This is a genomic window from Microvirga tunisiensis (genome assembly GCF_009296175.1).
Classification (GTDB): domain Bacteria; phylum Pseudomonadota; class Alphaproteobacteria; order Rhizobiales; family Beijerinckiaceae; genus Microvirga; species Microvirga tunisiensis.
Window position 1 is genome coordinate 1 of record NZ_VOSK01000015.1, and the last position, 57,671, is coordinate 57,671.

46 protein-coding genes and 1 pseudogene (1 of these 47 running past the window's edge) are annotated in these 57,671 nt (G+C 64.1%); 27 read left to right on the forward strand and 20 right to left on the reverse strand.

Translation table 11 applies throughout. The annotated features are described in order from the left end of the window. Positions 1-740: 740 nt before the first annotated feature. The gene (gene gltB / locus FS320_RS07005; protein WP_152710408.1) at positions 741-5,402 is read left to right on the forward strand and encodes a glutamate synthase large subunit; all 4,662 of its coding nucleotides are present in this window, start codon (positions 741-743) and stop codon (positions 5,400-5,402) included. Positions 5,403-5,421: 19 nt separating this feature from the next. After that, entirely contained in the window at positions 5,422-6,843 is a 1,422-nt protein-coding gene (locus FS320_RS07010; RefSeq protein ID WP_152710373.1) for a glutamate synthase subunit beta, read from the forward strand. Positions 6,844-6,919: 76 nt separating this feature from the next. Here FS320_RS07010 and FS320_RS07015 read toward each other — a convergent pair whose 3' ends face one another. After that, positions 6,920-8,161, reverse strand: a complete 1,242-nt coding sequence (locus tag FS320_RS07015; RefSeq protein ID WP_162002867.1) for an SGNH/GDSL hydrolase family protein — start codon at positions 8,159-8,161, stop codon at positions 6,920-6,922. 57 nt (positions 8,162-8,218) lie between these two features. Further along, positions 8,219-9,445, reverse strand: a complete 1,227-nt coding sequence (locus FS320_RS07020) for a lytic murein transglycosylase (protein ID WP_152710375.1) — start codon at positions 9,443-9,445, stop codon at positions 8,219-8,221. A gap of 333 nt (positions 9,446-9,778) precedes the next feature. On the opposite strand from FS320_RS07020, the gene galU reads away from it, so the two are divergent. Together galU and FS320_RS07030 are read left to right on the forward strand one after the other, a co-directional pair. Further along, entirely contained in the window at positions 9,779-10,645 is an 867-nt protein-coding gene (gene galU, locus FS320_RS07025; RefSeq protein ID WP_152710409.1) for a UTP--glucose-1-phosphate uridylyltransferase GalU, read from the forward strand. Positions 10,646-10,709: 64 nt separating this feature from the next. Further along, the gene (locus tag FS320_RS07030) at positions 10,710-11,705 is read left to right on the forward strand and encodes a KpsF/GutQ family sugar-phosphate isomerase (RefSeq protein ID WP_152710376.1); all 996 of its coding nucleotides are present in this window, start codon (positions 10,710-10,712) and stop codon (positions 11,703-11,705) included. A gap of 60 nt (positions 11,706-11,765) precedes the next feature. On the opposite strand, the gene FS320_RS07035 is transcribed toward FS320_RS07030, so the two are convergent. The 5 genes from FS320_RS07035 to FS320_RS07055 all read right to left on the reverse strand — a co-directional run bounded on the left by FS320_RS07035 (position 11,766) and on the right by FS320_RS07055 (position 18,414). Beyond that, positions 11,766-12,215, reverse strand: coding sequence for an NfeD family protein (locus tag FS320_RS07035; protein ID WP_152710377.1), 450 nt, complete (start codon positions 12,213-12,215; stop codon positions 11,766-11,768). After that, a complete protein-coding gene (locus FS320_RS07040) occupies positions 12,212-13,198 on the reverse strand; it encodes an SPFH domain-containing protein (protein WP_152710378.1) in 987 nt (328 codons plus the stop codon). The genes FS320_RS07035 and FS320_RS07040 overlap by 4 nt, the downstream gene beginning before the upstream one ends. Before the next feature lie 59 nt (positions 13,199-13,257). Beyond that, positions 13,258-14,319: a ferrochelatase gene (hemH, locus tag FS320_RS07045; protein ID WP_152710379.1), complete on the reverse strand. Its 1,062-nt coding sequence runs from the start codon at positions 14,317-14,319 to the stop codon at positions 13,258-13,260. A gap of 141 nt (positions 14,320-14,460) precedes the next feature. Beyond that, positions 14,461-16,656: a sensor histidine kinase gene (locus tag FS320_RS47695; RefSeq protein WP_244627007.1), complete on the reverse strand. Its 2,196-nt coding sequence runs from the start codon at positions 16,654-16,656 to the stop codon at positions 14,461-14,463. Positions 16,657-16,902: 246 nt separating this feature from the next. Continuing rightward, entirely contained in the window at positions 16,903-18,414 is a 1,512-nt protein-coding gene (locus FS320_RS07055) for a bifunctional metallophosphatase/5'-nucleotidase (RefSeq protein ID WP_244627008.1), read from the reverse strand. Between the two features lie 305 nt (positions 18,415-18,719). On the opposite strand from FS320_RS07055, the gene ung reads away from it, so the two are divergent. Both ung and FS320_RS07065 read left to right on the forward strand, forming a co-directional pair. Further along, positions 18,720-19,427, forward strand: coding sequence for a uracil-DNA glycosylase (gene ung / locus FS320_RS07060; RefSeq protein ID WP_152710380.1), 708 nt, complete (start codon positions 18,720-18,722; stop codon positions 19,425-19,427). A 103-nt stretch (positions 19,428-19,530) separates the two neighbouring features. Then, entirely contained in the window at positions 19,531-20,736 is a 1,206-nt protein-coding gene (locus FS320_RS07065) for an amino acid aminotransferase (protein WP_244627009.1), read from the forward strand. Between the two features lie 124 nt (positions 20,737-20,860). On the opposite strand, the gene FS320_RS07070 is transcribed toward FS320_RS07065, so the two are convergent. Then, the gene (locus tag FS320_RS07070) at positions 20,861-24,361 is read right to left on the reverse strand and encodes an indolepyruvate ferredoxin oxidoreductase family protein (RefSeq protein ID WP_152710381.1); all 3,501 of its coding nucleotides are present in this window, start codon (positions 24,359-24,361) and stop codon (positions 20,861-20,863) included. 210 nt (positions 24,362-24,571) lie between these two features. On the opposite strand from FS320_RS07070, the gene FS320_RS07075 reads away from it, so the two are divergent. After that, positions 24,572-25,222, forward strand: coding sequence for a DUF1007 family protein (locus tag FS320_RS07075; protein ID WP_152710382.1), 651 nt, complete (start codon positions 24,572-24,574; stop codon positions 25,220-25,222). Beyond that, entirely contained in the window at positions 25,213-26,229 is a 1,017-nt protein-coding gene (locus FS320_RS07080; protein ID WP_152710383.1) for a nickel/cobalt transporter, read from the forward strand. The genes FS320_RS07075 and FS320_RS07080 overlap by 10 nt, the downstream gene beginning before the upstream one ends. Here the strand turns inward: FS320_RS07080 and FS320_RS07085 are convergent. After that, positions 26,226-27,824 carry a gamma-glutamyltransferase family protein gene (locus FS320_RS07085; RefSeq protein WP_152710384.1) on the reverse strand — a complete coding sequence of 533 codons (1,599 nt, stop codon included), beginning with the start codon at positions 27,822-27,824 and terminating at the stop codon, positions 26,226-26,228. The genes FS320_RS07080 and FS320_RS07085 overlap by 4 nt on opposite strands. A gap of 280 nt (positions 27,825-28,104) precedes the next feature. On the opposite strand from FS320_RS07085, the gene FS320_RS07090 reads away from it, so the two are divergent. After that, a complete protein-coding gene (locus FS320_RS07090; RefSeq protein ID WP_152710413.1) occupies positions 28,105-28,302 on the forward strand; it encodes a hypothetical protein in 198 nt (65 codons plus the stop codon). Here FS320_RS07090 and FS320_RS07095 read toward each other — a convergent pair. The 3 genes from FS320_RS07095 to FS320_RS07105 form a co-directional block, all read right to left on the reverse strand. Then, entirely contained in the window at positions 28,299-28,628 is a 330-nt protein-coding gene (locus FS320_RS07095) for a DUF1850 domain-containing protein (protein ID WP_244627010.1), read from the reverse strand. The genes FS320_RS07090 and FS320_RS07095 overlap by 4 nt on opposite strands. Before the next feature lie 35 nt (positions 28,629-28,663). After that, a complete protein-coding gene (locus tag FS320_RS07100) occupies positions 28,664-30,958 on the reverse strand; it encodes a TRAP transporter permease (protein WP_152710386.1) in 2,295 nt (764 codons plus the stop codon). Positions 30,959-31,051: 93 nt separating this feature from the next. Further along, complete coding sequence (locus tag FS320_RS07105; protein WP_152710387.1) at positions 31,052-32,020, reverse strand: TAXI family TRAP transporter solute-binding subunit; 969 nt, start codon at positions 32,018-32,020, stop codon at positions 31,052-31,054. Between the two features lie 155 nt (positions 32,021-32,175). Here FS320_RS07105 and FS320_RS07110 point away from each other — a divergent pair, with 155 nt between their 5' ends. The 6 genes from FS320_RS07110 to FS320_RS07130 all read left to right on the forward strand — a co-directional run bounded on the left by FS320_RS07110 (position 32,176) and on the right by FS320_RS07130 (position 37,704). Continuing rightward, the gene (locus FS320_RS07110) at positions 32,176-33,753 is read left to right on the forward strand and encodes an OpgD/OpgG family glucan biosynthesis protein (protein ID WP_152710388.1); all 1,578 of its coding nucleotides are present in this window, start codon (positions 32,176-32,178) and stop codon (positions 33,751-33,753) included. Positions 33,754-33,845: 92 nt separating this feature from the next. Then, on the forward strand, positions 33,846-34,007 hold the full coding sequence (locus FS320_RS45835; protein ID WP_162866263.1) for a hypothetical protein: 162 nt from the start codon (positions 33,846-33,848) through the stop codon (positions 34,005-34,007). A 3-nt stretch (positions 34,008-34,010) separates the two neighbouring features. Then, positions 34,011-34,757 carry a zinc ABC transporter ATP-binding protein AztA gene (gene aztA, locus FS320_RS07115; protein ID WP_152710389.1) on the forward strand — a complete coding sequence of 249 codons (747 nt, stop codon included), beginning with the start codon at positions 34,011-34,013 and terminating at the stop codon, positions 34,755-34,757. A 12-nt stretch (positions 34,758-34,769) separates the two neighbouring features. Next, complete coding sequence (locus tag FS320_RS07120; protein WP_152710390.1) at positions 34,770-35,636, forward strand: metal ABC transporter permease; 867 nt, start codon at positions 34,770-34,772, stop codon at positions 35,634-35,636. A 23-nt stretch (positions 35,637-35,659) separates the two neighbouring features. Beyond that, positions 35,660-36,589, forward strand: coding sequence for a metal ABC transporter substrate-binding protein (locus FS320_RS07125; RefSeq protein WP_152710391.1), 930 nt, complete (start codon positions 35,660-35,662; stop codon positions 36,587-36,589). 152 nt (positions 36,590-36,741) lie between these two features. Next, positions 36,742-37,704, forward strand: coding sequence for a CobW family GTP-binding protein (locus FS320_RS07130; RefSeq protein WP_152710392.1), 963 nt, complete (start codon positions 36,742-36,744; stop codon positions 37,702-37,704). Here the strand turns inward: FS320_RS07130 and FS320_RS45840 are convergent. Then, the gene (locus tag FS320_RS45840) at positions 37,673-37,981 is read right to left on the reverse strand and encodes a hypothetical protein (RefSeq protein ID WP_152737909.1); all 309 of its coding nucleotides are present in this window, start codon (positions 37,979-37,981) and stop codon (positions 37,673-37,675) included. The genes FS320_RS07130 and FS320_RS45840 overlap by 32 nt on opposite strands. A gap of 286 nt (positions 37,982-38,267) precedes the next feature. On the opposite strand from FS320_RS45840, the gene FS320_RS07135 reads away from it, so the two are divergent. Genes FS320_RS07135 through FS320_RS07145 form a run of 3 tightly spaced genes read left to right on the forward strand, consistent with a single transcriptional unit; the run spans position 38,268 to position 39,955 of the window. After that, positions 38,268-39,275 carry a WD40 repeat domain-containing protein gene (locus FS320_RS07135; RefSeq protein ID WP_152710393.1) on the forward strand — a complete coding sequence of 336 codons (1,008 nt, stop codon included), beginning with the start codon at positions 38,268-38,270 and terminating at the stop codon, positions 39,273-39,275. Positions 39,276-39,283: 8 nt separating this feature from the next. Continuing rightward, positions 39,284-39,562: a hypothetical protein gene (locus FS320_RS07140; protein WP_162002868.1), complete on the forward strand. Its 279-nt coding sequence runs from the start codon at positions 39,284-39,286 to the stop codon at positions 39,560-39,562. 12 nt (positions 39,563-39,574) lie between these two features. Beyond that, positions 39,575-39,955: a DUF2937 family protein gene (locus FS320_RS07145; RefSeq protein ID WP_152710394.1), complete on the forward strand. Its 381-nt coding sequence runs from the start codon at positions 39,575-39,577 to the stop codon at positions 39,953-39,955. A gap of 284 nt (positions 39,956-40,239) precedes the next feature. On the opposite strand, the gene FS320_RS07150 is transcribed toward FS320_RS07145, so the two are convergent. After that, positions 40,240-40,578: a hypothetical protein gene (locus FS320_RS07150; RefSeq protein ID WP_162002869.1), complete on the reverse strand. Its 339-nt coding sequence runs from the start codon at positions 40,576-40,578 to the stop codon at positions 40,240-40,242. A 58-nt stretch (positions 40,579-40,636) separates the two neighbouring features. After that, the gene (locus FS320_RS07155; RefSeq protein WP_152710395.1) at positions 40,637-42,064 is read right to left on the reverse strand and encodes a homospermidine synthase; all 1,428 of its coding nucleotides are present in this window, start codon (positions 42,062-42,064) and stop codon (positions 40,637-40,639) included. Positions 42,065-42,313: 249 nt separating this feature from the next. On the opposite strand from FS320_RS07155, the gene FS320_RS07160 reads away from it, so the two are divergent. After that, positions 42,314-43,543, forward strand: a complete 1,230-nt coding sequence (locus FS320_RS07160) for an MFS transporter (protein ID WP_162002870.1) — start codon at positions 42,314-42,316, stop codon at positions 43,541-43,543. Between the two features lie 6 nt (positions 43,544-43,549). Here FS320_RS07160 and FS320_RS07165 read toward each other — a convergent pair. Together FS320_RS07165 and FS320_RS07170 are read right to left on the reverse strand one after the other, a co-directional pair. Continuing rightward, positions 43,550-44,123 (reverse strand): annotated as a pseudogene (locus tag FS320_RS07165) (GNAT family N-acetyltransferase). Between the two features lie 183 nt (positions 44,124-44,306). Further along, a complete protein-coding gene (locus FS320_RS07170; protein WP_152710397.1) occupies positions 44,307-45,461 on the reverse strand; it encodes a type III PLP-dependent enzyme in 1,155 nt (384 codons plus the stop codon). 644 nt (positions 45,462-46,105) lie between these two features. Here FS320_RS07170 and FS320_RS07175 point away from each other — a divergent pair. The 8 genes from FS320_RS07175 (at position 46,106) to FS320_RS07210 (ending at position 53,864) form a co-directional block, all read left to right on the forward strand. After that, positions 46,106-47,677, forward strand: a complete 1,572-nt coding sequence (locus FS320_RS07175; protein WP_152710398.1) for an OpgD/OpgG family glucan biosynthesis protein — start codon at positions 46,106-46,108, stop codon at positions 47,675-47,677. A 594-nt stretch (positions 47,678-48,271) separates the two neighbouring features. Beyond that, positions 48,272-49,276 carry an ABC transporter substrate-binding protein gene (locus FS320_RS07180; protein ID WP_152710399.1) on the forward strand — a complete coding sequence of 335 codons (1,005 nt, stop codon included), beginning with the start codon at positions 48,272-48,274 and terminating at the stop codon, positions 49,274-49,276. A 36-nt stretch (positions 49,277-49,312) separates the two neighbouring features. Next, complete coding sequence (locus FS320_RS07185; RefSeq protein WP_152710400.1) at positions 49,313-50,092, forward strand: ABC transporter ATP-binding protein; 780 nt, start codon at positions 49,313-49,315, stop codon at positions 50,090-50,092. Further along, positions 50,092-50,934: an ABC transporter permease gene (locus FS320_RS07190; RefSeq protein ID WP_152710401.1), complete on the forward strand. Its 843-nt coding sequence runs from the start codon at positions 50,092-50,094 to the stop codon at positions 50,932-50,934. Before FS320_RS07185 ends, FS320_RS07190 begins: the two co-directional genes overlap by 1 nt. Before the next feature lie 104 nt (positions 50,935-51,038). Continuing rightward, on the forward strand, positions 51,039-51,569 hold the full coding sequence (locus FS320_RS07195; RefSeq protein ID WP_152710402.1) for a MarR family winged helix-turn-helix transcriptional regulator: 531 nt from the start codon (positions 51,039-51,041) through the stop codon (positions 51,567-51,569). An 82-nt stretch (positions 51,570-51,651) separates the two neighbouring features. Next, positions 51,652-52,575, forward strand: coding sequence for a DMT family transporter (locus FS320_RS07200; RefSeq protein WP_152710403.1), 924 nt, complete (start codon positions 51,652-51,654; stop codon positions 52,573-52,575). Further along, the gene (locus FS320_RS07205; RefSeq protein ID WP_152710404.1) at positions 52,572-52,874 is read left to right on the forward strand and encodes a TfoX/Sxy family DNA transformation protein; all 303 of its coding nucleotides are present in this window, start codon (positions 52,572-52,574) and stop codon (positions 52,872-52,874) included. Before FS320_RS07200 ends, FS320_RS07205 begins: the two co-directional genes overlap by 4 nt. A 24-nt stretch (positions 52,875-52,898) precedes the next feature. Continuing rightward, a complete protein-coding gene (locus tag FS320_RS07210; protein WP_152710405.1) occupies positions 52,899-53,864 on the forward strand; it encodes a 2-hydroxyacid dehydrogenase in 966 nt (321 codons plus the stop codon). Positions 53,865-53,907: 43 nt separating this feature from the next. On the opposite strand, the gene FS320_RS07215 is transcribed toward FS320_RS07210, so the two are convergent. From FS320_RS07215 to FS320_RS07225, 3 genes are all read right to left on the reverse strand, one after another. Further along, a complete protein-coding gene (locus FS320_RS07215; protein WP_152710406.1) occupies positions 53,908-54,933 on the reverse strand; it encodes an AraC family transcriptional regulator in 1,026 nt (341 codons plus the stop codon). 376 nt (positions 54,934-55,309) lie between these two features. Next, positions 55,310-56,377, reverse strand: a complete 1,068-nt coding sequence (locus FS320_RS07220; RefSeq protein ID WP_152710407.1) for an AraC family transcriptional regulator — start codon at positions 56,375-56,377, stop codon at positions 55,310-55,312. Positions 56,378-56,916: 539 nt separating this feature from the next. Further along, on the reverse strand, positions 56,917-57,671 hold the 3' portion of the coding sequence (locus FS320_RS07225) for an AraC family transcriptional regulator (RefSeq protein ID WP_244627011.1). Its footprint extends 310 nt past the window's final position; 755 of the gene's 1,065 nt are visible here — the last part of the coding sequence; the start codon falls outside the window, past its right edge; its stop codon occupies positions 56,917-56,919.

Genomic DNA, 57,671 nt, shown 5'->3' on the forward strand with positions numbered 1-57,671 from the left:
GCATCAACATAGGCGGCAAACCGCGCCTCGCGCGTCTCTGATGGGATAGGAAGGTTCATCACACGCCTCCGCATGATGGATCTCCCGACTATAGCTCGCCTCGTGAGTTTATGACACAGTAGTACTAGAGCATCGGCTCGAAAAGGGGAATGCCCGTTCTGGGCATGCCCGGATGCTCCTGCCGTCTAGGTAAGTGCTCGCTCCGGCCAGCCACGGCAACATGTCAAGATCATTGACCCATCGGTGGAGACTTTCGTTCCTAAGCCCCAAAAGCTGTTTTTGTTACATTCGGAGTCATCGGCTTGTAACTTTTGTCTAAAATATTTCTAAACCCTCTTGTGCACTGCGCTGAACTCTGGCACCTTGCCTCTATTAGGACAGCGATGCTGTCCCTTTTGGAGTGTCTGCACTCCTTACCTTTCGCCCTGGGGTTTTCTTGATGCTTCGCCTAACGCGAACGAAACGAGATACCAACAAAGCCGCCCGCAAAACGTGGGCGGAACGGGCGACTCTGGGCTGAACTCTGAAAGCCCAAAGGATGCCCGCGAGGAGCGGGCTCCCCTGCCGGACCCAACCCTCGAAAACCCGAAGAAGCGGCGGGCGCCCGGACGATCCGATCATCCGGCGAGCCCAAAAGCCGCCTCAAAGAACCTTGAAGACGTGTTCGGATGTGAGGATCTGCCATGAGCGACGAGCCGACTAAGAGCCTGGAAGCCCAAGTGCCAAGCCGTACGGCCACGATGGCGGATACGGTCAAAGTGGTGCGTGATCCGGGCCTGCCGTCCGCCCAGGGCCTCTATAACCCTTCCAACGAGCAGGATTCCTGCGGCGTCGGCTTCATCGCCGACATGAAGAACCGCAAGACGCACGACATCGTCGAGCAGGGCCTGTCCATCCTGCACAATCTCGACCATCGTGGCGCGGTGGGCGCCGATCCGAAGATGGGCGACGGCTGCGGCATCCTGGTTCAGATCCCGCACAAGTTCTTCGCCGCCGAATGTGCCAAGGTCGGCATCTGGCTGCCCGAGGAAGGCCAATACGGCGTCGGCCATCTGTTCATGCCACGCGATCCCGAGGGCTTTCAGCTCGTCGAGGAGATCGTCACCAAGGCGATCACCGACGAGGGCCTGCAGGTTCTCGGCTGGCGCGAAGTGCCGGTGGATTCGAGCGATCTCGGCGAGAGCGTGAAGGCCACCGAGCCGCAGCACCGCCAGATCTTCATCGGCAAGGGCAAGGGCATGGACGATGCCGAGACCTTCGAGCGTCGCCTGTTCATCGCCCGCAAGGTCATCTCCAATGCCGTCTACGACATGAAGGACGCGCGCACCGCCGGCTATTATCCGGTCAGCCTGTCCTCGCGCACCATCGTCTACAAGGGCATGGTGCTCGTCACGCAGCTGCGCGACTACTACCTCGACCTGCAGGACGAACGCTTCGAGAGCGCCATTGCCCTCGTGCACCAGCGCTTCGCCACCAACACCTTCCCGACCTGGCAGCTCGCACATCCCTACCGCATGGTCGCCCATAACGGCGAGATCAACACCCTGCGCGGCAACGTGAACTGGATGGCGGCCCGTCAGGCTTCGGTCGATTCCGAACTCTTCGGCAACGACATCTCGAAGCTCTGGCCGATCTCCTACGAGGGCCAGTCCGACACGGCCTGCTTCGACAATGCGCTCGAATTCCTGGTGCGCGGCGGCTATTCCCTGTCGCATGCCATGATGATGCTCATTCCGGAAGCATGGGCCGGCAACCCGCTCATGAACGACGATCGGCGCGCATTCTACGAATATCACGCGGCCCTCATGGAGCCGTGGGACGGCCCAGCCGCCGTGTGCTTCACCGACGGCAAGCAGATCGGCGCGACGCTCGACCGCAACGGCCTTCGTCCGGCCCGCTATCTCGTGACCGATGACGGCCTCGTGGTGCTCGCCTCCGAGATGGGCGTCCTGCCGATTCCTGAGGAGAAGATCGTCGAGAAGTGGCGTCTGCAGCCGGGCAAGATGCTTCTCATCGATCTCGAGGAAGGCCGCATCGTCTCCGACGACGAGATCAAGCAGCAGCTCTCGGACGCCCATCCCTACAAGGAATGGCTGAAGCGCACGCAGATCGTGCTTGAGGATCTCAAGCCCGTCCAGGCGCGCGAGTCCCGCACGGACGTGTCTCTCCTCGATCGCCAACAGGCCTTCGGCTACACCTCGGAGGACCTGAAGCTCCTCATGCAGCCCATGGCCGTCACCGGCCAGGAGGCTGTCGGCTCCATGGGATCGGACACGCCGATCTCCGCTCTCTCCGACAAGCCGAAGCTGCTCTACACCTATTTCAAGCAGAACTTCGCCCAGGTGACGAACCCGCCGATCGATCCGATCCGCGAAGAACTCGTCATGAGCCTGGTGTCATTCATCGGCCCGCGTCCGAACATCCTCGATCTGGAAGGCACATCGCGCCGCAAGCGGCTGGAGGTGCGCCAGCCGATCCTCACCAACGAGGATCTGGAGAAAATCCGCTGCATCGGCCATTTCGAGGACCGCTTCGACACGAAGACCCTCGATATCACCTATGACGCGGAGCTCGGAGCCGCCACCCTCGACGGCGCGCTCGACCGTCTCTGCGACCGGGCGGAGGCGGCGGTGCATGGCGGCTACAACATCATCATTCTCACCGACCGCATGGTTGGCCCGGACCGCATCCCGATCCCGGCGCTGCTCGCCACCGCGGCCGTGCACAACTACCTGATCCGCAAGGGTCTGCGCACCTCGGTCGGCCTCGTGGTCGAGTCCGGCGAGCCGCGCGAGATTCATCACTTTGCGTGCCTGGCCGGGTACGGCGCGGAGGCGATCAACCCGTATCTCGCCTTCGAGACCATCGAAGCCATGCTTGAAGCCGGCGAGTTGCCGGAGGAAGTGGACGCGGACGAGGCGATCAAGCGCTACATCAAGTCCATCGGCAAGGGCCTGCTCAAGGTGATGTCCAAGATGGGCATCTCCACTTATCAGTCCTATTGCGGCGCGCAGATCTTCGACGCGGTCGGCCTCCGGTCCGACTTCGTGTCCCGTGACTTCTTCGGCACGGCGACCACCATCGAAGGCATCGGCATGGATGAAGTGGCGGAAGAGAACGTGCACCGCCACCGCGACGCCTTCGGCGACGCGCCGATCTACCGCAACGCGCTCGATGTCGGCGGCGAATACGCTTACCGCCAGCGTGGCGAGGTGCATGCCTGGAACCCCGATACGGTCGCGACGCTGCAGCACGCCGTGCGCCTCAACGCGCAGGACCGCTACCGTGAATATGCCCGTCTCGTGAACGAGCAGGACAACGAGCTCAAGACGATTCGCGGCCTCTTCCGCATCAGGAAGGCGGAAGAGACGGGACGTGCGCCCGTTGCCCTGAGCGAAGTGGAACCGGCCCAGGAGATCGTGAAGCGCTTCTCCACCGGCGCCATGTCCTTCGGATCGATCTCGAAGGAAGCGCACGAGACGCTGGCGCTCGCCATGAACGCCATCGGCGGCAAGTCCAACACCGGCGAAGGCGGCGAGGAGCCGGAGCGTTTCCGTCCCCTGTCGGATGGACGCTCCAAGCGTTCCGCCATCAAACAGGTGGCTTCCGGCCGCTTCGGTGTGACGACGGAATATCTCGTCAATGCCGACATGATGCAGATCAAGGTGGCCCAGGGCGCCAAGCCCGGCGAAGGCGGTCAGCTGCCCGGCCATAAGGTCGACGCCAAGATTGCCCGCGTGCGTCACTCGACCCCCGGCGTCGGCCTCATCTCGCCGCCGCCGCACCACGATATCTACTCCATCGAGGATCTGGCACAGCTGATCTTCGACCTGAAGAACGTGAACCCGTCAGCCGACGTATCGGTGAAGCTCGTGGCGGAAGTCGGCGTCGGCACGGTGGCGGCAGGCGTCGCCAAGGCGCGCGCCGATCACATCACGATCTCGGGCTTCGAGGGCGGCACGGGTGCGTCTCCCCTCACCTCGTTGAAGCATGCCGGCTCGCCCTGGGAAATCGGCCTTGCCGAGACCCAGCAGACCCTGGTGCTCAACCGTCTACGCGGCCGCGTGGCCCTGCAGGCCGATGGTGGTCTTCGCACGGGCCGCGATGTCATCATCGCAGCACTCCTCGGTGCCGACGAGTTCGGCTTCTCGACCGCGCCGCTGATTGCGGCCGGCTGCATCATGATGCGCAAGTGCCATCTCAACACCTGCCCTGTCGGCGTTGCCACGCAGGACCCGGTGCTGCGCAAGCGCTTCAAGGGCTTGCCCGAGCACGTCATCAATTACTTCTTCTTCGTCGCCGAGGAAGTGCGCGAGCTGATGGCCGAGATGGGCTTCACCACCATCGACGAGATGATCGGCCAGTCCGATCTGCTCGACAAGAACTCGGCCATCGATCACTGGAAGGCGAAGGGCCTAGACTTCACGAAGCTGTTCCACAAGCCCGAAGCAGGACCGAACGTGGCGATCAGTCACCAGGAGCGTCAGGCTCACCCCATCGCCAACGTGCTCGACCGCGAGTTCATCGCGCAGGCCGGTCCTGCGCTGGAGAACGGCGAGGCCGTCACCATCGAGGCTCGGGTGCGCAGCTCCGACCGCACCGTAGGCGCCATGCTCTCCGGTGAGGTGGCGAAGCGCTACGGCCATGAGGGACTGCCCGACGACACGATTACCGTGAAGCTGAAGGGCACTGCGGGCCAGAGCTTCGGCGCTTGGCTTGCGGCAGGCGTGACGCTCAACCTCGAAGGCGAAGCCAACGACTACGTCGGCAAGGGCCTCTCGGGCGGCAAGATCATCATCAGCCCGTCGTCTGCCTCGAAGGCGGCGCCGGAGCGCTCCATCGTCGTCGGCAACACGGTGATGTACGGCGCGATTGCCGGTGAAGCATATTTCCACGGCGTCGCGGGCGAGCGTTTTGCCGTGCGCAACTCCGGTGCCATCGCGGTGGTTGAGGGCACGGGCGACCACGGCTGCGAATACATGACCGGCGGCCTCGTGGTCGTGCTGGGACAGACCGGACGGAACTTCGCGGCAGGCATGTCGGGCGGCATCGCCTACGTGCTGGACGAGGACGGTACGTTCACGAAGCGCTGCAACCTGTCCATGGTCGATCTCGAACCCGTCGAGGAGGAGGAGGACCTGATGCGCCGCCTCCACCATCACGGCGGCGATCTGGAGACCAAGGGCCGCATCGACATCATGGCCAACATGTCAGGCCCCGATGAAGAGCGTCTGATGCAGCTCATCACCAATCACCACACCTATACGGGCTCGGCGCGCGCCAAGGAGATCCTGGACAACTGGACGACCTACCGCACCATGTTCGTGAAGGTCATGCCGGTCGAGTATCGCCGTGCGCTCCAGGAGATGGATCGTCTCCGGAACCTGCAGGCGGCGGAATAAGGATTAAAGGGGCAAACCCATGGGCAAGGTCACAGGCTTTCTCGAATACGACCGGCAGGAGCAGAAGTATCAGCTCGCCGGAGAACGCGTGCGCCACTTCCGCGAGTTCACGCTGCCGCTCGACGACAACGACCTGAAGAAGCAGGCGGGACGCTGCATGGATTGCGGCATTCCCTTCTGCCATGGTCCGACGGGCTGTCCGGTGCACAACCAGATTCCCGACTGGAACGATCTGGTCTGGTCCGACGACTGGGAGGAGGCTGCACGCAACCTCCACACCACCAACAACTTCCCCGAATTTACGGGGCGCATCTGCCCGGCTCCGTGTGAGGAAGCCTGCACGCTCAATCTCGAAAACCAGCCGGTCACCATCAAGACCATCGAGCAGGCCATCGCCGACAAAGCGTGGGAGATGGGCTTCGTAAAGCCGGAGCCGGCCGATGTACAGACCGGCAAGCGCGTGGCCGTGATCGGATCGGGTCCTGCCGGCATGGCAGCGGCCCAGCAGCTCGCCCGCGCCGGCCATGAGGTGCACGTGTTCGAGCGCCAGGCCAAGCCCGGCGGGCTGCTGCGCTACGGCATCCCGGACTTCAAGATGGAGAAGTACCACATCGATCGCCGCGTGAAGCAGATGGAAGCGGAAGGCGTGATCTTCCATTGCGGCGTCAATATCGGCGTCGACAAGAGCTTCGCCTCGCTCCACAACGAGTTCGACGCGGTGCTGTTCGCCGGCGGTGCGGAAGATCCGCGCAACCCGAACCTGCCGGGGCAGGATCTCCTCGGCGTGCATTACGCGATGCCGTATCTGACCCAGTCCAACCAGCGTGTCGGCAACGAGGACGTCACGGCGGAACCCATTCTCGCCAACGGCAAGCATGTGGTGGTCATCGGCGGCGGCGATACGGCATCCGACTGCGTAGGCACCGCCTTCCGTCAGGGCGCGCTCTCCGTGACGCAGCTCGACATCCGTGCGAAGCCCCCGGAGCGCGAGGACAAGCTCACCGTATGGCCCTATTGGCCGACCAAGATGCGCACCTCCTCGTCCCAAGCGGAAGGCGCGGAGCGCGAGTTCCAGGCTGCGACTCTCGGTGTCGTCGGCAAGAAGGGTCGCGTGAACGGCGTGCAATGCGCCCGCGTGGACGAGAAGCGCCAGCCCATCCCAGGCAGCGAGTTCGTGCTCAAGGCGGATCTCGTCTTCATCGCCATCGGCTTTGCCGGCTCGATCAAGGAAGGCCTGCTGGACGAGTCGGGCGTCACTATCGACCGTCGCGGTAACGTGGTGGCCGACGACAAGAGCTACCGTACGTCCAGCGAGAAGGTTTTCGTCGCCGGCGACATGCGGCGCGGTCAGTCGCTGGTGGTATGGGCCATCCGCGAAGGCCGCCAGGCCGCCCGCTCCATCGACACCTTCCTGATGGGCTCCAGCACCCTGCCGGTCTGATCCATCCGTTCGCCTAAACGAAAGCGGCGGTTCATTTTGCGAAATGAACCGCCGCGTTTTTGTTGTCTGGATGTCTTTAAGGATTGGGCCAGCGGAAATCGTCGGCCCGACCGGGCCGGGAGCCCGGTGCGATTCCCACCCGCAAGGCCCGCTGGACCGTATAGGCATTGTCCCCGGTGAGCTTTGGCGGTGCCGATACCAGCGTCCCTCCTGGAGCCACGTCCTGGCGGGTCAGCGGCAGGACAGGTCCGACCAGCGGCTTTGATGGCAGGGGGATCGGTGCAGCAGCATCCGGCGGCGCCGGGAGTGCCGCCTCGATCGAGGGAGCGGAAGACCCATCCGCGGGCGTGATATCGGCCGGACCGGGAGCCGCCGCCGTTCCACCCTGCCCCAAGATGCGCTTGATCTCGGTATCGGCGAAGAAGGCGACCTTGCGCGAGCCGGCGCGGGTGAAGAACATGCCCTCGTTGGTGCGCAGCTTGGCAGGCTCGCCGTCCACATCGGGCCCCTCGGCCGTGTAGCGGTTCTCGTCGTCTACGAAACCCGGCCAGATATCGACGTAAGCGCCGCCGCCACGCTGGACGCTTTCCTTGTAGATCTCGTTGATGGCGACCAGATCCTCGGACGCCTTGCTGTTCTTCATCGGCGGCAGGCCGATCCAGACCACGGGAATCTTGCGCTCCTTGAACGTGTTCACGATCGCATCGACGCGCTGGCGGTAGAGGTCCTTCCACCGATCGGTCAGCGGCTCGACGGACTCCTCGCCTTCTTTGATCGCCTGCCGGTCGCTCGTACCGAGCATCACCACGGCAACGGTCGTCTTCTGTCCGCTATCAAGGGTCGAGTTGATGAAATTGGGCCAATCGGCCGGATCGGTACGGACGAGGCTTGTATCCCTGATCTTGGGAACGACCGCCACATCCTGGTTTTCGGCGAAATGCGCATCGAGCCCTTGGCGGGCAAATCCGGCCAGGGCGTCCCCGAACACCACCACGTAGGTGCTCGGATCGACCTTCGGCTTTTCCTGTTTCGCAACGACCGCCGGTGACGGAACGGACTTGCGCGGCCGCGCGACGGGCGCGCGCGTCGGCTGAGACGGCTCGTCCGGGGCCCCGAAAAAGCGCCTGAGGCTGAAGCCCTGCTGCGGCTGAGGCTGCGCGGGCTGCACGAGTTTTCCGGGATAATAGCCCGGAGGATAGGCCCGCAGATCGCGCTGGCCCTGCGGCTGGTAGCCGGACTGGGCCATGGCCGCGTTGCCCCCGAGGACGGCCAGCAACAGCGCCAGGGATGCTCGGCGAAGGATCGGCACCATGGTCATAGGCGGTTCCATTTCATTTCGGACCAGCCCTGAGTATAGAGCCCTGCGGGAACTCCGTCAGCGGGTCGCGCGCAACTCACGCAAGACCGCGTAATCGGCATAGCCATCCGGGATCAAGCCACGGCGCAGCTGGAAGTTCCGCACGGCCTTCCGGGTCTTGGAGCCGAGCTTGCCGTCCGTATTGCCCTCATAGAACCCGAGGCCGGCGAGCCGCTCCTGCAATTCCTGGCGCTGATCCTTGTCGAGCATAGGCTGGTCCTTGGGCCAGGCGCCCTGGATCGGCGATCCGCCCAGGAGCCGGTCGCCGAGATGGGCAACGCCCATCGCATAGGCGTCCGAGGAGTTGTAGGCCTTGATCACGTCGTAGTTGCGCGTCACCAGGAAGGCGGGACCGCCCGCGCCCCCCGGCAGGAACAGGCTGGCCTCGCCCGAGCGGGGCATGGCCCGTCCATCAACGCGCCGCACGCCTACGGCCTGCCATCGGGCGAAATCCTGCCTCAAATGCCGGTAATCGAACCCGCGCGGCAACGCCACCTCGAAGCCCCAGGGCAGTCCCGCCTCCCAGCCGTGCTGGCGCAGGTAATTGGCCGTGGAGGCCATGGCGTCGGGCACCGAGGACCAGATATCCCGAATTCCGTCCCGATTGCCGTCAACGGCGAATTTCATGAAGCTCGAGGGCATGAACTGGGTCTGTCCCATGGCGCCGGCCCAGGAGCCCAGCATCTTGGAGCGGTCGATATGCTCGCCTTCCAGGATCTGGAGCGCGGTGAGCAGTTCCTCCTTGAAGAAATCGTCCTGGTAGCCGGTATAGGCCAGGGTCGCGAGCGCCCGCACCGCATAGATCGAACCGGTGAAGCTGCCGAAATTGGTCTCCATGCCCCAGATGCCGAGAACGACAGAGCGCGGAACCCCATAGGTCTGCTCGACGACAGCCAGGGTCTTAGACCACTCGGCCGCCATCTCCTGGCCGCGCTTCAGGCGCTGGGCCGAGATGGCGCCGTTGATGTAGTCCCAGATCGGGCGGACGAATTCGGACTGCTTTTTCGTGAGAGCGATGATCTTGGTATCGGGCTCGACGCCCCGGAACGCCTCCTCGAAGGTCGCCCGCGACACCCCTCGCGCCTTGGCGGCGGGCCAGAGCCCCTGGACGAAGCGCTGGAAGCCGGCTTGGGAGGATTCCTGCGCCTGCACGGGCGGAACGCTACCGCCTGCACCCACGGTGAGACTCAAACCGAGAAGGAGTGCGCCGGAAAGGCGGCACACCAGAGAAAGCGGCTGGCGCATGGAAGTCGCTCACGAACAGGACAGATCTGCCCTGCCAATGCGACACTAAGCAGGTTAACAGCCGGTTGATAGCTCCCCATGTTGATAGTGCGTCCTTATGTGTCCACGGGGCGGGCAGCTGATGGGCCTCCTCAAAACCGCCTTTGTTGGCAGCTTAACCACAACACGTCAGCTCCAATTCAGGTTGGGAGCCGCAACGAGGCGCATGCAACGCTGGAACATCGGAAGCACTGCCGCGTTGGACGGTGCCGAAGCTTGACAGTTATCGGTTCCCTTTTCCCGGTCCTGACTTAGATTACCCTTCCCTCTTGATGCTCAATCATGGCCCAATCAATGAAGCGTATCCGCAAAGCAGTCCTTCCCGTCGCGGGTCTCGGCACCCGCTTCCTGCCTGCCACCAAGGCCGTTCCCAAGGAGATGCTCTGCGTCGTCGACCGCCCCGTCGTGCAGCATGTGGTGGATGAGGCGCGCGCCGCCGGCATCGAGCATTTCATCTTCGTCACCGGCCGCAACAAGGCCGTGATCGAGGACCATTTCGACATTGCCTACGAGCTGAACCGCACGCTGGAAAGCCGCAACAAGACGAAGGAGCTGGAGCTTCTGGCCAAGGACCAGCCCCAGGCCGGCCAGACGAGCTTCACCCGCCAGCAGGAGCCGCTCGGGCTAGGCCACGCGGTCTGGTGCGCCCGCGAGCTCGTGGGCGACGAGCCCTTCGCCGTGATCCTGCCCGACATGCTCAGCCGCGGCTCCATGGAGCAGATGATCGCGGCCCATGACAAGCATGGCGGCAACATCATCGCCGTGGAGGAGGTGCCCGAGGATCAGACGCATCAGTACGGCATCGTCTCGGTGGGCCAGGAATTCGGCCAGACCTTCGAGATCACCGGCATGGTGGAGAAGCCGCCGAAGGGCACCGCACCCTCGAACTACATCATTTCCGGCCGCTACATCCTGCAGCCCGAGATCTTCGACCTGCTCTCCACCCAGGAGCGCGGCGCCGGCAACGAGATCCAGCTCACGGATTCCATGATCCGGCTGATGAAGCAGCAGCAGTTTTTCGGCATGAAGTACCAGGGCAAGACCTACGACACCGGCTCCAAGATCGGCTTCCTCATGGCCAACGTGGCCTATGCCCTGGAACGCGAGGAGCTGTCCGCCGAGTTCCGTCGGGAACTCGAAGCCCTGCTGCGGCAGAAGTAAGCAAGCTCCAGGGATCCTCATGCAAGGGTTCCTCATGGCCGCCCGTCTGTGCTAGAGGGCGGCCATGGCACTTGCACGAACAGCCCCCCTTTCGCCCGATCCGGCCGTCGCCTCGGCCCTGCGCACGCTCGAAACCGAGCGGGACGGCCTGACGATCCTGATGGACGCCATCGGCAACGGCCTCGGCCCCGTCTTCACAGCTGCAGTCGAAACCCTCGCGGCGGCCAAGGGGCGGGTCATCGTCACCGGCATGGGCAAGTCCGGCCATGTGGGGCGCAAGATCACCGCCACCTTCGCCTCGACAGGCACGCCCGCCCATTACGTCCACCCGGCGGAGGCGAGCCACGGCGACCTGGGCATGATCCAGACGGACGACGTGATCATCGCCCTGTCGTGGTCGGGAGAGACCGCGGAACTCGCCGACATCATCGGCTATTCGCGGCGGTTCCGGGTGCCCTTGATCGCGCTCACCTCGAACGCGGAATCGACCCTCGGACGCGCGGCCGACATCTGCCTCACCCTGCCGCGGGCCAAGGAGGCCTGCCCCAACGGCCTCGCGCCGACCACCTCGACCACGATCCAGCTCGCGCTCGGCGATGCCCTGGCGGTTGCCCTGCTGGAGAAGCGCGGCTTCACGGCAGAGCATTTCAAGGTCTTCCATCCCGGCGGCAAGCTCGGCGCGCGGCTCAAGCTCGTGCGCGACATCATGCACAAGGACGAACGCCTGCCTGTCGTCCGCATCGACGCCCGCATGGACGAGGCCATCGGCGAGATCGGCCGCAAGGGCTTCGGCGCCGTGATCGTGGTGAACGACGATGGGACGCTCGCGGGCATCGTCACCGACGGTGACCTGCGCCGCAATCTCAAGCCCGACCTCATGACCCTTCCGGTATCGGCGATCATGACGAAGGCGCCGCGGACCATCGCGCCGGACGCCCTCGTCGCCACGGCCCTGGAGATGGAAGAAGCCTCCAGAATCACGGCCCTGATCGTGGTCGAGGACGACCGACCCATCGGCCTCGTGCATTATCTCGACCTGCTGCGCGCCGGCTCGGCGTAGAGGTTCTTGCTCGTCGCATTGCCCAGGCGGCGTACCGGTGTCCACTTCGCCTGAAGATGCTTACGGATCGTCGACGACGAGCGTCGAGCCCTCGACCCGCACCACGCGCACCTTGGCGCCGGCGAACCGGTCGGCGCCCGTCACCCGCCAGGAGCTGTCGTCGACCCGGATCCGCCCCTCGCCGTCCTTGATCGGCGCCTCGAGGGTGAAGACCCGTCCGACGAGTGACTGGCCGCGCTGATTGAGCGGCGTGGCCTCGGCATCGGGCTGCGTCGTCGAACGGGTGGCGAACCGCCCCAGGATGACCGCTCCCACGGAGAGCAGCGCGAAGAGGAGTGCCGCAGCCTGCCAGGACAGGCCGAGCAGGGCATCCAGCAATCCGGTGGCGATGGCCGCGAGACCGAGCCAGAGGAAGAACGAGCCTGGAGCGAGAAGCTCGACGCCGATCAGGATGACGCCAAGGATGATCCAGGCCCAGGCGCCTAGGCCGATGAACGCGTCGGCGATCATGAGCGCTCGGCTCCGCCGGCGACCGTGGGAACGCTGCGCACGGGCTTGTTGAGACCTGCCCCGCCCTCGCCGAACACGGATTTGGTGAGTTCGGCGATACCACCCAGCGTTCCGGCAAGCCCTGCCACCTCGATGGGCACGATCACCACCTTCTGGTTCGGCGCCGACGCGAGCGCCCGGATGGCGTCGATGTATTTCTCCGCCACGATGAAGTTGGCCGCGGCGAGATCGCCCTTCGCAATGGCCTCGCTGACCATGCCCGTGGCCTTCGCCTCGGCTTCCGCCTGCCGCTCGCGGGCCTCCGCATCGCGGAAGGCCGCTTCCTTCCGGCCCTCCGCGGCGAGAATCTGCGACTGTTTCTGCCCCTCGGCGCGCAGGATCTCCGCCTGACGCAGCCCTTCTGCCTCGAGCACGGCGGCGCGTTTCTCGCGTTCGGCCTTCATCTGCCGTGCCATGGCGCCGGCGAGATCCTGCGGCGGCAGGATGTCCTTGATCTCGACGCGGGTGACTTTGGCGCCCCAGGGAGACGCCGCCGCGTCCATGACCCGCAGGAGGCGCTCGTTGATCTCGTCCCGGTGGGACAGGAGCTGGTCGAGATCCATGGAGCCGACGACCGTTCGAATATTGGTCATGGTCAGAACCAGCAGGGCTTGGTTCATATCCGAGACTTCGTAGGAGGCCCGGGCCGCATCGAGGATCTGGTAGAAGGCGGCAGCATCGATGGTGACGCCGGCATTGTCCCGGGTGAAGGCCTCCTGGCTCGGAACGTCGAGCACCTGCTCCATGACGTTTACCTTTTTGCCGACCTGATCGATATAGGGCACGATCAGGCCGAGCCCCGGAGTGAGCGTGCGCGAATAGCGCCCGAACCGCTCCACCGTATAGGCATAGCCCTGTGGAACCGTCCTGATGCCCATGGCGATCGTCACCACCACGACGAGCACCAGTACGATGACGAAGATGTCGAAACCACTCAGCGGCATGAGTCCCCCAGGCAACTCCGTTGCAGAGGGCTCACGCTAGCGCAAACAGGCCTGGAGTCCTAGATCCAACCCTGGAGCTCGCGCTCCACGATGTGGTTGATCACCCGCATGCCGTCATCGCTGTCGTTGAGGCAGGGCAGATAGGCGAATTCCTCGCCGCCGTTATGCATGAAGATCTCGCGGTTCTCGCCATCGAGTTCTTCCAGGGTCTCCAGGCAATCGGCCGAGAAACCGGGCGCCACGATGGCCATGCGCTTCACGCCGCTCTTTGCGAGCGCCTCCACGGTCTTGTCCGTATAGGGCTGCAGCCATTCCGCCGTACCGAAACGGGATTGGAAGCTCATGCGGAACTTGTCAGGCGACCAGCCGAAGGCCTCCCGCATCAGGCGCCAGGTCTTCACGCACTGGCAGTGATAGGGATCGCCTTTGAGCAGGTATTCCTTCGGCACGCCATGGAAGGAGACGAGGATCACCTCCGGCTCGAAGGTGAGCTTCGCCAGTTCCTTCTTCATCAACGAGATCACGGAATCGATGTAGACGGGATCGTCGTGATAGGGCGGCGAGACCCGTACCGACGGCTGCCAGCGCATGTCCATCAGCGCCCGGAAGGCCTGGTCGCAGGCCGTCGCCGACGTGGCGGCCGCATATTGCGGATAGAGCGGCACCAGCAGAATGCGGTCGCAGCCCTGATCCAGGAGCGCCTGGATACGCTCGCGCACCTCCGGCTTGCCGTAACGCATGGCCCAATCGACCGTGATCCTGTCGCCGGCAATGGCCTTCAGATGCTCGGTCACCTTCTCGGCCTGGTTGCGGGTGATGGTCTTGAGCGGACCCTCGTTGAGTTCGTTGTTCCAGATCGAAGCGTAGTCGCGGCCCTTGGGGCCGGGGCGCTTGGTCAGAATGATCAGGTTGAGGATCGGCCACCACAGGAGGCGCGGCGTCTCGATCACGCGCCGGTCGGAGAGGAACTCCTTCAGATAGGCGCGCATGGGCCAGTAGCTGGTGCCCTCTGGTGTCCCCAGGTTCAGAAGAAGCACACCGATCCGCCCGGTTCGAACGGCCGGGTGGTCCACCGGGCGCACGCCCTGGCGAAGATCGGTCAGACTCACACTCTCATTCATGAAAAGCCCCTTGGCCGCAGGATCCACAAACGAATACCGCTCTTGATGCCGCCCTAGATAGGATTTTCAGACGGTTCCGCCAACAGGACGCCTCATCGCATCGTCGGGATTGATTGCAAGCTCGTCTTGCATGCAAGCGGGTCAGACACCCATCTCCGGGAACCGCGCCTGCTTGAGCACGGCATCGATGGCCACGCGCAGCCCCTTCGGCCTGAAATCCAGTTCGACCTTCGCATTGAGCTGCGTGGCCAGCACCCTGTGGAGCAGGCGCGAGCCGAACCCCTGGCGTGTGGGAGCCGAGACACCGGGCCCTCCCCGCTCCTCCCAGACGAGTTTCAGCCGCGTGCCATCCTCCACCGGCTCAGCCTCCCAGGCTATGGCGACCTTGCCGCCGGGGATCGAAAGGGCACCGTATTTGGCAGCATTGGTGGTCAATTCGTGGATTGCCATGCCGATGGGTACGGCCGCCTCGGAGGGTAGATCCACGGCGGGACCGTTGAGAACGATCCTCTCGCCCCTGGTGTCGTTGTAGGGCCGGAGTTCCCTTTCCAGGATCTCGCGCAGGGATGCAGTCTGCCACACGGCTTCGGTCAGCAGGGAATGCGTGTTGGCAAGCGAGATGATGCGCCCGACGAACGCCTGATAGAAGTCGTCGATGCTGAGCGCAGAGCGCGCCGTCGCGCCCACCACCGCCTGGACGGTCGCCAGCGTATTCTTCACCCGGTGATGGAGTTCGCGGATCAGCAGGGATTGCTGGGTCTGGGCCTGCTTGCGCTCCTCGATCTCGCTCTGTGCATTGCGGTAGAGGCGGCTGTTCTCGAGCGCGATGGCTGCCTGGGCCGTCAGGCCCGCCAGCAGGCGCTCGGAGCGCCGATTGAACATTCCCGCCCTCTCGTGCCCGAAGACGAGGATGCCGTGAGTCTCTCCGGTCCGCAGAACCACGGGAACGGCCAGGATGCTGCGGATCACGGGCGTATCCGAAGTGGCATCCAGCGTAAAAGGCGTACCGTCATGTCCCTGCTCGATGGCAATATTGTCCAGGCGGACCGCCTTGCCTTCCTGGAAAGCCGGCGCGCCGATGTCCCGGATGTTCAGGGCGGCGAAAGTATCGCGGAGACCTGCGGGCTCGAATTTCCCGTAATGCTCTTTCCCGCCCTGGGATGCGCCGCAGAAGAAGGCGCCGAACTGCGCTTCGGTCAACTCGATCCCGGCGTTGACAACGCTCTCGATGATGCGGTCGAGGTCGAGTTCGGCCGCAAGAACGCTGCCCGTGCGGTTGAGAATTTCCAGCGCTGCGGTTTCGGTGCGCAGCTCGCTCGTCCGCAGCGCCACCTGCCGCTCGAGCAGGGCTGCATCGGCGGCCTGTTCGTGGAACTGCTCGGAGGCCAAGGCCGTCAGCGCGAGCAAGGCGAAAAGGGCGATCAGGGCAAAAGCGCCATAGAGCCGCGTCTGGACGAACCACGGCGTCCAATAAGCATCCTCCGGCATGCTGACATTGAGATAGAGCGGCATCGCGCCGACCTGACGATAGGCCCCGGCACGCTCCTGACCCATGCTGATGAAGGGGTAGAGGCCGGCCTGGGAGGCTGAACCAAGCGCCGTGTCGAAGGCTGACTTGTCGATGGGTGCGAAGGAGAGACCATCGGGCGGCGGAGGATACTGGGCGATCACCGTTGCATCGGGAGCGCGCAGGAGAGCGACCCGGCTGCCTTTCGGCAGTCGGATCTTCGACCAGTAATCGTAGAAGTAGGACAGGGAGACGGTGACCGCCGCGATGCCGCCGAATTCCGCGCTTCCATTCTGGAGGCGACGGCTGATCATGAAAGTCGGCGTCTTGGTCACACGCCCGAGAATCGGTTCGCCGATGAACAATCCCTGATCGCCCGCCGCCTGAGCGCTGAAGGCATCGCGCCCGGACACGTTCGACGATGGCGTTGGGAACTGTTCCGATGTGAGACGCAGGCGTCCGCTCGGATCGTTGAGCCAGACATCCTCGATGAAAGGCAGCGCCGCCTGGACGGCATGAAGCTGCTGCCACAGAGGCTTCGAGGTTTCGATCTGGTCCCAGCTCTGCCCCTGCATCAGGGCAGCGGCCTGTTTCAGGGTCAGGTCCGTGACCTCCAGAAGCCTGGCCGTATGATCCGCCAGGAAGAAGGCTGCATTTCTGAGGTCGTCCTCATTGCGCTGGATCAGGCGGTTGCGCTGCTCCCAGGCGATGTAGCCGAAAGTCAGGAGGATGAAAGCAACGCCGAACAGGCCCATGAACAGGGTCAGCCGACCGCGCGCGAGGGAACGGCGACGCCGCTTCTGGGACAGGCTGATCGATTCTGGGCGCATGTAATATTGCAAGGAGAAATCGCTTTTGAGTGGGAGATTCGCCGTTGCGCGGCCAGAATGGCACAGCAGACGCCTTTGATGGAGAGGGAATTTACGCCTCGAAGTCCTATTGACCAGAGGCGGGCGAACTATCGTGTTGCGGACAGGTAAAAAATGCGCCCGAACGTCACGTCGGCAACATCGTTCCATGAAAATGCCGGAGCTCGTGAGAGCCCCGGCCCTAAAGAAGATTAGTTGTCGGTCGGATCAGCGCAGGACGACGCGGCCCTCGACCTTCGGCGCGACCTTGCCGGCCTTGGCGATGTAGTCGATGACCTGTGTCGCCATGAGCTGGCTGGCGGATACGTCGACGAGCGACTTGGCCTCGGTGAAGACTCGGTATCCGTCGCCGCCGCGGGCCATGAAGTCGTTGGTGGCAAGCTTGTAGGTATTGGCCGGATCGAGCGGCTGGCCGTTGATCTTGACCGACTTCACGCGGCTGCCGACCGGCTCCTTCACATCTACCTCCGCCACGATGCCGGAGACCTGCGGGAAGCGGCCGCCCAGCTCGCGAACCTGACTGACGCCGTTCTCGAGCGCAGCCTTGATCTGGGCGCCGGTGACCTCGAGCAGCACGGTGGTGTTGCCGAAGGGCATTTCGGCCAGGATGTTGCGGCGGGTCAGCTTCTGACCGGCCTCGTACTGCTTGTCGGCGCGCAGGCCGCCGCCATTGGTGATGGCCACATCGGCGCCGACCGAGGCTCTCAGCGCATCGGCCACGAGGTTGCCCATGGCGGCTTCGCCTCCGCGCACCGTGGCGCGGCGGCTGTCGAGGGGCGTTTCCGTCACGCCGACCTCCACGTCGAGCTCCTTGGAGAGCTTGTCCTCATAGCCCTTCACCACGGCCTCGATCTCAGGATCGGGCTTGACGGTGGCGCTGTCGATGAGGCGGAAGTTCGGCGTCCACGTGACGGTGGTCTTGCCGTCCTTCGTCGCCTTGGTGACGGCGAGCTCGACGACGTTGATGTAGTTGGCCTGCGATTCCGATTCCGTCAGGGCGACCTTGCCGTCGTAGAAAGCGAGCAGGTGCTCGTCATGGCCGCCGATGATCAGATCCACACCGGCGGAACGGGCGATGATCATGTCGACTTCGAGCGGCGTATGGGCGACCGCGACGACGATGTCGGCGCCCTTCTCGCGCAGCTCCTTGGCCTTGGCGCGCGCCGTATCGATGGTGGAGGAGAACTTGATGGTGCCGGGGCTCGATGCGATCGGGGTGTCCTCGGTCGTGAGGCCGAAGAAGCCGATCTTCACGCCCTGCACCTCGACCATCTTGTCGGGCTTTGTGTTGGCCGGCAGGCCGTTGCCGTCGACGATGTTGGTGGCGAGCACGTCGAACTTGGCTTCCGCCATGCGGGCGCGGAAGGCTGCGTCGCCGAGATCGAATTCGTGGTTGCCGGGCGCCATGGCATCGACGCCCATATGGTTCAGGATGTCGATGATATGGGCACCCTTATCGAAGCCAGACAGGAGGGAGGGCGAGAGGGTATCGCCCGCATGGACGAAGAAGGCATTGCCCTTCGCCTTCTCCTCCTTGATGACGGTGGCCAGCTTGGCAAAGCCGCCGCGGCCCTTTTCGGCGCTCATGCGATCGATGTCGTTGGTCTGGACGAAGCGGATGGTCACGGCTTCCTGCGCCAGGGCGGTGCCCGACAGAAGCATGGACAATCCGAGAAACCCGGCGCGAAACGCAGCGGAAGGGCGGCTCTGAAACATCATGAAAGTCCTCGTAGCAGGTTGGAACCATGGGTGAAGGCCATGGAACCTAGACCGGCAACGTGTCACAGAAGTAACATCCTGTCGACGGCCTCAGCGCCCAGTTCAGCGGCACCTCTGATGTCTTTTTCAGCGACAGTGCAGCGTACTAAAAAGGACACCTGGTTTTCAGCTTCGAACGATGCGCCGCTTAAGAAACTGGGCGTCGGACGGGCCCTGGGAGAGGATCCAACCGATGCGCCTGCGGCCAACCCATTGAGCCGGCGCAGCCACAAAGCCCGCACCATACCGAAAGGCATGCCTTCTTCATGACTGGCCCCATCAGCCAAGCCCTCGCCGAATTCCGCGCCAAGCCCACGGCTGGCGGGTGGCTTCAACTGCCGTTCTTCCAGGATGGCAGCGCCGAGACCGTGGCCGCCAAGGTCGATGCGGTCATCGCCTCGGGCGCGCAGGTGCTGCCTCCGCCTGAGGCCGTGTTCACCAGCATCTCCCTGACGCCACTCGACAAGGTCAAGGTGGTCGTCCTCGGCCAGGATCCCTATCCGACGCCGGGCGATTCCCACGGGCTCGCCTTCTCCTATCGCGGCTCCCGGCGACTCCCGGCATCGCTGCGCACGATCCTGGCCGAGATGGCGGAGGATTTGAGCGTGCCGATGCCGAAATCGGGCGATCTGTCGAAATGGGCGAAACAGGGTGTGCTGCTCGTCAACACCTCGCTCACGGTCGAAGCCGGACAATCGGGAGCGCATATGAAATTCGGCTGGTCGGCCCTGGTCGATCAGGCCATTGCGGCCATCTCGGCGCAGCAGCCCGCCGTCGTTTTTCTGCTCTGGGGCGGTCCGGCCCGCAAGCGGGCGGCGCTGGTGGACCGGACGAAGCACCTCGTGATCGAGGCCGGCCACCCCTCCCCGCTCAACCGGCTCAACGACTTCAGGGGGACCCGTCCCTTCAGTCGCGCCAATGCCTGGCTCGTCGAGAAGGGGCTGGAGCCGGTGGACTGGCGGCTGGACACCTGAGTTTCCATGAAGAACCTTGCCGAGAGGGCACCGGAGGGGCTAGGTCTCGCGGCATGAACGATGCAGCCGAGAACCTGCTGCCGCGACGGTCTTGGAGATCAGCATGACGGAATCCCTGTTCGGACAGGTCGAGGCGTTCGCCGGCGACCCGATCCTCTCCCTCAACGACAGCTTCAAGGCCGATCCTCGGTCCGAGAAGGTCAATCTCAGCATCGGCGTCTATACGGATGAGAAGGGCCGCATCCCGGTGCTCGGCGCGGTGAAGGCCGCCTACGAACGGAGCGGGTTTGCCGAGCGGCCCTATCTTCCCATGGAAGGGCACGCGCTCTACCGCGAGGGCGTGCAGAAGCTCGTCTTCAGCGACACGCATCCGGCGCTTGCCGAGAAGCGCGTTGCCACGGTCCAGACCCTCGGCGGCACGGGTGCGGTGGGCATCGCGGCCGACTTCCTGGCCAAGCACTGCCCCGGCCGGACCGTTCTCGTCAGCGATCCGACTTGGGAGAACCATCACGGGCTGTTCCAGCGGGCGGGCTTCAAGACCACGACCTATCCCTATTGGGATCGCACCAACCGGTCCGTGGATTTCGACGGCATGGTCAAGGCGCTCGAGACGGCGGAGAACGGCTCGATCGTCGTGCTCCAACCCGTCTGCCACAACCCGACCGGCGTCGATCTCGATGAGCGCCAGCAGGCCGCAGTCAGCGACGTGCTTCTCGCCAAGCGCCACATCGTCGTGTTCGACATGGCCTATCAGGGCTTCGGCACCAGCCTCGACGAAGATGCGGCCTTCGTGCGCCGCTATGCGGAGCACGCCAGCTGCCTCGTGGCCAATTCCTTCTCGAAGAATTTCTCGCTCTACGGCGAGCGCTGCGGCGGCCTCAGCGTCGTCTGCCGCGATGCGGACGAGGCCGAGCGCGTGCTCGGGCAATTGAAGCTCGCCGTGCGCCGCAGCTATTCGAGCCCGCCGATGACCGGTGGGCTTCTCGTGGCCACCGTGCTCGGCAACGACGACCTGCGCGCGCAATGGGTCAGCGAGGTCGAGACCATGCGCGCACGCATGGATTCCATGCGCAGGCTCCTCGCCGAGCAGATCCGCGCCCTGTCGAACGAGGTCGATGTGGGTTTCCTGCTCCATCAGCGCGGCATGTTCAGCTACACGGGGCTGAGCACACAGCAGGTCGACGTCATGCGCGAGCGGGATGGCGTCTACCTCGTGGGCTCCGGCCGCATGTGCGTGGCGGGGCTCAACGAGGCGAATGTGCCGAAAGTCGCGAAGAGTTTTGTCGAGGTGAGCCAGGCTAGGGGTTGAGCTTCCCGCATCTCAGACGTCATCACCGGCCTTGTGCCGGTGATCCCGATAACTTGAAGCCCGGCGCCTCATAGGATCGGGATGGCCGGGACAAGCCCGGCCATGACAAGAGCCGTTTTAGCTATCACTCCGCCGCGACCGGCAGGGGCTGCGGCTCGGTGCGGAACTTGGCGAGGAGATCGGCCTCCTCCGCCTTAGCGGCTTTCAGATTGCGATCCTTGATGTGACCGAAGCCGCGGATCTTCTGCGGGATGTTGGCAAGACCGACAGCCACCGCATGGTTGTCGGCATTCAGCTTTGTCACGATTTCCTCGTTCAGCCCCTCGAACTCACGGATGAGCTGGCGCTCGGCGCGGCGCTCGTGGGTATAGCCGAAGACGTCGAGCGGTGTGCCGCGCAGCGACTTCAGGCCTGCGAGGACGCGGAAAGCCTTCATCATCCACGGCCCGAAGCTCATCTTGCGCGGGAGGCCCGTGGCCGGGTCCCTGCGCGCGAGCAGCGGCGGCGCGAGATGGAACTCGTACCGCAGGTTCTCGCCCTCGAACGCTGACGCGACCTGGCGCTCGAAATGGCCGTTCGTGTAGAGGCGCGCCACTTCGTATTCGTCCTTGTAGGCCATGAGCTTGAACAGCGAGCGCGCCACGGCATCGGCGAGCACGGTCGAGCCGGGAACGATCTTGTCCTCCGCCCCGCGCACGCGCTCGACAAGACTGCGGTAGCGGCGGCCATAGCGCTGGCTCTGATAGTCGGACAGGAACGCCACGCGCCGCTCGATCACCTCGTCGAGGGTCTCGGACAGTTTGCGCGATTCCATCGGAGCCTTCAGCTCGCTCATCATGGCGGCGATGAGATCGGGCTCCGACGCCGCACGGCGGCCCCAGGTGAAGGCGGAAAGATTCATCTTCACCGCCTCGCCGTTGAGCTCGATCGCCTTCTCGATGGCAGCAGCGGAGAGCGGAACGCGGCCGGTCTGGTAGGCATAGCCCAGCATGAACATGTTGGCCGCAATGGCATTGCCGAGAAGCGCCGTAGCGATCGCCGTGGCATCGACGAAGGACACGCCGTCTGTACCCGCGGCCGACTTGATCGCGCGCTTGAGGCGTTCCGTCGGCAGGGAGAAATCGGCATTGCGGGTGAACTCGCCCGGCATCACTTCCGCCGTGTTCACCACGAGCGCCGTCTGCCCTTCCTTCACGGAGGCCAGCACCTTCTTCGTGCCCGTCACCACGAGATCGCAGCCGAGCACGAGATGGGCCGATTCCGCGCTCACGCGGATGGCATGGATATCGTCCTGGTTGTTGGCGAGCCGCACATGACTGTAGACCGCACCGCCTTTCTGGGCGAGGCCGGCCATGTCGATCATGCCCAGGCCCTTGCCTTCGAGATGCGCCGCCATGCCGAGGATCGCCCCGATGGTCACCACGCCCGTGCCGCCGATGCCGGTCACGATCACGTTGAAGGTGCGGTCGATGGCGGGAATTGCCGGATCGGGCAGCGGCTTGAACGCCATGCCTTCCGCCGAGACGGTTTCGGGAACGACCTTCCTGATCTTGGCGCCATGCACCGTCACGAAGGAGGGACAGAAGCCGTTGACGCAGGAAAAATCCTTGTTGCAGTTCGACTGATCGATCCGGCGCTTACGGCCGAACTCGGTCTCCACCGGCTGCACGGCAACGCAGTTCGACTGCACCGAGCAATCGCCGCAGGCCTCGCAGACGAGATCGTTGATGATAACTCGCTTGTCCGGATCCGGGAACTCGCCCCGCTTGCGGCGGCGGCGCTTCTCGGACGCGCAGGTCTGATCGTAGATCATCACCGTCACGCCGGGAATTTCAGCCAGCTGGCGCTGAACGGAATCGAGCTCGCTGCGGTGATGAATCGTCATTCGGTCAGGCCAACGGATCTCCTTCGGATATTTGTGCGGCTCGTCGGTGACGAGGGCTATGCGATCCGCGCCTTCCTCGCGCACCTGACGCGCGATCATGTCGACGGTGAGGCCGCCCTCATGCTTCTGCCCGCCGGTCATGGCGACCGCGTCGTTGAAGAGAATCTTGTAGGTGACGTTGGTCTTGGTGTGGATCGCCCAGCGCAGGGCCAGGATGCCCGAATGGTTGTAGGTGCCGTCACCGAGATTCTGGAACACGTGACCGCGCTTGGAGAACGGCGCCTCGCCGATCCAGTTCGCGCCCTCGCCGCCCATCTGCGTGAAGCCCTCGGTGGAGCGGTCCATCCACTGCACCATGTAGTGGCAGCCGATGCCCGCATAGGCGCGCATGCCTTCCGGCACCTTCGTCGAGGAATTGTGTGGACAGCCGGAGCAGAAATGCGGCACGCGGGTTGCCACGTCGCCCGTCGTTGCCAGCACATCCTGCGCATGGCGAAGCCGCGCGACGCGGCCGCGCAGATCGTCGTTGTTGTGATAGGCGAGCAGCCGCTCGCCGATGACGATGGCGATGTCGTTGGAATCGAGTGCGCCCTTCACGGGAAAGAGCCAGCGGCCCTCCTCGTCCTTCTTGCCGATGCAGAGCGGCTGATTGGCGGTGCCGTAGAGCTCCTCGCGCAGCTGCACCTCGATGAGGGAGCGCTTCTCCTCGACGACGATGACCTTGTCCAGACCTTGCGCGAAATCGACGAGTTCGCGCTGCGAGAGCGGCCAGGGGCAGGCGACCTTGTAGAGGCGTAAGCCCATGTCGTTGGCCTTGACCTCGTCGAGGCCGAGCTCGTCGAGGGCCTGGCGCACGTCGAGATAGGACTTGCCGACGGTGATGATGCCGATCTTCGGATGGCGGCCGCCGGAGAGAACGATGCGGTTGAGATTGTTGGCGCGGACAAACGCCAGCATGGCATCGCGCTTGAAGTCCTGAAGCCGCGCCTCCTGGTCGAGCACCCCGTCGCGGTTGCGGATGTTGAGGCCGCCTGGCGGCATCGTGAAATCATCGGGCAGGACGATCTTCACGCGGTCGAGCGACGCGTCGACGGAGGCGGTCGATTCGATGTTGTCCTTCACGCATTTGAAGGCGACCCAGGTGCCGCAGAAACGGCTCATGGCATAGCCATAAAGGCCGTAATCGAGAATCTCCTGAACGCCTGCCGGGTTCAGGATCGGGATCATCACGTCGACGAAGTGGAATTCGGACTGGTGTGCGACGGTCGAGGATTCCGCCGTATGATCGTCGCCCATCAGGGCGAGCACGCCGCCATGCTTGGAGGAACCCGCCATGTTGGCATGGCGGAACACGTCGCCGGAGCGGTCGACACCCGGACCCTTGCCGTACCACAGACCGAAGACGCCGTCATACTTGCCGTCGCCGCGAACTTCAGCCTGTTGCGAGCCCCAGATCGCCGTGGCGGCGAGTTCCTCGTTGAGGCCGGGCTGGAAGACGATGTTCGAAGCTTCCAGCCATTTCCGGGCGCGCCAGAGATTCTGGTCGAGACCGCCGATGGGCGAGCCGCGATAGCCGGACACGAAGCCGGCCGTGCTGAGGCCGGCGAGCCGATCCCGCTCGCGCTGCATGAGCAGCATGCGGATGACGGCCTGCGTGCCGGTGATGAAAACGTCGTCCTTGGAAAGGTCGTACTTGTCGTCGAGCGTTACGTCACGGAGCGCCATATGACCGTCGGTCATTTCCCGTTTCCTCCTGGGGCCTTTGCCCCGCTGCCGGTATTCCGGTCTTCATCTTATGAGATATGTCAGTAATGCTGACATAAATGCCGGAAGGCGTCAATCGAGCCTCTCGAGCAGGCGCCTTCGTTTCGCCTCTGTTAACCACGAAACCGGCATATCGCTCCTATGGTCCGGCTTAAGCCGGAAGCGTCGCTTTTCCAGGGTCAACGCATGACACGCCATCTTGGTCTGAAAACCTCCCTGGCAGCCTTAGCCATAGGCTTGGCCCCGCCCGCCCTCGCGCATCCCCATGTGTGGGTGACGGCCAAGGCGGAGGTCGTCTTCGCACCCGACGGGAAAGTTTCGGGCGTTCGCCATCACTGGACCTTCGATGAGGCCTACACGGCTTACGTCACCCAGGGCCTCGACAAGGACAACGACGGCAAGCTCTCTCCGGAGGAGCTCCAGGATCTCGCGAACGAGAATGCCGCATCCCTGAACGAGTTCGACTATTTCACGGTGCTGAAAGCCCGCGGCAAGCCGCAGAGCTTCGACTCGCCGCGCGAGGCCCGGATGAGCATGGAGAAGTCTCAGGTCTCCATGTCCTTCTTCCTGCCGCTCAAGACGCCGGCGGTGCCCTCGGGGGCCGTGTCCATCGAGATCGAGGACCCGACCTTCTTCGTCTATTTCAGCCTCTCGGACGGCCAGGCGTCCGTATCGCTCGCCCAGGCGCCGCAGGGCTGTGTGACGAGCATCGCCAAGGCCAAGCCGCTCGATGCCGCCATGCAGCAGATCCTGCAGGACGAGGGGGCGCTCCAGGCGCAGCCGAAAGCCGATTTCGGCGTCGAATATTCCAACAGGGCCATCATCGCATGTCCCTGACCTCGGACGCCCCTGCCCTTCCAGGCACCGGCCGGCCGGTGCTGTGGCGGCGGCTCGGCCTCATGCTGGCCGCCATCGCGATCATTGCTCTGGCCATGGGGCTGATCGGGCTCTGGCTCGGGCCGATCAGCAAGCCGCCGCCGCGCAACCCGTTCGGCATGGGCCTGCGCGAGGCGACGCCCTCGGGGAGCCTCGGGGCCTGGATCCTGTCCGTGCAATCCGGCTTCTACGGCAGCCTGCAGGCCGGCGTGCGCGAGATGAAGCAGAATGGCTCAGCCCTCTTCTCCCTGCTGCTCGTCGGCTTTGCCTATGGCGTCTTCCATGCAGCGGGACCAGGGCACGGCAAGGGCGTGATCTCAGCCTATCTCGTGGCCGACGAGAAGGCTTTGCGCAAGGGCTTTGCCTTGAGCCTGGCGGCAGCCCTCGTGCAGGCGCTGGTCGCCATCGGGATCGTCTTCATCGTCAGCCTGGTGCTGCGCGCCACCGCCTCCACCATGAACAGGCTCGCCATGAACGTGGAGCTGGCGAGCTTCATCGCCGTGACCCTGCTCGGCGCCGTCATCACTTGGCGCAAAGCGGGAAAAGTTCTCGGCGTCATGGCGGTGGCCCGCAACCCTTATGCGTCCGTCCAGGAGGATTGCGACCACGTCCACATGCCGCCACCCGAAGAGCTCAGCCGTCTGACGCGCTGGCGCGACATGGCCGGTGTCGCCATCGCGGCCGGCATCCGCCCCTGCGCGGGGGCCCTCATCGTCCTGGTGTTCGCCCTGTCCCAGGGTCTGTTCGCGGCGGGCATCGCGGCGACTTTCGCCATGGCGCTCGGCACCGCGCTCACCATCGGCGCCATCGCGGCCCTAGCGGTCTTCTTCAAGGCCATGGCCTTGAAGGTCGCCGGCGGACGCGGGGCCTCGGGCGCCATCGCCATCGCGGGGCTCGAACTTCTGGCGGCCGCCTTCGTGCTGGTGCTGGGAGCAAGCCTGCTCTACGGCCTCTGGACGGCCGCCTAAAGCCCCAATGATCCGCCGTCCGAGCGCGGATCGTGCACGGCCTCGACGCGGCCGTTGCGCGGGTGCTTCACCAGCATGCCCGCATGACCGAAGCGTCCGGAATAGGCCTCGTCCATCTCCTCGATCCGATGGCCGAACCGCGACAGGCCACGGATCAAGCCGGGGTCGAAGTGGCTCTCCACCTTCAGCACGGCCTCGCGCTCGCGGGGCTTCGCATCGAGCAGCCAGCGCGGCGCCTCCACCGCATCCGCCAGACCCATGCCGGCCTCTGCGTAGCGTGAAAAGATCTGGCTGAGGAATTGGGGCTGGGTTTCGCCGCCCATCGCTCCGAAGGACAGGACTCGCCCATCGTCAAATACCGCCATGGCCGGATTGAGGGAATGGAGCGGCCGATGGCCGGGCTCCAGCCGGTTGCGGCTCGCAGGATCGAGCGAGAAGGCCGTGCCACGGTTATGCCAGAGGACACCCGTCACTGGGAGCAGGCAGCCGGAGCCATAGGCCCAGAACACGGACTGGATGTAGGACACGGCGAGCCCGTTCCGGTCGATGGCCCCCATCCAGATCGTGTCCCCGTCGATGGGGCGCGACAGGGGAAAGGAGGCGGCCCGCTTCATGTCGATGAGGGCAGCCTCCCTTTCCAGCGCCTGGGGCGCGAGTAAGGAGGACGGGTCGTGGGCGAGATTGCGCGGGTCCGCCACCACCCGGTCGCGGAGGGAGAAGGCGCGCTTCGCGGCCTCGATGAGCGCGTGATGATGCTCCGGCGTCTCGGCCCGAAGCTCCTTGAGGCGCTCGACCATGCCGAGGATCAGCAGGGTGGCCAGTCCCTGGCTCGGCGGCGGCAGATTGTAGATTGTGGAGTGCTTCAGCCGAACCGAGAGGGGCTCCACGACGCGGGCGCGGTAGGTCTCAAGGTCCTTGCGGGTGATGGGGCTGCCAATCCGCTCCAGGTCGAGGGCGATCTCCCGCCCCACATCGCCGCGGTAGAAATCGGCCAAGCCCGCATGAGCGAGCCGCTCCAGGGTGTCGGCGAGGCGCGGCGTCTGCCTCTGCGTGCCCTCCGGTGCTCTCCTGCCCTCGACCAGGAAGGCGGCGGCAAAACCGGGAACTTCATAGAGGGCGGATTCCTCGCCGGTTACGAACCGCTCCTCGGAGCGGGAGACCGGGTATCCGTCGCGGGCAAAGCGGATGGCGTCCCCGAGCAGCAGATCGAGGGGCAGTTGGCCGCCAAGCGCTTTGGCGAGTTCGAGCGCCAGCCCCCATCCGCTGACCGCGCCAGCGACCGTGAGCGTCGCATCGGTTCCACGCGGCGGAATGGCGTCATAGCCTTTCTCCCGGTAGCGCTTGATGGTGGCGAGCGATCCCGCCGGCCCAGAAGCGTCGAGGGCATGGATACGGCCTCGCGGTTCACGCACGAGCCAGAAGCCGTCGCCACCGACCCCGTTCATGTGCGGGTAGACCACGGCAATCGTCGCCGCCATGGCGACCATCGCTTCGACGGCGTTGCCGCCTGCGGCGAGGATGGTCTGGCCGGTCTCGGCGGCAAGCCTGTGAGGAGCCGCGACGGCGGCGGTCGAGAAGACGGGTGTCTCGGACATGGTCTCTTGAATGTGAGGCGCGACAGAATGAGGTTCGGGGAGAACTTGCACCGGAGGGGGCGTTTAGGGTAGTCCCCTTTGCAAGCGCATCGTGCGGAAAAGTGGATCCGGTTTTCGCTGACGCGGACCTCTTGTTCCGCGGCGGACGATGCGCCGGTCAAAAATGAGCCTCGGATTGATCCTAAAAGTGCAAGTTCACTTTTCGGTCCGATGCTTCAAACGGAGTGAGGCGAAAGTGGCTCAGGCGAAAAGCACCAACTGGCGCAACGTGGTCACCATCATGAGCATCATGGTTCTGGTCGGCGCGGAAGTCCTCGGCGTCGCGATCGCCGCCGGCTGGGCCATCGCGGGCCTGCTCGAACTCGGCGATTACGTCGGCTACGCGCTCATGGCCCTGTTCAGCCTGTTCGCCCTCTACATCCTCGTGAATCTCTGGCGCCGCTGCGTCGCCGTCGAGCCGCTGACCGGGCGCGCCTAAGAGCCCTCGCACGCCTTCATCACGATCGGATCGGCCGCAGGCGGCACATAGGCCTCCATCGGGCGGCATTGGCCTGAAAGACAGATCCGCCAATCCGCCGTCGCGCCCGAGCGTCGCATGATCACCTCCGCTTGAGGCGGCAGGTTCGGCTTCCACGACCAGACCCCCTTGGCGAACTTGGCGTCCGGCGGCGGCTCCATGCCGGCGCCTGACCCGCGCACCCGCGCCTCGACGAGCTCGAGCCCCGCCGGGCTTGAGCGCCAATCCTCCTCCCAGACGATCTTTTCGACGGAATGCGTCCAGGCGAGTGTGATCGCGCCGGCCATGAGAGGCACCATCGTCGAACCGGCCAGAAGGCAGATCATCGGCTGACGGCAGGCGTGGGAACCCGGCGGGAGTGCCAGATATGGAGGCCGACGAAGAGGGCCGAGAGCACGAAGCCGATCTCATCGGTGAGCGGAATCGCCGCCACGAGCAGAGCCGCCGCAACCGCCGCCCAGAGTCGTTCCCACCACGTGAGGGGCTTCAGGAAATAGCCGACGGAGGCCACGCCCCAGAGCACCATGGCCAGCGTGGCCTTGACGACGATGTAGACCACCGCGAGCCAATAGCCCACTCCCTCGAGCCCCGGCACCGGCTGCAGCATCAGGGTGGGATCATAGACCGCCATGTAGGGGATGACGAAGCCGGGCAGCGCGATCCTGACTGCCTGGATGCCGATCTTGAGCCCCGATTCCTTCGCCATCGGGGCGGCCGCGAAGGCCGCCAGCGCCACCGGCGGCGTCAGGTCCGCCATGATGCCGAAATAGAAGACGAACATGTGCGAGACGATGAGCGGCACGTCGAGCTGCAGCAGGATGGGGGCCGCCAGCGACGAGGTGATGATGTAGTTCGGGATCGTCGGGATGCCCATGCCGAGAATCAGGCTGAAGATCATGGTGAGCACGAGGGCGGCGAAGATGTTCTCCTTGCCGATGGAGATCATCCAGGTGCCGACGATGGTCCCGAGCCCAGTGAGCGTCATGGTGCCGATCACGATGCCGACGATCGCACAGGCAAGGCCCACCGGCAGCGCCTGCCGGGCACCATCCGCCATGGCGTCTACGCAGGCCTGCAAGGTTGTGCGTCCGCGGCCCGAGAAGGCGTTCCATAGAGACAGGGCCGCAACGACGAGGACGACGAGCGTCACGGTCGAGGCCAGTGAATAGGCGGATACCAGCGCCAAGCCGATCCAGAACGCGATGCGCAGAGCCGGCGTGCCAAGGCCCGCCACGATGGCGGTGCCGAGGATCAGCGCCACAGTGAGCGACAGGCCGACCGCACCAGCGAAGAGCGGCGTATACCCGGCAAAAAGCAGATAGACGAGGACACAGAGCGGCGCGAGGAGGAACCACTTTTTCTTCATCTCGGTCCAGGCATTCGGCAGTTCGGACTTCGGCAGGCCGCGCAGGTTGCGCTTGCCGGCCTCCAGATGCACCGCCAGATAGCAGGCTGCGAAATAGAGGATGGCCGGAATGATCGCGGCCTCGACGATCTTCGAATAAGGCACGTCGATGGTCTCGGCCATGATAAAGGCCACAGCGCCCATGACCGGCGGCATGATCTGGCCGCCCATCGAGGACGTCGCCTCGACGCCGCCGGCGAAGGCGGAGGTAAAACCGAAGCGCTTCATCAGCGGGATCGTGAACTGTCCCGAAGCCACCACATTGGCGACGCCGGAGCCCGAAACGGTCCCCATGAGGGCAGAAGACGCCACGCAGACCTTGCCGGGACCGCCCTGCTTGTCGCCGAAGACCGCCATCGAGATGTCGTTGAAGAAGTCGATGACGCCGGCCTTCTCCATGAAGGCGCCGAACAGGATGAACAGGAAGATGTAGGTCGCCGAGACCAGGGTCGGCGTGCCGTAGATCCCTTCCGTTCCGAACGACATGTGCTCGATCACCTGCTCGAGGGTATAGCCGCGATGATCGAGGGGAGCCGGCAGGTAATTGCCGAGCAGGCAATAGGCCAGGAACAGCCCGGCCACGATGGGAAGGGCCGGACCCATCACGCGCCAGACGAGATAGATCAGGATCGCGAGCCCGGCGATGCCGATGACGAGATCGAGTGTGGTGAGCTCACCGGCGCGAACGATCAGCTCCTCGTAGAGCGCCCAATGGTAAAGGCCGACCAGGAAACTCGCAAAGCCGACGATCCAGCCAGTGGCGCGCAGGGACCATGAGCCGGACCGGTGATTGGCGATCATCGCTCCGGCCACGAGGCACAGGAAGCCCACATGGATGGTACGCACGACCTGGCTCGGCATGCTGCCGCCGAACCAGAGGACGAGCCCGAACGCAGCGGCTACGGCAATCCAGGCCATGATGCCATCGACGATGCTGCGGCGGCGCATGACAAGGCCGATCAGCCAGGCCGCCCATGCCACCATGGCGACGGCGAGAAGATGCGTGAGGCTCAAGCCCGCGATGAAGCGCTGATCGAGGGGAATGCCGAAGGACGTGATGATCTGGAACGTGGAGAACGAGACGGCGATCCAGAACAGGAGCCGGCCGAGAAACCCCTCGCCGAAGCTCTCCGGCAAGCCGTGTTCCGGATTCACGGATTCGGCCGGCGCTTCCATCTGGGCGAGTTCGGAATTGTTCACACCCTGGCTCATGGCGCGGCGTCTCCTCGATGATTGTTCTTCATTCTCATAAAAAAGCCGGAGCAGTTCACCTGCCCCGGCCCAGATGTAAATCAGTCGAAGGGTTTAGGAGCCCTGCTTCTTCACGCCCTTCTCGTCGAAGTAGCGCTGCGCGCCCGGATGCATCGGGACAGGCATGCCGGAGAGCGCACTCTCGAGCTTGATGTCCTTGGCGGCGGCATGGGCCGCGGCGAGATCCGGCAGGCTGTCATAGATCGCCTTGGTCATCTGGTAGACGGTCTCATCCTTCATGCCGGAATGGGTCACGAGATAGTTCACGACGGCCGCCGTCTGCACGGGGGCCGTCTGGCCCCCATAGGTGTTGGCCGGGATCGTGACCTTCACGTAGGGCGTGCCGACCTTGTCCACGACGCTGGCGGGGATTTCCACCACGACGATCGGCACCGAGGTGGCGAGGTCGCGGATCGAGGAGACGCCGAGGCCCGCCGATTGCAGGGTGGCATCGAGCTGGCGGTTCTTCATGAGCTCGACCGACTCGCCGAAGGGCAGGTATTCGACCTTGCCGAGATCCTTGTAGGTCAGGCCCGCGCCCTGGAGGATCGCCCGGGCGTTGAGCTCGGTGCCGGATTTCGGCGCGCCGACGGAGAGGCGCTTGCCCTTGAGATCCGCGAGCGACTTGATGCCGGATTCCTGCGTTGCCACGACCTGGATGTAATTGGGATAGATGGCGGTGATGCCGCGCAGCTTGTCGAGCTTGCTCTTGAAGCCGGCCTCCTCGTCGCCCGCCCAGCCCATGGCGAGGCTGTCGCCGAGGGTGAAGCCGATCTCGCCCTTGCCCTGCTGCAGGAGCGTGAGGTTCTCGACCGAAGCTTTCGTGGCCTGCACCGATGGACGGGAGCCCTGCACCTTGTCCGTGAACACCTTGGAGAGGGCGACGCCGAGCGGATAATAGACGCCCGAGGTGCCGCCGGTCAGGACGTTGATGAAGTCCTGAGCCTGGGCCGGCATGCTTGCTCCGGCAAGCGCAATGGCAGCCGCGGCGCCCATGACGCGGCGCATGACTTTTCGATACATGGCGTACTCCCTAAATTATGGCGCAGTTATCGCTACGCCTGTGTGTGAGGTAACTTTGACCGCTGACGAAGAATTCTCAAGAGGCTAAGAGGGACTTAATCCTGCCACCTTGGTCGGTAGGGGTGCGTCCTTTCCACAGACACATGCGCTCATCCATGATCAATCGCCGCCGCTTCCTCCAAACCGCAACCGCCACGGCCGCCCTTGCTGCGCAAGGCTTTTCCGGCGAAGCCCTGGCGCAGCAAGGGCTGAAGATGGGAGCCCCCGCCCCCTTCTCGTTCGACGATTTGAAGAAGCGGGCGCAGGATATGGCGGGTTCGCCCTATGTGGCGCCGCAGAGTCCCTCGCCCGAGGTGCTGTACCAGATCGACTACGACGCTCATGGCAAGATCCGGTTCAAGACGGATCTGGCGCTCTGGGCCAATGGCCCGAGCGAATTCCCCGTCACCTTCTTCCACATGGGCCGCTTCTTCCAGAAGCCGGTGCGCATGCACGTGGTCGAGGGCGGACAGGCCCGCGAGATCATCTACGACAGCGACTATTTCGACATGCCGGCGGATTCGCCCGCCCGGAAACTGCCGGACAATTCGGGCTTTGCCGGCTTTCGCTTCCAGGAGGCCCGCACGGGCAAGCTCGACTGGCGCAAGAACGACTGGGTCGCCTTCCTCGGCGCCTCCTATTTCCGCGCCATCGGCGAGCTCTATCAGTATGGCCTCTCGGCCCGCGGCCTCGCCGTGGATGTGGCCGTTTTCGGGAAGAACGAGGAATTCCCCGACTTCACCCATGTCTATTTCGAGACGCCGCAGCCGGGCGCGAACACGGTCACCGTCTATGCCCTGCTGGACGGCCCTAGCGTCGCCGGCACCTACCGCTTCGTCATGCAGCGGGCGGCCGCCGTCATCATGGACATCGACAGCGCCGTCTACATGCGCCAGGACGTGAGCCGCCTCGGCCTCGCGCCCCTGACCTCCATGTACTGGTACTCGGAAAAATCGAAGGCCACCGCCATCGACTGGCGCCCCGAGATCCACGACTCGGACGGGCTCGCGATGTGGACCGGAAGCGGTGAGCGGATCTGGCGCCCGCTCAACAACCCGCCACGCATCATCACCTCGGCCTTCACGGATGAGAACCCGAAGGGGTTCGGCCTGCTCCAGCGCGACCGGAACTTCGACCATTTCCTCGACGGCGTCTATTACGACCGCCGCCCGTCCCTCTGGATCGAACCGCAGGGCACCTGGGGCCGGGGTTCCATCCAGCTCGTCGAGATCCCGACCGACGACGAGATCCACGACAACGTCGTCGCCATGTGGGTGCCGGCGGAGCCGGTGCGCGCGGGCCAGGCCCTCGAGCTGCGCTACCGCATGCACTGGGCGGCGGAGGAGCCCTACCCGACGCCGCTCGCCCGGGTCGTCGCCACCCGCCTCGGCAATGGCGGGCAGGCCGGCACCAACCGGCCGAAGGGCGTGCGTAAATTCATGGTGGAGTTCATCGGCCAGCCCCTGACCAGACTGCCGAGCGGCGTGATTCCCAAGCCCGTGCTCAGCGCCTCCCGCGGCGAGTTCTCGAACATCCTCACCGAGGCCGTGCCCAACAACGTGCCTGGCCATTGGCGCACCCAGTTCGACCTCGCGGTGACCGGAACCGAGCCGGTAGAGATGCGCTGCTACCTGCGCAACGAGAACGAGGTCTTGAGCGAAACCTGGCTCTACCAATACCACCCGACGTTCTGAGATATCCTCAACTAAACCATAAGCTTGGAAGGGGCGTATAAAATACTATACGCCCCTAGAAATTCGGGCCGATCCGGTCTATCTAGGGTGCCATGTCGCATGGCCACCACCACCATCATCATACCCACGAGCATCAGGTGGTAGCCGCCGCTCCGACCTTTTCGCTCCTGCGCCTCTCGGTCGGGCAGCGTCTGGCCGGCACCGCCGTCGTGCTGGCGGGTTTGTGGCTGCTGGTCTTCGGGGTGATGGGTTAACGCATGTCCGCAAATTCGGCTGCCATCCGTTTCGATGAAGTGACCCTCGGCTACGGCCGCAGGCCCGCCGTGCATCACCTCGACGGCGAGATCCCGTCCGGCAGCCTGATCGCCGTTGTCGGGCCCAACGGGGCCGGCAAGTCGACCCTGCTCAAGGGCATCGTCGGCACGCTCAAGCCCCTCGAAGGCCATATCCGTTTCAATGCCTCGCCCGGCATCGCCTATCTGCCGCAGGCCGCCGAGATCGACCGGTCCTTCCCGCTCTCGGTCTACGATCTCGTGGCCATGGGCCTCTGGTCCCGCTCCGGCCTGTTCGGCGGCATTTCCCGGCACGACCGCACGAAGATCGAGCAGGCGCTGGCCGCCGTGGGCCTCACCGGCTTCGAGCGGCGCCCGATCTCGACCCTGTCGGGTGGCCAGATGCAGCGGGCGCTCTTCGCGCGCCTGCTCCTGCAGGACGCCCCCGTGATCCTGCTCGACGAGCCGTTCACGGCCATCGACGCCAAGACGACCGCCGACCTGCTCGACCTCGTTCGCCGCTGGCACGACGAAGCCCGCACGGTGGTCGCGGTCCTGCACGATCTCGACATGGTCAAGCGCACCTTCCCGCAGACCCTGCTGATCGCCCGCGAGCCGGTGGCCTGGGGTGAGACGGGCGAGGTGCTGAGCCCGGAGAACCTTTTGAAGGCCCGGCGCATGGTCGAGGCATACGATCCCCATGCGGATATCTGCCACCGCAGCGTCGCGTAAGAGCGCCCGTCCATGCTCGACCTGTTCTATACGCCCATCGCCGAATTCGAGTTCATGCAGCGCGCCCTCGTGGGCGTGATCGCCATTGCTCTGGGCGGCGGCCCGGTCGGCGTCTTCCTGATGCTGCGCCGCATGAGCCTGACCGGCGATGCCATGGCGCACGCGATCCTCCCGGGCGCGGCCGTGGGCTATCTCGTCGCCGGCCTCTCGCTGCCGGCCATGACCATCGGGGGATTGTTCGCAGGCGTGATCGTCGCCGTTGCGGCAGGCCTCGTCTCCCGGTTCACCGCGCTGAAGGAAGATGCCTCCCTGGCGGCCTTCTACCTGTTGTCCCTGGCACTGGGTGTCACCATCGTGTCGCTTCGCGGCTCGAACGTGGACCTGCTGCACGTGCTCTTCGGCACGGTGCTGGCCCTCGACGATGACACGCTGCTGCTCCTCGCTTCCATCTCCACCATCACCGTTCTGGCGCTCGCGGCGCTCTACCGCCCGCTCGTGCTGGAATGCGTGGATCCGATCTTCCTGCGCTCGGTGAGCAACGCCGGCACGCCGACCCATCTGATCTTCTTAGGTTTGGTCGTCATGAATCTCGTCGGCGGCTTCCATGCGCTCGGGACCCTGCTGGCGGTCGGCATGATGATGCTGCCCGCCGCCGCCTCCCGGTTCTGGACCAGCGACATCACCGTGATGATGCTGGTGTCCATCGCCGTCGGCATCGTCTCCGGACTGAGCGGCCTGCTGCTCTCGTTCCACGCAGAACTGCCCGCAGGACCGGCGATCATCCTATCGGCAGGCGCCGTCTACGTGATCTCCCTCGTGCTCGGGCGCGAGGGCGGCCTGCTGTGGCTCGTCTGGCCGGGCAGGCACCTGGAAGCCTGACCCCTCGCAAAGGATCAAGACCCATGCTGACGCGAAAAGCTGCCGTGTCCCTTCTGGCAGGATGCCTCGCCCTTGCCGCATCGTCGCTGCCGGCGGCCGCGCAGATTGCCGACAAGCTGAAGGTGGTCGCGACCTTCTCGATCCTCGGCGACATGGTGCGCAACGTCGGTGGCGAGCGCGTCGAGGTGGCGACCCTCGTCGGTCCCAACGGCGATGCGCATGTCTATTCCCCGACGCCTGCCGATGGACGGCGCCTGACCGAAGCGAAGATCGTCTTCACCAATGGCCTGAAGTTCGAGGGCTGGATCGACCGTCTCGTGAAATCCTCTGGCACCGGGGCCGAGAAGGTCGAAGCCGCCAAGGGCGTGAAGCCGCTGAAGGGTGAAGAAGAAGGCCACCGGCAGGGACACGATCATGGCCATGGCGGCTCCGATCCGCATGCCTGGCAGAGCATCGGCAATGCGAAGATCTACGTGGCCAATATCCGGGATGCCCTGATCGCTGCGGATGAAGCGGGCAAGGCCACTTACCAGGCCAACGCCGCATCTTACCTCAAGCGGCTCGACGAAGTGGAAGCGGAGGTGAAAGGTCTTGTCGCCAAGATCCCTCTTGAACGCCGCAGGATCATCACCTCCCACGACGCCTTCGGCTATTTCGAGGAGGCCTACGGCATCGACGTCGTCGCGCCTCAGGGCGTCTCGACCGAGTCGGAGGCCTCCGCCAAAGACGTGGCCCGGATCATCCAGCAGATCAAGCGCGAGAGGATCGCCGCCGTCTTCGTGGAGAACGTCTCCGATGCCCGCCTGATGGAGCGCATCGCCAAGGAAACCGGCGCCACGATCGGGTCCCGGGTCTATTCCGATGCCCTCTCGGAGCCGAACGGCCCGGCCGGCACTTACATTGACATGATGAGACACAATATAAGGGCTTTCAGCGCGGCCTTATCGAGCTGAAAGCCCCTGATCGCTGCGGCGCTTGGTGTCATTCCCGGCGAGCGCAGCGAGGGAAGGGAATCCAGGTCAGGTTAACCCCCTAAGCCTGGATCCCCTTCCCGGCCTGTACGGCAGGCTCCTGGGGATGACATCCATCAATACTGGAAGTTCCGATGACCGATAAGATTCCCGTCACCGTCCTCACAGGCTATCTCGGCGCCGGCAAGACCACCCTTCTCAACCGCATCCTCACCGAACAGCACGGCAAGAAATATGCCGTGATCGTCAACGAGTTCGGCGCGATCGGCATCGACAACGAACTCGTCGTCGGCGCCGACGAGGAAGTGTTCGAGATGAACAACGGGTGCATCTGCTGCACCGTGCGCGGCGACCTGATCCGCATTCTCGACGGGCTGATGAAGCGCAAGGGCAAGTTCGACGCCATCATCGTCGAGACCACCGGCCTCGCCGACCCTGCCCCCGTGGCTCAGACCTTCTTCATGGACCAGGACGTGTCCGACACCGCCCGCCTCGACGCGGTGGTGACGGTGGCCGATGCCAAGTGGCTCTCCGACCGGCTGAGGGATGCGCCCGAGGCCAAGAACCAGATCGCCTTCGCGGACGTGATCATCCTCAACAAGATCGATCTCGTTTCGCCGCAGGAGCTGGAAGAGGTGGAGGCGCGCATCCGCGCCATCAACCCCTACGCCAAGGTCCACCGCACCCAGAACTGCGCCATCCCGATCTCGGAAGTGCTCGACCGCAAGGCCTTTGATCTCGACCGAATCATTGAGATCGAGCCCGACTTCCTGGAGGAAGGCCATCACCATCATCACGACGAGGAGATGCAATCGGTCGCCGTGCATCTCGATGGCGAGGTCAATCCGGAAAAGTTCATGCCGTGGATCTCGAACCTGACTCAGGTCGAGGGGCCGAACATCCTGCGCTGCAAGGGTATCGTGGCTTTCCCGAACGAGCCGAAGCGCTTCGTCTTCCAGGGCGTTCACATGATCCTGGACGGCGACGTCCAGGGCGAGTGGAAACCAGGCGAGAAGCACACCTCGAAAGTGGTCTTCATCGGCCGCGACCTGAACGAGAAGGCGATCAAGGAAGGGTTCCTGGCCTGCGCGGCCTGATCGCTTGAGAGGCCGGCCCCGGTTCAGCCCGGGGCCGATGCCGCTTTTTTCGCCATGCAGTCGCGCACGTGGGCTCGGCGGCGGCGATGATCTGGTTACGGGTGTCCTCACCCATGCCGATGCCCTTGCTTCCGGTTCTGTAGATCAGATTGGCTTCCTGCTGGCAGGTCGCCTTCTGCGCCTCTCTCGCTGACGGTTCCACGCTCTGCTCCTGGGCAAACGCGTGCGCAGATACCGTCGCGGCAAGGGCAAAGGCAGCCAAAGGCAGGGCTCGCATTCAGTGTCTCCTTCATGGAGCGCGCATCGTAAGCCAAATGCCTGGAACGGGCCAAAGCCCAAAAGGCCTAACACCGGGGTCATTGGTAGATCACCCGGCTTTCGGAAAATTCGTTATGCCCCAGCCCCCTTCGTCCGATCTGAGCCAATGCATCGTGCGGAAGGTGGCCCGGTTTCTTGCCTGTCACGATGCGCTGGTCTGGAAATGAGCATCGGATGGGTCCCAAAAGTGGTGTCCATGTTTGGGTCCGATGCTATATGGCAGCGCGCATGAAGGGATCGCTTTGATGAGTACTGGAACCGCTCCGTCCTTGACCCAGAACGTGGCACCTGTGACGGCAGGCGCGCATGTCACGGCCATCGGCTGGCTGAAGGGCACGGCCGCCTTCGGCCTCGGCGACGGCGGCGTTCTGCTCAGCAAGGACGGCGAGAGCCATCGCGTCGAGGCGCATCCGGATGCCGGGGTGCTGGTGGCGGCGAGCGACGGCGAGCGCTTCCTCACCGGCGGCGACGATGGCCGCATCGCCGTCACGGGCGCCGACGGCTCCACCAAGTCCCTGGCCGAGACCAAGGGCGCCTGGATCGACTCGCTCGCCGTCAACCCTGGTGGCGCCTTCGCCTATGGCGCCGGCAAGCGGGTCGTCGCACGCGACGACAAGGGCCGGGAGAAGACCCTCGAAGTTCCCTCCGCCGCACGCGGCCTCGCCTTCGCGCCCAAGGGCTACCGGCTGGCGATTTCCCATTACAACGGTGCGACGCTCTGGTTTCCCAATGTGGAGGCCAAACCCGAGGTGCTCGAATGGAAGGGTTCGCATCTCGACGTCACCTGGTCGCCCGATGCGCGCTTCGTGGTGACCTCCATGCAGGAGAACGCCCTCCACGGCTGGCGGCTCATCCCCGACAAGGGCCACATGCGGATGAGCGGCTACCCGTCGAAGACGCGCTCCTTCTCCTGGTCCAGCGACGGCAAGTGGTTCGCCACCTCCGGTGCCGAAGCGGCCATCATCTGGCCCTTCGAATCGAAGGAAGGCCCCATGGGCAAGGCGCCGCGGGAATGCGGCGTGCGTCCGGCCAAGGTCAGCCGCGTCGCCTTCCACCCCAACACCTATGTGCTGGCGGTCGGCTACGAGGACGGCTGCATCCTGCTCATCCGTCTCAACGACGCCTCGGAACTCCTGGTTCGGCCGGCCGTCAAGGACAGCGGCATCACGGCCATGGCCTGGGACAAGGCTGGCCGGCGCCTCGCCTTCGGCTGCGAGGACGGTCAGGCCGGTATCCTGACCCTGCCGACGTGAGATCGCCCGTGGCCCTGTTCGGCGCCTTTTTAAGGGGGTCCTTTGGTCTGCCGAAATCCGACAAGCAGGCCGTCGACCGGGTGAAGGATCTGGCCCGTGCGGCCCTTCGGGTCTCGCCGGACACCGCCTTTGCGGTCAACGAGATCGCCTGCAACGATCCCGGCTGCCCCGGGATCGAGACCGTGATCCTGGTGATGGAGCCGGGCCAAAAGACCAGGGCCCTGAAGGTCGCCAAGTCCCTCGACGAGGTGATGGAACAAGATATCCTGAAGGCTCTTGACCCTTAAACGAGGTTAAGCTTGTCCAGGATCGTTCGCATCGTCGCTTTCGGTTGTGGGCTATGCGGCGGCATCATCGCCTCGCAGGGCCCGGAATACGCCCAGCAGTACCGTCAGCGCCTCGGCGGTGCGATCGACGAGTTGCGCCAGGTGATCACGCGCTTCGAAGCGGATGCCCAGGCCAGCGGCGAGACCCGGGAAAGCGCCATCGTCCGCCTGCGCTCCAACACCGACGATTTCGTCAGCCGCCAGGGCGCTGCCATGCAGGCGAATGTGGAGCGCCTGCGAAACCTTGAGATCCACCGAGAGACCATGATGCAGGCCGGCCCCTTCGCCCGGGTCGCCCTGATGGCGCGCGACGGAGACCGGGATGTGATGGAAGCAGTCTATCGCGATTTCTAGCCTGCCCTGCCGGTCACCGAGGAGGGCGTCCTCTCGACGGCCATCGGCTTCGGCGCGGTCTGGGGCGGCCTTCTTCTGCTGATCGGTTTTGTCCGCAGCCTGTGGCGGCGGCCGCGACAGCCAGTGAGAGCCTCAATCTGATCCGCCAGAAACCAACTCTCACCTCATCCTGAGGAGCGGACGTAAGTCTGCGTCTCGAAGGAGGATTCAGCGGGCACTGGAACCTCCTTCGAGACGGTCGCTGGGCGAACTCCTGAGGATGAGGTTCGGTGTCGATTGATCGGTTAAGCCTCGCGTTCCGGTTTTCCGGCCAGCACGATGTAGAACCCCAGGCCGTCCTGCGCCGGCAGCGTCTGCAGCCGGTCGATCCAGCCGCGCTTCTTGGCCTCGAGCAGAGCCTTGCCGATCGGCTGGAAGAGGGTCTCGCCGCCGCCTTCCGGCGGCGGGTCGAGGCGGATGGCAACCGACTTTCCTTGAGCGAAGCGGCTGCGCTCCAGCATGTCCTGGATCGACGCGGCTGCCTGCTCACGCGACACGCCGCGTAGATCCAGCACGCTTTCGGCATCGACGACGCCAAGGCCGCCGCGGAGCTTGTCGGCGTAGAATTCCTCGAAATGGGGCACGGAGAGCTCCTTGACATGTCCCCTCCCCCTTGTGGGGAGGGTTAGGGTAGGGGTGTCGTTACCGCACCAGAACGTTCCGGAACTGCCACGGATCGGAGGTGTCGATGTCCTCTGGGAAGAAACCGGGACGGTCGGTGAGCGGGGTCCAGTCGGTGTAGTAGCCTTTCACCGGGCCGAGATAGGGCAGCTGCACTTCGAGGCAGCGGCGGAAATCCATCTCGTCCGCTTCGACGATGCCGGCCTTCGGGTTCTCCAGCGCCCAGACCATGCCGGCGAGCACTGCGGACGTCACCTGGAGGCCGGTGGCGTTCTGGTAGGGCGCCACGCGGCGCGTCTCCTCGATGGAGAGCTGCGAGCCGTACCAGTAGGCGTTCTTGCCGTGGCCGTAGAGCAGCACGCCGAGTTCGTCGATGCCGTCCACGATCTCGTTCTCGTCGAGGATGTGCTGCTCTTCCTGCACCTTGCCCGCATGGCCGAACATCTCGTGCAGGGAGAGCACCGCCTCGTTGGACGGATGGTAGGCGTAATGGCAGGTCGGCCGGTAGGCCGCCTTCCCGTTCTCGCGCACGGTGTAATAGTCCGAGATCGAGATCGATTCGTTGTGCGTCACCAGGAAGCCGTGCTGCGGGCCCGGCGTCGGGCACCAGGTGCGCACGCGGGTGGCGGCGCCGGGCTGGAGCAGGTAGATCGCCTGCGCGTCGGGCCCGAGCGTGCCGGCATTCTCCGGCATCCATTTCTCATGCGTGCCCCAGCCGAGCTCGGCCGGCTGCAGACCTTCAGACACGAAGCCATCCACCGACCAGGTGTTCACGAAGGTTCCCATGGGCTTTTCCGACTTGGCGCGCTGGGTGTCGCGCTCCGCGATGTGGATGCCCTTCACGCCAACGCGTTGCGCCAAGCGCGCCCAGTCCTCGCGGCTCTTCGGCTCGTCCGAGGTCACGCCGAGATCGCCCGCGATGTTGACGAGCGCCTGCTTGACGAACCAGGATACCATGCCCGGATTGGCGCCGCAGCAGGACACCGCCGTGGTGCCGCCCGGATTGCGCCGCCGCGCCTCCATGGTGATCTCGCGCAGCGCGTAGTTCGTGCGCGATTCCGGACCCTTGCTCTTGTCGAAATAGAAACCGGCCCAGGGCTCGTTGACGGTGTCGATGTAGAAGCAGTCGAGCGAGCGGCACAGTTCCATGATGTCGACGGATCCGGTATCGACCGAGAGGTTGACGCAGAAGCCCTGACCGCCGCCTGCGGTCAGCAGCGGCGTGAGCAGTTCGCGGTAATTGTCCCTGGTCACCGCCTGCTGGATGAAGCGGATGCCGCGCTCGTCGAGGAGTTCCTTGTGCTTCTCCTGCGGATCGATGACCACGAAGCGGCTCTTGTCGTATTCGAAATGGCGTTCGATGAGCGGCAGGGTTCCCTGGCCGATCGAGCCGAAGCCGATCATGACGATGGGGCCGGCGATGCGACCGTGAACGGGCCAAGTGGTCATCAGATCTGTCTCCTTGCCAAAGCAGAGATTGAAAAGGGTAAACGTCGATTATCGGTTTTGGGCGCATCTAGGATTGAGGAGGCCCTGGGGTCAATGCCTGGGACGGACTGCCGGGCACGACGGGTAATTTCCCTGCGGATGGCGAACGCAAGATGACAAACACATTCGTGCCTTGCTGATTTGACGCTCGACATTGCGCAACAAGGCTGCATGATCGCAGGACCTTTGTCTCTCACCCGACCGCGACCGATGACATTTCACGAACTTCTCAGGCATTATTGGCGCGTCATCGGCCTCGGCTTCGCATTGACCTTCCTGTCCTCGTTCGGCCAGACCTTCTTCATCTCTCTGTCGGGCCCGAATATCCGTGAGGCCTTCGGCCTGACGCACGGCGCATTCGGCTCGATCTATTCGCTTGCGACGCTGTCCTCCGGCCTTCTGATGATCTGGGTCGGCAGCGTCATCGACCGGGTCGACATCCGGCTCTATGCCAGCACGGCCATGCTTGGCCTGGCTGCGGCGGCCATCAGCCTGTCCTTCGCGCCCAACATCATCGCGCTGGGACTGAGCCTTTTCGCCCTGCGCCTCTTCGGCCAGGGGATGCTCAGCCATGCGGGCGTGATGAGCACCGCACGCCTGCATGAAGGCGTACGCGGCAGGGCGCTGGGCGTGGCGGCGCTCGGCTTTCCGGCCGGCGAAGCGACCCTTCCGGCCCTTGCCATCGCGCTGATCGCGGCGTTCGAATGGACCGGCGTCTGGCGCGTTGCCGCGCTCGTGATCGTGGTGGCGCTGGCAATCGGCTGGCTGCTCGGCTTCCTTCTCACGACGAAGGGTCCGGACCTCGAGGTGTCGGCACGGAGAAAGGCCTTGAACGACACGGGCCCGCGCTGGAACGACACCTTAAGCGACTGGCGCTTTCTCGCGCTCATCCCCACCATGATCGGCTATCCGGCGATCATGACGGCGTACTTCTTCCACCAGCGCTTCATCGCAGACCTGAAGGGCTGGTCCCTGGAGCTTCTGGCCAGCAGCATCACGCTCTTCGCCCTGGTGTCCGTCGTGGTCGCCATGAGCGCGGGCAGCTTCGTCGATCGGTTCGGCGCCGTGCGTCTCAGCCATTTCTATCTCGCAGGCATGACGGCGGCATCCGTTGCTCTCGCCACGTTCGACGGACCGCTTCTGCCGCTCGTGTTCTTCGGCCTGATCGGCCTCACGTCGGGCTGCACCAATGTGGTGATCGCAGCCGTTCTGGCCGAGCTGTTCGGCACCACGCATTTGGGCAAGATCCGCGCGCTCGCCGGCTCCATCATGGTGGTGGCCTCGGCCGCCACGCCGGGCGCCATCGGGCTTCTGTTCGATGCCGGAGTGAGTCTCGAAGCGATCTGCCTCGGCTTTGCCGCCTACATGGTCGCAGCCGCCGCCGTAACGTTCGCGCTGCCCAATCCGAGGGCCGCGCGGTTGCAGCCCTCGGAAGGATAGACGGCGTCAGAGCGCCGTGCGAAGGCCCGCCAGCGCACCCTGCGCGGCCGCGGCGACGAGGGCGCCGAGATCGGGCTTCTGCTCGAAGGAGCCGGTCGCGGAGACAAGGCCGCGGGCATTGTCGAGCGCGCCCGCCTCGAGCTCGAGTGCCAGGAAGCGGTTGCGCTCGTACGGCCCGGGCAGCCAGAGGGAGCCGGTCTTGGCCGTGGAGAAGCCGAAGCGCTGGTAATAGGGCGCATCGCCCACCAGCAGCACCGCCTTGTGGCCGAGAGCGTCCGCGCGCTTCCAGCGCCTCGCGCATGAGCTTGCCGCCGAGGCCGAGGCTCTGCACGGCCGGGTCGATGGCGATCGGACCGAGCATGAGCGCAGGGCGGTTCGGACCGGCCGAGACATGCCACAGACGCACCGTACCGATGATCTCGCCGTCCCGGTCGATGACCAGGGACAAACCGTCGGCCGGCATCCTGCCCTCGCGCAGGCGTTCGCAGGTCTTCTGGAACCGGGCGGGTCCGAAGCAGGCATCGAGCAGCGCCTCGCGCGCCTCGACATCGCGGAAGATTTCTTCGCGGATCGTGATCATGGCCGTGGCCTCCCAAAACACGTGGGGTGAGCGACAGCCCTCGCACCGACTCGCAGCATCGGACGCAAAAGTGGATGCCGGTTTCGCGGTCATCCGATGCGCCCTTTGAAGCCAGACGGCCGTCCGGGACAACTCTGTTGGGGTTGGTGCCTGCCTCATTCCACGAGGCAGGCGGGACGTGAATCAGATCACGTAGGACTTGAGCGGCGGGAAGCCGTTGAACGCGACCGCCGAGTAGGTGGTCGTGTAGGCGCCCGTGCCCTCGATCAGCACCTTGTCGCCGATCTCCAGCGAGATGGGGAGCGGATAAGGCTCCTTCTCGTAGAGAACGTCGGCCGAGTCGCAGGTCGGACCCGCGAGCACGCACGGCACCTTGCGGTCGTGGTCGCGCTCGCTGCGGATCGGATAGCGGATCGACTCGTCCATCGTCTCGGCGAGACCGCCGAACTTGCCGATGTCGAGATAGACCCAGCGCACCTCGTCCTCGTCCTGGCTCTTCTTCGAGATCAGGACGACCTCGGTCTCGATGACGCCGGCGTTGCCGACCATGCCGCGGCCCGGCTCGATGATCGTCTCCGGAATGCGGTTGCCGAAGTGCTTCGACAGCGCCCGGAAGATCGACTCGCCGTAGGCTTCGACCATGGGAACCGTCTTCAGGTACTTCGTCGGGAAACCGCCGCCGAGATTGACCATCGACAGGTGGATGCCGCGATGCGCGCATTCACGGAAGATCGCCGAAGCGGAACCGAGAGCCTGATCCCAGGCTTCCGTGTTGCGCTGCTGCGAGCCCACGTGGAAGGACACGCCGTAAGCCTCGAGCCCCTGACGGTGAGCATGCTCCAGCACGTCCACGGCCATTTCGGGCACGCAGCCGAACTTGCGGGAGAGCGGCCACTCGGCCCCGGCGCCGTCGCACAGGATGCGGCAGAACACCTTCACCTCGGAAGCATCGATGCCGGCCGTCGCGGCTGCGCGGGCGATCTTCTCGACCTCGGCCTCGCAATCGACCGCATAGAGGCGCACGCCAAGCTCGAGGGCGCGAACGATGTCGCGCTCCTTTTTGATCGTGTTGCCGAAGGAGATGCGGTCAGGCGTCGCGCCGGCATCCAGCGCGAGCTGGATCTCGACCACGGATGCCGTGTCGAAGCACGAGCCGAGCTCGGCCAGGAGCTTGAGCACCTGCGCCTCCGGGTTGGCCTTCACGGCGTAGAACACGCGCGTGTCGGGGAGCGCCCGGGCAAACTTGGAATAGTTGTCGCGCACGACCTCAAGGTCGACGACGACGCAAGGGCCGTCCTCACGTCGGTTGCGCAGGAATTCACGGATGCGCTGAGTCATGGCGCTCTCCCCACCAAAGGTTCAATGGAGGTCTTGTGGAGCCTCCGGATTGAAATTCAGACGATCAGGAACTCCTGCCGTCCGGCGTCAGCGAGGGAAGATGGCATCCCGCTTCGTGCGATGGAGACACGAATGGCGCGATGGGCTCTTCACCCGACGATGCTGCCTTGGATTGGATGGGGGATACTCCATCCGCACGCCTGGCAATGATAAACAAGCCTCTTCGGTGTTGACCTTTGGAGGGCCAACGAGACCAAAAAAGCCCGTTCGTCGTTGCTTTAAGTCGCGTCCCCCGTTGAGAACGAGGTGCGCCGGTTTTCGCCTCCGGCTGCCGGTTAGGGGTATCGAGAGCTAGTTCGCTCTCGGGCGGCTGTCCGGCCTCTTGTCCGGATGCCCACCAACCGACACACGACCACAGGCACGTGCGAAATTGGGCAAGGCTGAGATAAGCGCATTCGCCCCCTATCACAAGAGTTTTTCGGACCCCTCCCAGGATTTTTTTAACCCTGCCGGGACCTGTGTCTTGCCGGCATCACCATTCACCTTCCATTAAGCGGGACAGGTACACGGAAGAGGGTCTGGCCCCATATTGCTATCCCTGAATTCCGGCCATTTTCCTCTTGAGACGAGAACGCTCCGCAGCCATGACGAACCTGTCCCGCCGTATCCTCCTGCAAAGCCTGCTCGCAGCCACCGCGCTGCCCGCTTTATACCGGCAGAGCTGGGCGCAGCAGCAGACCGGCGTGCCGGCGCCCAATCCGTTCCATTACGAGGATGTGGTGCGCCGGGCCCGCGAGTTGGCGGCCGTGCCGTATGAGGCCCCTTCGGGACAACTGCCCGAGCCTCTCAACCGGCTCAGCTTCGACGATTATCGGGACATCCGCTTCCGCCCCGAGAAGGCCCTGCTCGGGTCCGGCAACGGGCCGTTCCGGATGCAGCTCTTCCATCTCGGCTTCCTCTACCAGCGCCCGGTGACGGTGAACATCATCCGCGACGGAGTGCCCACGCCGGTGCCGTATCAGCGGGAGCTGTTCGATTACGGTCGCAACAAGATCGAGCGGCCGCTGCCCGTCAATCTTGGCTTTGCAGGCTTTCGCCTCCACTACCCTCTGAACAATCCGAAGGTGCTGGACGAGGTCATCGCCTTTCTCGGCGCGAGCTACTTCCGCTTCCTGGGATCGGAGCAGAAATTCGGCCTCTCGGCGCGGGGCCTCGCGATCAACGTGGAAGGCGGCGAAGCGGAGGAGTTCCCGCATTTCCGTGAATTCTGGGTCGAGATGCCCAAGCCCAACGACGAGCGGGCCATCGTCTTCGCGCTTCTCGACAGCCCATCCGTGGCGGGCGCCTATCGCTTCGAGATCTACCCGTCCAAGGAAACAACCCTCGACGTCACGGCGACGTTGTTCCCGCGCCAGACCATCACCAATGTGGGTGTCGCTCCCCTCACCTCCATGTTCTTCGAGGGCGAGAACGACCGGAAACCGACGGACGACTACCGCCTCGAAATCCACGATTCGGACGGGCTTCTCATGCAATCGGGCGCGGGCGAGTGGATCTGGCGGCCTTTACGCAACCCGAACGCCAAGACGATCTCGTCCTTCAGCGACAACAACCCGCGCGGCTTCGGCCTGATGCAGCGCGACCGGATGTTCGAGAATTATCAGGATCTCGAAGCCACCTACCATCAGCGTCCCGGCTACTGGGTCGAGCCCATCGGGCAATGGGGCGAGGGCTGGGTCGAGCTGGTTGAGATTCCAACCCCCGACGAGACCCACGACAACATCGTGGCCTATTGGCAGCCGAACCGGCCCTTCGAGCCGGGGCAGGAGGTCGTTCTGTCCTATCGCCTGCGCGCCGCATCGGCGATCGGGGCCATGCATCCGGGCGGCAAGGTGATCAACACCTTCCAGGCGCCTCCCCGCGCCAGCGGATCGAACGCGCCGAGCGACCCCCGGCACCGCCGCTTCATCGTCGACTTCGCGGGCGGCAACCTGCCTTACTATCTCGGCGCTCCGGAGCAGGTGCAGCTCGTGCCCTCCACCTCGGCCGGCCAGATCACTAATACCTTCATCATGCCCAACAGCCACACGAACGGCTTCAGGGCCGCCATCGACGTGAGGCTGGAGCCGGGGCAATCCACGGATCTCCGCGCCTTCCTGCGCGCCGGCAACCGGGCGCTGACGGAGACCTGGACCTATCCCTGGTTTGTCGAGTGATCCGCCGCTGACGCCTTGTCACCCCGGTGGTCAACAGGACCGGGAGAAGACCCACGAGCAGCCGCTGAGCTCAGGGATTTCCATCCCTGCGATGGCTGCGCGTGTGGCGGGAATGACACCCACCCCGTCATGGCCGGGCCTGTCCCGGCCATCCCGATGCGGAAAAGTGCTGCGCTTCACCCAATCGGGATCACCGGGACAAGCCCGGTGATGACGTGGAGAATGTCAGGGCCGAACGTAGTCCACCGATCCGCGCTTTCAGACACAGCCCCATCCTGAGAAGCCGCTGCAAGCGGCGTCTCGAAGGAGGCTCCAGTGCACGCTGGAGACGCCCTCGGCCTTCGTGACGCTTCGCTTCTCAGGATGAGGGCTTCGGAACGCCGAACCCAGGCCAAACCTGCAGGATAAGGGCTGGGGGAGCGCGCGACGACAGGGATCACCGGTCCGGGCCGGTGATAACGTGGAAAGGGCGTATCGGTGGATCCTGCTCCATCCCCGGGCGGCACGAAGACCTTGCCAAGCACGGCTGAACCGCGCAGAAGCTGTGCCTCGGATCGCAGGCGGTTTGTCCTGCCTGGCCGAAAGTGAGTGCCGATGAAGCTGAACGCCTGGATCACGGGAGCGATCGCAGCCTGCTTGGGTGGAAGCGCCCTGGCGCAGCAGCCTCTGACGGAGGTGACCTTCGGCACCAATTGGATCGCCCAGGGCGAGCATGGCGGCTATTACCAGGCCGTCGCCGACGGGACCTACGAGACATACGGTCTCAAGGTCACCATCGTGCCCGGCGGCCCCCGTGCCAGCAACCGCATGCTCATGACCGTCGGCAAGCTCGACTTCTACATGGGCGGCAGCATGATTCAGGCCTTCTCGGCGGTGGAGAAGGATATCCCTACCATCGTGGTCGCGGCCCATTTCCAGAAGGAGCCGCAGGTTCTCCTCAGCCATCCGGGCCAGGGGCTCGACACCTTCGCCGACCTCAAGAAGTCCAATGACATTCTTCTGTCCAAGGATGGTGTCGCCACCTTCTTCCAGTGGATGAAAGTCGAGTACGGCTTCAAGGACGAGCAGGTGAAGCCTTACGGCTTCAACCCGGCGCCCTTCATCGCAAACAAGGCGTCGGTGCAGCAGGGCTATGTCACTTCCGAGCCGCTGACCATCGAGAAGGCCGCAGGCTTCAGGCCCAACGTGTTCCTGCTCGCCGATCACGGCTTCAGCACCTATTCCACCACCGTGGAGACGCGCCGCGAGGTCGTGGAGAGGAATCCCGATCTCGTGCAACGCTTCGTCGATGCTTCGACCATCGGCTGGTATCGTTATCTCTACGGCGACAACACGAAAGCGAAAGAGCTCATCAAGCGCGACAACCCGGAAATGACGGAGGAACTCCTCGCCTATTCCCGCACCAAGATGAAGAAATATGGCATCGTCGATTCCGGCGACACCGCAAGCCTCGGCATCGGCGCCATGACGGATGCGCGCATGAAGGACTTCTTCGACAAGATGGTGAAGGCCGGTCTCTTCAAGGCGGATCTCGATTACAGACAAGCCTATACGCTCCGGTTCGTGAACAAGGGCGTGGGGCTGAACCTGAAGCAGTAAGAGGAGAGCGACGCCGTTTCCCGTGTCGCCGCACCCATGACGCAGCTTTCGCCCGCGCTCGTTTCTCTCAGAGAGATCACGAAGATCTTCTCCAACGGCGTGACCGCGCTTGCCGGCTTCGATCTCGATGTGTTCCCAGGCGAGTTCGTGTCGCTCCTCGGTCCTTCAGGATGCGGCAAGTCGACGGTGTTGCGCCTCATCGCGGATCTCGCGCAGCCGACGGACGGGAGCGTCACCTGGCCGGGCTCGACCGATGACGATCATCGCGGCGAGATCGGCTTCGTGTTCCAGGATCCGACGCTGATGCCCTGGGCCAATGTGGCGGACAATGCGTGGCTACCCTTGCGCCTGCGCGGCGTGTCCAAACGCGATGCACGGGATCGCATCGCCGAGAGCCTTGCCCTCGTCGGCTTGAGCGACTTCGCGAAAGCCTATCCGCGCGAGCTCTCCGGCGGCATGAGAATGCGCGTGTCGATTGCGCGGGCGTTGTCGCTGAAGCCCCGACTGCTTCTCATGGACGAGCCCTTCGCCGCCCTCGACGAGATCGCCCGCTTCCGGCTCAACGACGACCTGTTGCGCCTGCAGGGCGACCTGCACTGCACGATCGTGTTCGTGACCCATTCGGTCTACGAGAGCGCCTATCTGTCGAGCCGCATCGCCGTCATGTCATCGCGCCCGGGCCGGGTCGTCGCGGACATCAGGGGCGAAGCGCCCGGGCCGCGCTCGAAGGAGTTTCGCACCAGCGCGCGCTATGCCGAGCTGTGCGCACAGATCTCGCAGGTTCTGCTCGATCAGACGGCAGAGGAGCGGTTGTGATGGCCTTCGCTCCCATGCCTGCGCGCCGTCAGGGCAATGCCCTGAAAATCGTTCTGCCGCTTGTCGTCTTCGCGGCAGCCATCGCCGCGTGGGAGGCCATCGTGCGCATCGAGGGCGTCCCGCCCTACATCCTGCCCGCGCCGAGCCTGATCGCCAGAACCCTCGTGGCCGATTGGTCGTTGCTCTCGGGTTCGCTCCTGACGACGCTCGGAACCACGCTCGCCGGGCTCGTCCTTGCGGTTCTCGGCGGCGTGGTGCTGGCGGTGCTGTTGAGCCTGTCGAGGATCGTCGAATATTCGCTCTATCCGTTCGCCGTCGTGCTGCAGGTGACGCCGGTCATCGCCATCGCGCCCCTGCTCCTGATCTACATGCCTCAGGACGTGGCGGTTCTCGCCTGCGCGTGGCTCGTCGCCTTCTTTCCGGTCCTCTCGAACACGATGCTCGGCCTGCAATCCGTCGATCGGAACCTCATGGAGCTGTTCCAGCTTTACGGCGCTCCCGCCTCGCGAGGCCCGCTGGCCCGCCTGCGGGCGCGTCTGAAGGCTCTGTGGGTTCTGCGTCGTCCGGCAGCGCTCCCGGCTTTCCTGGCGGGCTTGCGGATTGCGGGCGGGCTCTCCCTCATCGGCGCCGTGGTTGCCGAGATGGCCGCAGGTTCGGCGGGGGCGGGATCGGGGCTGGCCTACCGCATCATCGAGAGCCAGTATCGGCTCAACATTCCGCGCCTCTTTGCAGCTCTTGTTCTTTTGGCGTTGACCGGCATCGGGCTGTTTCTTGTCCTAGCCGCGCTCAATCATGTCCTTCTTCGCCGCTGGCATGAGAGCGCCCTCGATCGAGAGGCCTGAGCGGTTTTATTTATTTAGCCTGTTAATAGTGCGCCGGCTTGTCATCGTACCGTCATGAGTCCCGTCCATGGTATGGAGGCAAACGCTTTGAACAGCGAGGGACCATGGAAACCGACAACAAGCATCCGGGCATCAAAAGCGTCGGATGGGCTCTGGTTCAAGCCTCACGCCTGCATCGAAGCCGCACGGGCGACAAGCTCTCGGAACTCGGCCTCTTCGCCGGCCAGGAGCAGGTTCTCCAGGCTCTGGGCAATGCCGGCCCCATGACCATGGGCGAGCTCGCCGCCATCCTGCGGGTGCGCCCGCCGACCGCTTCCAAGACGGTCTCGCGCCTCTCCACCCTCAAACTGGTGGAGCGCCACACCGAACCCGGCGATGCCAGGGTCGTGCGCGTGAAGCTCACCAAAGAGGGCAAGCGCAAGGCCGCCGCCATCGACGCCCTTTGGGAAGAGGTCGAGGCCGAGCTGCTCCAGGGCTTCGACAACAAGGACCGCAAGCGGCTGCGCAAGCTCCTGCGCAAAGCCGCCAAGAACCTCGCCGGCCTCACCGGAGCCGATCAGACCGGCTTCGAGGCAGATGACGAGGTGGACGGGCTGGAAGCCGCCAGCGAGCCGGAATTGGCCGCGACGGCCTGATAACAACCCCTGTGTGCCGCGCACGAGGGTCGTGCGTGGTGGACATTCGCATCGGGACGGCGAAGCGGCTAGCATTCCCTGCATGGCCGATAGCATCCCCATATCTTCGCCCAAAACCGCCGCGCAGCGCCAGAACCGAATGGTGGGCATCGCCCTCATGTGTGCGGCGCTGTTCTGCTTCTCGTGCCTTGATGCCACGGCGAAATGGGTGAACCGCTCCGTCGATCCCATGGTCACGGTCTGGGCCCGCTACATCTCGGCAGCGTTTCTCACCTTTCTCGTCATCAATCCCCGGACCCAGCCGGGAGCCCTCAGGACGCGCCGGCTCCCGTTGCAGCTCCTCCGCTCGTTCCTGCTCTTCGCCTCGACCCTCTGCAATTTCTTCGCTCTGAAATACCTGCAGCTGGTCGAGACCCAATCAATCATCTTCGCGACCCCGCTGCTGGTGGCACTGCTCGCGGGTCCCCTTCTGGGAGAACGCATCGGCTGGCAGCGCATGGCCGCCATCGGCGTTGGCTTCATCGGCATTCTCGTCATCACGCGGCCAGGCCTGGGCACCATGCATCCTGCCGCCCTTCTGTCGCTGGCGGGCTCGGTGGCTTACGCCTTCTACAACATCGTGACACGCATGCTGGCCTCGAGCGATTCCATTGCGACCACGACCCTCTATTCGAGTGTCGCCGGCATCGTCTTCGTCACTCCCGTCCTTCCCTGGGTGTGGTCCACACCCTCCTCGCCTCTGGTCTGGTTCCTTCTCGCGACGACAGGTTTCTACGGAGCCTTCGGCCACTGGCTTCTCGTCCTCGCCCATGCCCGGGCACCGGCGGCGATCCTGGCGCCCTTCATCTACAGTCAGATCGTCTGGATGCTGGTGTTGGGCTATGTCCTCTTCGGCGACTGGCCGGATTCTTGGACCTTCGTCGGGGCTGGCATCGTCATCGCATCGGGGCTCTATTTGCTCTACCGTGAGCGTGTGAAGCATCGAAAGCCGGAGCCGTCCTCGTGAGTGATGCCGCCATCGACACCCTGCCCGGGATCGGTCCCGTGACGCAGAGCAGGCTGGCAGACGCCGGGATCCGCACCGTCAGCGAACTCCGCTCCATGGGGTCGGTCGAGGCCTATCGCCGGCTGAAATTCATGCTGCCCCGGCAGGTGAGCCTCAATGCGCCTTACGCCCTGGAAGCCGCTTTACGCGGTTGCCATTGGCTCGACCTGCCGCAGGACGTGAAGGCCGCGCTCCAGGAGCAGGCCAAGATCACCGACGAAGCCTTTCGACGGGGCGGCGTCGCACGCTGTGCTCTTTAACCCGACATCACAAAAGGAAACGCCATGAGCCGAACCGACATCCTGATGACAGCGCCGATGATGCCGATCGTAATAGAAACGCTCGACAAGGCCGTCACGCTCCACCGCCTGTGGGAGCAGACGGACAAGGAGGCCTTTCTGAAAGAGGTCGGCCCCCGCATCCGCGGCGTGGCGACCAGCACGCTCTTCGGCCGTGTGGACGCCAGTCTCCTCGATCGCCTGCCCAATGTGGAAATCGTTTCGAGCTTCGGTGTCGGCTATGACAATGTGGATGCGGCGGAAGCCGCCAAGCGCAACATCGTCGTCACCAACACGCCCGGCGTCCTCGACGACGAGGTGGCCGACTTCACCCTCGGGTTGCTTCTCGCAACGCTGAGAAAGATTCCGCAGGCCGATCGGTACCTGCGCGACGGGAAATGGCTGAAGGCGTCCTTTCCCCTGTCGGCGACGCTACGCGAAAGGAAGGTCGGCATCGTCGGCCTCGGACGCATCGGCAAGGCCATCGCGAGGCGGCTTTCCGGCTTCGATGTGAGCATCGCCTATCACGGGCGCACGCAGCAGGACGACGTGGCCTATTCCTATTACCCGACCGTGACAGGCCTCGCCGAGGCTTGCGACGTGCTGATCGTCATCACGCCCGGAGGCGCATCGACCAGGCATCTCATCGATACGGACGTGCTGAAGGCCCTAGGCCCCAACGGCGTTCTGATCAACGTCGCCCGCGGCACCGTCGTGGACGAACAGGCGCTCATCCATGCGCTCAAGTCGGGCACGATCCTGAGCGCGGGCCTCGACGTCTACGAGGACGAGCCGCGCGTTCCGCAGGAGCTGATCGATCTGGAGCACGTGGTGCTTCTGCCGCATATCGCCTCCGCGTCGGTTCATACCCGCAACGCCATGGGCAAACTGGTGGCCGACAACCTGATCTCATGGTTCGACGGCAAGGGTCCATTGACGCCGGTGGCGGAGACGCCCTGGCGTTCGAAATAGGCCGATCTCGAAACCTATCGGAGAGACCTGCGCGGCGTGAGCCTCATCCGGCCCGCGCCCGCGCCAGAGTCTGCCGTGGTGCTTCGCCGAAGGTGTGTCTATAGACGGTGGCGAACTCGCCTAGATGGCCGAAGCCACAGCGCATGGCGATCTCGGTAACCGTGACGGTGCTTGGATCCGACAGCAGCAGGGTCTCATAGGCCCGCTTCAGCCGCAGCGATCGCAGAAAACCCATCGGTGTGGTGTTGCGGAAGTTCTGGAAGCCGTTCTGCAGGCTCCTGGCACTCACGCCGGCATGAGCGGCGATGTCGGCCAGGGACAGGGGCTCGGAAAAGTGCGCCTCGATGAAGGCTTCGGCGCGTTTGACGTAAAAGGGCACGGCGGCGGATTGCGGCCGCAGCAACGCGTCCGAGTAGGTGTGGGAATGTCCGAGCAGGAAGGCCGTGCTGACCATCTGCTCGAGCTGCTGCGCAACAGCCGATACCTGCTGGGTCATGGAGAAGGGATCGCTTAATTCACCAGCGACGTAGCTCCCGAGGCGCCGCCAGCTTTGTCCGGCGCCGCCCTGCAAGAGAGTCTGTCGGTTGAACTCAAGGGGCAGTTCGATCTCGTGACCCAGCAGCTTTGCGCATTGCTCCGCGAGCTTGCCACGGCTGAGCAAGATCGTCAGCGTTTCGCAATTGTCCTGGTAGTGCATCAACAGTTCCGGGCCGGAAGGGAGAATGGCTGCCTGCTCGGCCGTGAACGCGTATTCCTGCCCCTCCATCTTTGCATGTCCGGCGCCATTCTCCGCGATGACGAATGCCAACCGATCATCCATATCGGTCGGATAAACCTGCGCCGTCAGCTCTGCCCCATAGGCGACGGTGAAGATCCCCAGATCCCTTGTGCCATGAATGCTGAGCTTACTGTCCGCCTCCTGGATCCGGGATGCACGGGTGAGCCTGTGAGGAGTGACGAATCTGTTGCAGAGGTCCTCGATCTCATCGAGACGGGGCGATTGCAACGAGAAGCCGACAGCACCATTGCTTTGGACAGCAGGCTTGGCCACAGAACTTTCGTCGACCATGCTCGGATACTCTGTTGCCTATTCTTGGGGTATCTTCCTGAAGAGTTTCAAAACGGTAGATTTTCCAAGTAAACTTGACAAGTCATAGGCTTTTCCTCTTGCCACAGCGGAATGGCGTCTTCAGCAACGTGCGTGAATGCTGCTTGCGCAGTGGGCCTGTTTGCACATGCCATGCATCCAAATGGTCAGTGTGAACGGCCTTTGTTGTGGCCCAGGCGTCTGAGACACCCTGACGACTTTGCAAAAGGGCCCTTCGAACAGAACATCGTTGAAGCCGTAGGGATTAAGTCGACATTCACGACCTTCCACGGACTGAACACTCTTACGCGTCCTGGCTGCGATGGATTTCTCGCCGCAAACCGGATTGCGGAGAGCCTCAGCGATAAACCGTCTTTCCCAAGGCCTGCTTGGGCGTCTCGCCAAAGGTGCGCCTGTAGAGGCTGGCGAACTCGCCCATGTGGCCGAAGCCACAGCTGATCGCAATCTCCGTCACTGTCGTGGAGGCTGGATCCGCCCGGAGGAGAGCCTCTTGCGCCCGCCTCAACCGAACCAACCGGAGAAACGCCATAGGGGTCATCCCGCGGAAACTCTGAAAACCGTTCTGCAGGCTTCTGGCGCTCACCCCGGCCTGCGCGGCGATGTCGGCGAGGGACAGCGGCTCGCTGAAATGAGCTTCGATGAAGGCTTCCGCCCGTCTGACGTAAAACGGCGCCGCAGGGGATTGGGGCTTCAGCAATGCATCGGAATAGGTGTGGCGATGGGCGAGGAGAAGCGAGGTGATCAGGGTCTGCTCGAGCTGTTGCTGGGCTGCCGGCAGAAGCTTCAGCATCGAATGCGGCTCCTGCAACTCGGAGGCGACATATTGCGTCAGGCGCAGCCAACTCTGTCCGGACGCGGACTCGAGGGAGAAATGCGCCTGGAAATCGACTGGTTTCCCGACCTCCCGCCCGAGCAGCTTCGCACAATATTCCGCAATTCTGCTGCGGTTCATCAGCAGGACGCGCGTTTCGCAATCCTCTGCGTATTGGAGAGTTTCGCGGGGTCCTGAAGTGATCATCACGCCTTCACTCTGCGAGATTCCGAACTCCTCGCGGTCCAACCGGACTCTGCCCGTTCCCTCGTTCGCCATGACGAAGCCCAGAAGGTCGCCGGCTTCGTAATGCTCGAACTCGACGGCAATCCGACTGCCGTAGCGAATGTCGAAAACCGCGAGGTTTTTCGCTCCGTGAAAATGGAAGGCGCTGTCGACAGATCTGTCGCGGCTCAAAGGAACGAGCTTGTGGGGCGTAATCTGCGTGCTGACCACATGCTCGATCTCATCGATCTTCGAAGAACGGTAGGAATGCTCGAGGACCGGTCCGCTGCGCTCCTTCCTGTCACGTGTCTGCTCCTGCGCGGGCGGTGGCAGGCCTCTTCGTGGACCGTGCTTCAAGGCGCCTGCCATGGCTATACCGCCCCGGACAGGGTCTGCCTTGAGACCTGTTCGACGATCCTGCGGAGGGCCCAACAGGGATCGGCACCCGGAGCAGAAGCACCGCATTCAATCCGCAGATTTTTTTTGACCTGCTCCATATGAAAGCCGTCCGAATCTCAACGTTCTGGAACCGATTCCCGCGGAATCTCGACATTCTGTACGCTCCCGGTTTATGCAATATAATCATGTTATGATCAATATGCTGGGGGAATTGCTCGGGACGAGCAGGTGCCGACGGGTGTGTTGGCATTCGCCACGCTCGCGATTGCACGGCGCGATAGGGAAAGAGGCGGATCCTGCGGCAGACCATGATCGACATGAAGCACCGAGGCTTCCGCTACACCCGCGTTACGCACGCCTGATGATTGAGGCGCTTCGCTTCCAGCAACCATATGTTGCAGGTCGTGGTACGGCGCTATCGACGCCTATGTCTGAAACTTCATCGTCGCGAAAGGAGAAGCGCACCACGATGTCCGAAGTCCTGCTCCCCCGGGAATCCCTGTGACGTTCTAGCCGGCTCGTGCCCGCACCAGAGTCTCGCGGGGTGTCTCGCCGAAGGTGCACCGGTAGGCCGACGCGAACTCGCCCATATGATTGAACCCGCAGGCAAGCGCGATCTCTGTCACCCTCGCGAAGCCCGGGTCGGCTGTCAGCAACATACGATGCACCCGCTGCAGCCGGACCGCGCGAAGGAAAGCCATCGGTGTCATGTTGCGGAAGTTCTGGAAGCCGTTCTGCAGGCTTCGCGCGCTCACCCCGGCTTGGGCCGCGATGTCGGCGAGCGACAGCGGCTCGGAGAAGTGCGCCTCGATGAAGGCTTCGGCCCGCCTGACGTAAAAGGGCGCGGCAGCGGATTGAGGTCGAAGCAGTGCCTCCGAGTAGGTGTGCGTCTGACTGAGCAGAAAGCCCGTCAGCACCGTCTGCTCCAGTTGCTGGCGGGCGGCGGCCACGGACCGGAACAGGGAATGGGGGTTGGCCAGCTCGGCGGTGGCGTACTTGAACAGCCTGACCCAGCTCTGGCCATTGGCGCTGTTCAGATCGAAGCCGGTGTCGAACTGGAGATCCTGGTCGAGGTCGCGAGCCAGCAGCCTCGCACATTGCTCCGCGGCCTTGTGCCGGTTCATCAGGAGAACGGAAATCTCGCAATCGTCGCTGTGGTTCAGTATTTTGAGAGGGCCCGTGGGGAACACTACGCCACGCTCGCCGGACATACGGAACTCCTGCCGGTTCAGGGTGAGTTGGCCTGTTCCCTTGGGCGCCATGA

Bases quoted from the DNA above. Each gene is read 5' to 3' on its own strand.
- FS320_RS07175 (WP_152710398.1), top strand. From the start codon at position 46,106: ATGACGAACCTGTCCCGCCGTATCCTCCTGCAAAGCCTGCTCGCAGCC.
- FS320_RS07010 (WP_152710373.1), top strand. From the start codon at position 5,422: ATGGGCAAGGTCACAGGCTTTCTCGAATACGACCGGCAGGAGCAGAAG.
- FS320_RS07070 (WP_152710381.1), bottom strand. From the start codon at position 24,361: ATGACCGACGGTCATATGGCGCTCCGTGACGTAACGCTCGACGACAAG.
- FS320_RS07170 (WP_152710397.1), bottom strand. From the start codon at position 45,461: ATGACTCAGCGCATCCGTGAATTCCTGCGCAACCGACGTGAGGACGGC.
- ung (WP_152710380.1), top strand. From the start codon at position 18,720: ATGACTGGCCCCATCAGCCAAGCCCTCGCCGAATTCCGCGCCAAGCCC.
- FS320_RS07085 (WP_152710384.1), bottom strand. From the start codon at position 27,824: ATGTCCGAGACACCCGTCTTCTCGACCGCCGCCGTCGCGGCTCCTCAC.
- aztA (WP_152710389.1), top strand. From the start codon at position 34,011: ATGTCCGCAAATTCGGCTGCCATCCGTTTCGATGAAGTGACCCTCGGC.
- FS320_RS07105 (WP_152710387.1), bottom strand. From the start codon at position 32,020: ATGTATCGAAAAGTCATGCGCCGCGTCATGGGCGCCGCGGCTGCCATT.
- FS320_RS07210 (WP_152710405.1), top strand. From the start codon at position 52,899: ATGAGCCGAACCGACATCCTGATGACAGCGCCGATGATGCCGATCGTA.
- FS320_RS07110 (WP_152710388.1), top strand. From the start codon at position 32,176: ATGATCAATCGCCGCCGCTTCCTCCAAACCGCAACCGCCACGGCCGCC.
- FS320_RS07020 (WP_152710375.1), bottom strand. From the start codon at position 9,445: ATGCGCCAGCCGCTTTCTCTGGTGTGCCGCCTTTCCGGCGCACTCCTT.
- FS320_RS07185 (WP_152710400.1), top strand. From the start codon at position 49,313: ATGACGCAGCTTTCGCCCGCGCTCGTTTCTCTCAGAGAGATCACGAAG.
- FS320_RS07075 (WP_152710382.1), top strand. From the start codon at position 24,572: ATGACACGCCATCTTGGTCTGAAAACCTCCCTGGCAGCCTTAGCCATA.
- FS320_RS07195 (WP_152710402.1), top strand. From the start codon at position 51,039: ATGGAAACCGACAACAAGCATCCGGGCATCAAAAGCGTCGGATGGGCT.
- FS320_RS07055 (WP_244627008.1), bottom strand. From the start codon at position 18,414: ATGATGTTTCAGAGCCGCCCTTCCGCTGCGTTTCGCGCCGGGTTTCTC.
- FS320_RS07040 (WP_152710378.1), bottom strand. From the start codon at position 13,198: ATGCCGCTGAGTGGTTTCGACATCTTCGTCATCGTACTGGTGCTCGTC.
- FS320_RS07095 (WP_244627010.1), bottom strand. From the start codon at position 28,628: ATGGCCGGCGCGATCACACTCGCCTGGACGCATTCCGTCGAAAAGATC.
- galU (WP_152710409.1), top strand. From the start codon at position 9,779: ATGAAGCGTATCCGCAAAGCAGTCCTTCCCGTCGCGGGTCTCGGCACC.
- FS320_RS07015 (WP_162002867.1), bottom strand. From the start codon at position 8,161: ATGACCATGGTGCCGATCCTTCGCCGAGCATCCCTGGCGCTGTTGCTG.
- FS320_RS07080 (WP_152710383.1), top strand. From the start codon at position 25,213: ATGTCCCTGACCTCGGACGCCCCTGCCCTTCCAGGCACCGGCCGGCCG.
- FS320_RS07155 (WP_152710395.1), bottom strand. From the start codon at position 42,064: ATGACCACTTGGCCCGTTCACGGTCGCATCGCCGGCCCCATCGTCATG.
- FS320_RS07135 (WP_152710393.1), top strand. From the start codon at position 38,268: ATGAGTACTGGAACCGCTCCGTCCTTGACCCAGAACGTGGCACCTGTG.
- FS320_RS47695 (WP_244627007.1), bottom strand. From the start codon at position 16,656: ATGCGCCCAGAATCGATCAGCCTGTCCCAGAAGCGGCGTCGCCGTTCC.
- FS320_RS07180 (WP_152710399.1), top strand. From the start codon at position 48,272: ATGAAGCTGAACGCCTGGATCACGGGAGCGATCGCAGCCTGCTTGGGT.
- FS320_RS07190 (WP_152710401.1), top strand. From the start codon at position 50,092: ATGGCCTTCGCTCCCATGCCTGCGCGCCGTCAGGGCAATGCCCTGAAA.
- FS320_RS07160 (WP_162002870.1), top strand. From the start codon at position 42,314: ATGACATTTCACGAACTTCTCAGGCATTATTGGCGCGTCATCGGCCTC.
- FS320_RS07090 (WP_152710413.1), top strand. From the start codon at position 28,105: ATGAGCATCATGGTTCTGGTCGGCGCGGAAGTCCTCGGCGTCGCGATC.
- FS320_RS07100 (WP_152710386.1), bottom strand. From the start codon at position 30,958: ATGAGCCAGGGTGTGAACAATTCCGAACTCGCCCAGATGGAAGCGCCG.
- FS320_RS07120 (WP_152710390.1), top strand. From the start codon at position 34,770: ATGCTCGACCTGTTCTATACGCCCATCGCCGAATTCGAGTTCATGCAG.
- FS320_RS45835 (WP_162866263.1), top strand. From the start codon at position 33,846: ATGTCGCATGGCCACCACCACCATCATCATACCCACGAGCATCAGGTG.
- FS320_RS07200 (WP_152710403.1), top strand. From the start codon at position 51,652: ATGGCCGATAGCATCCCCATATCTTCGCCCAAAACCGCCGCGCAGCGC.
- FS320_RS07035 (WP_152710377.1), bottom strand. From the start codon at position 12,215: ATGATCGCCGACGCGTTCATCGGCCTAGGCGCCTGGGCCTGGATCATC.
- FS320_RS07030 (WP_152710376.1), top strand. From the start codon at position 10,710: ATGGCACTTGCACGAACAGCCCCCCTTTCGCCCGATCCGGCCGTCGCC.
- FS320_RS07065 (WP_244627009.1), top strand. From the start codon at position 19,531: ATGACGGAATCCCTGTTCGGACAGGTCGAGGCGTTCGCCGGCGACCCG.
- hemH (WP_152710379.1), bottom strand. From the start codon at position 14,319: ATGAATGAGAGTGTGAGTCTGACCGATCTTCGCCAGGGCGTGCGCCCG.
- gltB (WP_152710408.1), top strand. From the start codon at position 741: ATGGCGGATACGGTCAAAGTGGTGCGTGATCCGGGCCTGCCGTCCGCC.
- FS320_RS45840 (WP_152737909.1), bottom strand. From the start codon at position 37,981: ATGCGAGCCCTGCCTTTGGCTGCCTTTGCCCTTGCCGCGACGGTATCT.
- FS320_RS07215 (WP_152710406.1), bottom strand. From the start codon at position 54,933: ATGGTCGACGAAAGTTCTGTGGCCAAGCCTGCTGTCCAAAGCAATGGT.
- FS320_RS07130 (WP_152710392.1), top strand. From the start codon at position 36,742: ATGACCGATAAGATTCCCGTCACCGTCCTCACAGGCTATCTCGGCGCC.
- FS320_RS07220 (WP_152710407.1), bottom strand. From the start codon at position 56,377: ATGGCAGGCGCCTTGAAGCACGGTCCACGAAGAGGCCTGCCACCGCCC.
- FS320_RS07125 (WP_152710391.1), top strand. From the start codon at position 35,660: ATGCTGACGCGAAAAGCTGCCGTGTCCCTTCTGGCAGGATGCCTCGCC.